General features: G+C 34.3%; 45 protein-coding genes, 1 tRNA gene and 2 pseudogenes (2 of these 48 cut by a window edge). 23 read left to right on the top strand and 25 right to left on the bottom strand.

Annotated features, from left to right (window positions below):
- The 6 genes from AC061E_RS00730 to AC061E_RS00705 all read right to left on the bottom strand — a co-directional run.
- On the bottom strand, positions 1 to 953 hold the 5' portion of the coding sequence (locus tag AC061E_RS00730) for a S8 family peptidase (protein ID WP_478284550.1). It extends 676 nt beyond the left edge of the window; 953 of the gene's 1,629 nt are visible here — the first part of the coding sequence; its start codon is at positions 951 to 953; its stop codon lies beyond the left edge, outside the window.
- Positions 954 to 1,136: 183 nt separating this feature from the next.
- The gene (locus AC061E_RS00725) at positions 1,137 to 2,798 is read right to left on the bottom strand and encodes a hypothetical protein (protein WP_478284549.1); all 1,662 of its coding nucleotides are present in this window, start codon (positions 2,796 to 2,798) and stop codon (positions 1,137 to 1,139) included.
- Positions 2,799 to 2,804: 6 nt separating this feature from the next.
- Positions 2,805 to 3,941, bottom strand: coding sequence for a hypothetical protein (locus tag AC061E_RS00720; protein WP_478284548.1), 1,137 nt, complete (start codon positions 3,939 to 3,941; stop codon positions 2,805 to 2,807).
- A gap of 210 nt (positions 3,942 to 4,151) precedes the next feature.
- Complete coding sequence (locus AC061E_RS00715) at positions 4,152 to 5,009, bottom strand: MBL fold metallo-hydrolase (protein ID WP_478284547.1); 858 nt, start codon at positions 5,007 to 5,009, stop codon at positions 4,152 to 4,154.
- A 131-nt stretch (positions 5,010 to 5,140) separates the two neighbouring features.
- Positions 5,141 to 6,211 (bottom strand): M48 family metallopeptidase, encoded by a 1,071-nt coding sequence (locus AC061E_RS00710; protein WP_478284546.1) that lies wholly within the window; start codon positions 6,209 to 6,211, stop codon positions 5,141 to 5,143.
- Between the two features lie 3 nt (positions 6,212 to 6,214).
- On the bottom strand, positions 6,215 to 7,174 hold the full coding sequence (locus AC061E_RS00705; RefSeq protein ID WP_478284545.1) for a YjgN family protein: 960 nt from the start codon (positions 7,172 to 7,174) through the stop codon (positions 6,215 to 6,217).
- Between the two features lie 260 nt (positions 7,175 to 7,434).
- On the opposite strand from AC061E_RS00705, the gene AC061E_RS00700 reads away from it, so the two are divergent.
- From AC061E_RS00700 to AC061E_RS00675, 6 genes are all read left to right on the top strand, one after another.
- The gene (locus tag AC061E_RS00700; RefSeq protein ID WP_144890116.1) at positions 7,435 to 7,764 is read left to right on the top strand and encodes a HesB/IscA family protein; all 330 of its coding nucleotides are present in this window, start codon (positions 7,435 to 7,437) and stop codon (positions 7,762 to 7,764) included.
- Positions 7,765 to 7,846: 82 nt separating this feature from the next.
- The gene (gene sufB, locus AC061E_RS00695) at positions 7,847 to 9,295 is read left to right on the top strand and encodes a Fe-S cluster assembly protein SufB (RefSeq protein WP_478284544.1); all 1,449 of its coding nucleotides are present in this window, start codon (positions 7,847 to 7,849) and stop codon (positions 9,293 to 9,295) included.
- Positions 9,288 to 9,791: a flavodoxin family protein gene (locus AC061E_RS00690; protein ID WP_478284543.1), complete on the top strand. Its 504-nt coding sequence runs from the start codon at positions 9,288 to 9,290 to the stop codon at positions 9,789 to 9,791. The genes sufB and AC061E_RS00690 overlap by 8 nt, the downstream gene beginning before the upstream one ends.
- Before the next feature lie 9 nt (positions 9,792 to 9,800).
- Positions 9,801 to 10,553: a Fe-S cluster assembly ATPase SufC gene (gene sufC / locus AC061E_RS00685; RefSeq protein WP_144890122.1), complete on the top strand. Its 753-nt coding sequence runs from the start codon at positions 9,801 to 9,803 to the stop codon at positions 10,551 to 10,553.
- An 81-nt stretch (positions 10,554 to 10,634) separates the two neighbouring features.
- Positions 10,635 to 11,951 carry a Fe-S cluster assembly protein SufD gene (sufD, locus tag AC061E_RS00680; protein ID WP_478284542.1) on the top strand — a complete coding sequence of 439 codons (1,317 nt, stop codon included), beginning with the start codon at positions 10,635 to 10,637 and terminating at the stop codon, positions 11,949 to 11,951.
- Positions 11,952 to 12,379: 428 nt separating this feature from the next.
- Positions 12,380 to 16,699 carry a CheR family methyltransferase gene (locus AC061E_RS00675; protein WP_478284541.1) on the top strand — a complete coding sequence of 1,440 codons (4,320 nt, stop codon included), beginning with the start codon at positions 12,380 to 12,382 and terminating at the stop codon, positions 16,697 to 16,699.
- 349 nt (positions 16,700 to 17,048) lie between these two features.
- Here AC061E_RS00675 and AC061E_RS00670 read toward each other — a convergent pair whose 3' ends face one another.
- On the bottom strand, positions 17,049 to 18,401 hold the full coding sequence (locus AC061E_RS00670) for a serine hydrolase domain-containing protein (RefSeq protein WP_478284540.1): 1,353 nt from the start codon (positions 18,399 to 18,401) through the stop codon (positions 17,049 to 17,051).
- A 180-nt stretch (positions 18,402 to 18,581) separates the two neighbouring features.
- Between AC061E_RS00670 and AC061E_RS00665 the strand changes: the two genes are divergently transcribed.
- From AC061E_RS00665 to AC061E_RS00635, 7 genes are all read left to right on the top strand, one after another.
- Complete coding sequence (locus tag AC061E_RS00665; protein ID WP_478284539.1) at positions 18,582 to 19,796, top strand: aminotransferase class V-fold PLP-dependent enzyme; 1,215 nt, start codon at positions 18,582 to 18,584, stop codon at positions 19,794 to 19,796.
- 16 nt (positions 19,797 to 19,812) lie between these two features.
- Positions 19,813 to 20,247 carry a hypothetical protein gene (locus tag AC061E_RS00660; RefSeq protein WP_478284538.1) on the top strand — a complete coding sequence of 145 codons (435 nt, stop codon included), beginning with the start codon at positions 19,813 to 19,815 and terminating at the stop codon, positions 20,245 to 20,247.
- Positions 20,248 to 20,259: 12 nt separating this feature from the next.
- Positions 20,260 to 20,679: a SufE family protein gene (locus tag AC061E_RS00655; protein WP_478284537.1), complete on the top strand. Its 420-nt coding sequence runs from the start codon at positions 20,260 to 20,262 to the stop codon at positions 20,677 to 20,679.
- A gap of 12 nt (positions 20,680 to 20,691) precedes the next feature.
- Positions 20,692 to 21,408 (top strand): hypothetical protein, encoded by a 717-nt coding sequence (locus AC061E_RS00650; RefSeq protein ID WP_478284536.1) that lies wholly within the window; start codon positions 20,692 to 20,694, stop codon positions 21,406 to 21,408.
- Between the two features lie 22 nt (positions 21,409 to 21,430).
- Complete coding sequence (locus tag AC061E_RS00645; RefSeq protein ID WP_086455167.1) at positions 21,431 to 21,754, top strand: SUF system Fe-S cluster assembly protein; 324 nt, start codon at positions 21,431 to 21,433, stop codon at positions 21,752 to 21,754.
- An 80-nt stretch (positions 21,755 to 21,834) separates the two neighbouring features.
- Positions 21,835 to 22,347 (top strand): DUF2480 family protein, encoded by a 513-nt coding sequence (locus AC061E_RS00640; protein ID WP_478284535.1) that lies wholly within the window; start codon positions 21,835 to 21,837, stop codon positions 22,345 to 22,347.
- A gap of 423 nt (positions 22,348 to 22,770) precedes the next feature.
- Positions 22,771 to 23,622 carry a DUF3078 domain-containing protein gene (locus AC061E_RS00635; protein WP_478284534.1) on the top strand — a complete coding sequence of 284 codons (852 nt, stop codon included), beginning with the start codon at positions 22,771 to 22,773 and terminating at the stop codon, positions 23,620 to 23,622.
- A gap of 237 nt (positions 23,623 to 23,859) precedes the next feature.
- Here the strand turns inward: AC061E_RS00635 and AC061E_RS00630 are convergent, their stop codons facing one another.
- Positions 23,860 to 24,330 (bottom strand): PEGA domain-containing protein, encoded by a 471-nt coding sequence (locus tag AC061E_RS00630; protein WP_478284533.1) that lies wholly within the window; start codon positions 24,328 to 24,330, stop codon positions 23,860 to 23,862.
- Between the two features lie 18 nt (positions 24,331 to 24,348).
- Positions 24,349 to 24,735: a hypothetical protein gene (locus AC061E_RS00625; RefSeq protein WP_478284532.1), complete on the bottom strand. Its 387-nt coding sequence runs from the start codon at positions 24,733 to 24,735 to the stop codon at positions 24,349 to 24,351.
- A gap of 384 nt (positions 24,736 to 25,119) precedes the next feature.
- Here AC061E_RS00625 and AC061E_RS00620 point away from each other — a divergent pair, with 384 nt between their 5' ends.
- Positions 25,120 to 26,634, top strand: coding sequence for a S8 family peptidase (locus AC061E_RS00620; protein WP_478284531.1), 1,515 nt, complete (start codon positions 25,120 to 25,122; stop codon positions 26,632 to 26,634).
- Positions 26,635 to 26,900: 266 nt separating this feature from the next.
- On the opposite strand, the gene AC061E_RS00615 is transcribed toward AC061E_RS00620, so the two are convergent.
- Positions 26,901 to 27,935 (bottom strand): serine hydrolase domain-containing protein, encoded by a 1,035-nt coding sequence (locus AC061E_RS00615; protein ID WP_478284530.1) that lies wholly within the window; start codon positions 27,933 to 27,935, stop codon positions 26,901 to 26,903.
- Between the two features lie 777 nt (positions 27,936 to 28,712).
- Positions 28,713 to 29,969 carry a GTPase HflX gene (gene hflX / locus AC061E_RS00610; RefSeq protein WP_478284529.1) on the bottom strand — a complete coding sequence of 419 codons (1,257 nt, stop codon included), beginning with the start codon at positions 29,967 to 29,969 and terminating at the stop codon, positions 28,713 to 28,715.
- A gap of 307 nt (positions 29,970 to 30,276) precedes the next feature.
- Between hflX and AC061E_RS00605 the strand changes: the two genes are divergently transcribed.
- Positions 30,277 to 32,394: a glycoside hydrolase family 97 protein gene (locus AC061E_RS00605; protein WP_478284528.1), complete on the top strand. Its 2,118-nt coding sequence runs from the start codon at positions 30,277 to 30,279 to the stop codon at positions 32,392 to 32,394.
- Between the two features lie 74 nt (positions 32,395 to 32,468).
- Here AC061E_RS00605 and AC061E_RS00600 read toward each other — a convergent pair whose 3' ends face one another.
- The 7 genes from AC061E_RS00600 to AC061E_RS00570 all read right to left on the bottom strand — a co-directional run bounded on the left by AC061E_RS00600 (position 32,469) and on the right by AC061E_RS00570 (position 42,381).
- Entirely contained in the window at positions 32,469 to 33,335 is an 867-nt protein-coding gene (locus AC061E_RS00600; RefSeq protein ID WP_478284527.1) for a hypothetical protein, read from the bottom strand.
- Between the two features lie 173 nt (positions 33,336 to 33,508).
- Positions 33,509 to 33,970: an FKBP-type peptidyl-prolyl cis-trans isomerase gene (locus AC061E_RS00595; RefSeq protein WP_478284526.1), complete on the bottom strand. Its 462-nt coding sequence runs from the start codon at positions 33,968 to 33,970 to the stop codon at positions 33,509 to 33,511.
- A 60-nt stretch (positions 33,971 to 34,030) separates the two neighbouring features.
- The gene (locus AC061E_RS00590) at positions 34,031 to 35,380 is read right to left on the bottom strand and encodes a DUF5689 domain-containing protein (protein ID WP_478284525.1); all 1,350 of its coding nucleotides are present in this window, start codon (positions 35,378 to 35,380) and stop codon (positions 34,031 to 34,033) included.
- Between the two features lie 10 nt (positions 35,381 to 35,390).
- Complete coding sequence (locus AC061E_RS00585; RefSeq protein WP_478284524.1) at positions 35,391 to 38,228, bottom strand: carboxypeptidase regulatory-like domain-containing protein; 2,838 nt, start codon at positions 38,226 to 38,228, stop codon at positions 35,391 to 35,393.
- Positions 38,229 to 38,654: 426 nt separating this feature from the next.
- Complete coding sequence (locus AC061E_RS00580; protein WP_478284523.1) at positions 38,655 to 39,866, bottom strand: MFS transporter; 1,212 nt, start codon at positions 39,864 to 39,866, stop codon at positions 38,655 to 38,657.
- 177 nt (positions 39,867 to 40,043) lie between these two features.
- A complete protein-coding gene (locus tag AC061E_RS00575) occupies positions 40,044 to 41,084 on the bottom strand; it encodes a Gfo/Idh/MocA family protein (RefSeq protein ID WP_478284522.1) in 1,041 nt (346 codons plus the stop codon).
- A 229-nt stretch (positions 41,085 to 41,313) separates the two neighbouring features.
- Positions 41,314 to 42,381 (bottom strand): NADH:flavin oxidoreductase/NADH oxidase, encoded by a 1,068-nt coding sequence (locus tag AC061E_RS00570; protein ID WP_478284521.1) that lies wholly within the window; start codon positions 42,379 to 42,381, stop codon positions 41,314 to 41,316.
- A gap of 191 nt (positions 42,382 to 42,572) precedes the next feature.
- Here AC061E_RS00570 and rseP point away from each other — a divergent pair, with 191 nt between their 5' ends.
- From rseP to AC061E_RS00550, 4 genes and pseudogenes are all read left to right on the top strand, one after another.
- Positions 42,573 to 43,913: an RIP metalloprotease RseP gene (gene rseP, locus AC061E_RS00565; protein ID WP_478284520.1), complete on the top strand. Its 1,341-nt coding sequence runs from the start codon at positions 42,573 to 42,575 to the stop codon at positions 43,911 to 43,913.
- Between the two features lie 137 nt (positions 43,914 to 44,050).
- Positions 44,051 to 44,124: transfer RNA gene (locus tag AC061E_RS00560), tRNA-Asn, on the top strand.
- Positions 44,125 to 44,397: 273 nt separating this feature from the next.
- Positions 44,398 to 44,903 (top strand): annotated as a pseudogene (locus AC061E_RS00555) (Crp/Fnr family transcriptional regulator).
- Between the two features lie 56 nt (positions 44,904 to 44,959).
- Positions 44,960 to 45,511, top strand: a complete 552-nt coding sequence (locus AC061E_RS00550; RefSeq protein WP_478284519.1) for a DinB family protein — start codon at positions 44,960 to 44,962, stop codon at positions 45,509 to 45,511.
- 139 nt (positions 45,512 to 45,650) lie between these two features.
- Here the strand turns inward: AC061E_RS00550 and AC061E_RS00545 are convergent, their stop codons facing one another.
- Positions 45,651 to 46,070 carry a DUF2452 domain-containing protein gene (locus AC061E_RS00545; RefSeq protein ID WP_221915864.1) on the bottom strand — a complete coding sequence of 140 codons (420 nt, stop codon included), beginning with the start codon at positions 46,068 to 46,070 and terminating at the stop codon, positions 45,651 to 45,653.
- 279 nt (positions 46,071 to 46,349) lie between these two features.
- Here AC061E_RS00545 and AC061E_RS00540 point away from each other — a divergent pair, with 279 nt between their 5' ends.
- The 3 genes from AC061E_RS00540 (at position 46,350) to AC061E_RS00530 (ending at position 50,445) form a co-directional block, all read left to right on the top strand.
- Positions 46,350 to 48,680, top strand: a complete 2,331-nt coding sequence (locus AC061E_RS00540; protein ID WP_478284518.1) for a glycoside hydrolase family 3 protein — start codon at positions 46,350 to 46,352, stop codon at positions 48,678 to 48,680.
- 196 nt (positions 48,681 to 48,876) lie between these two features.
- Positions 48,877 to 50,001 (top strand): PQQ-dependent sugar dehydrogenase, encoded by a 1,125-nt coding sequence (locus AC061E_RS00535; protein ID WP_478284517.1) that lies wholly within the window; start codon positions 48,877 to 48,879, stop codon positions 49,999 to 50,001.
- A gap of 3 nt (positions 50,002 to 50,004) precedes the next feature.
- Positions 50,005 to 50,445 carry a c-type cytochrome gene (locus AC061E_RS00530; RefSeq protein ID WP_478284516.1) on the top strand — a complete coding sequence of 147 codons (441 nt, stop codon included), beginning with the start codon at positions 50,005 to 50,007 and terminating at the stop codon, positions 50,443 to 50,445.
- A gap of 21 nt (positions 50,446 to 50,466) precedes the next feature.
- Here AC061E_RS00530 and AC061E_RS00525 read toward each other — a convergent pair whose 3' ends face one another.
- Both AC061E_RS00525 and AC061E_RS00520 read right to left on the bottom strand, forming a co-directional pair.
- The gene (locus tag AC061E_RS00525) at positions 50,467 to 51,933 is read right to left on the bottom strand and encodes a TonB-dependent receptor domain-containing protein (protein WP_478284860.1); all 1,467 of its coding nucleotides are present in this window, start codon (positions 51,931 to 51,933) and stop codon (positions 50,467 to 50,469) included.
- Positions 51,934 to 52,089: 156 nt separating this feature from the next.
- A pseudogene (locus AC061E_RS00520) lies at positions 52,090 to 52,392 on the bottom strand (TonB-dependent receptor plug domain-containing protein); the annotation flags it as partial.
- Between the two features lie 326 nt (positions 52,393 to 52,718).
- Here AC061E_RS00520 and AC061E_RS00515 point away from each other — a divergent pair.
- Entirely contained in the window at positions 52,719 to 53,726 is a 1,008-nt protein-coding gene (locus AC061E_RS00515) for a hypothetical protein (protein WP_478284515.1), read from the top strand.
- A 103-nt stretch (positions 53,727 to 53,829) separates the two neighbouring features.
- On the opposite strand, the gene AC061E_RS00510 is transcribed toward AC061E_RS00515, so the two are convergent.
- From AC061E_RS00510 to AC061E_RS00495, 4 genes are all read right to left on the bottom strand, one after another.
- Positions 53,830 to 55,083, bottom strand: coding sequence for a murein hydrolase activator EnvC family protein (locus AC061E_RS00510; RefSeq protein WP_478284514.1), 1,254 nt, complete (start codon positions 55,081 to 55,083; stop codon positions 53,830 to 53,832).
- Between the two features lie 24 nt (positions 55,084 to 55,107).
- Positions 55,108 to 55,893, bottom strand: coding sequence for a lipoprotein insertase outer membrane protein LolB1 (gene lolB1 / locus AC061E_RS00505; RefSeq protein WP_478284513.1), 786 nt, complete (start codon positions 55,891 to 55,893; stop codon positions 55,108 to 55,110).
- Positions 55,893 to 57,242, bottom strand: a complete 1,350-nt coding sequence (locus AC061E_RS00500) for a tetratricopeptide repeat protein (RefSeq protein ID WP_478284512.1) — start codon at positions 57,240 to 57,242, stop codon at positions 55,893 to 55,895. The genes lolB1 and AC061E_RS00500 overlap by 1 nt, the downstream gene beginning before the upstream one ends.
- 112 nt (positions 57,243 to 57,354) lie before the next feature.
- On the bottom strand, positions 57,355 to 57,671 hold the final stretch of the coding sequence (locus AC061E_RS00495; protein ID WP_478284511.1) for a sugar phosphate nucleotidyltransferase. 694 nt of this gene lie beyond the right edge of the window; only the last 317 of its 1,011 coding nucleotides appear in the window; the start codon falls outside the window, past its right edge; the stop codon is at positions 57,355 to 57,357.

Genomic DNA, 57,671 nt, shown 5'->3' with positions numbered 1-57,671 from the left:
GCTACTCCATCTCCACCTAGATTATTACCTCTAACTTGAGCCACAATTCCAGCAACGTGCGTTCCGTGCAAAATTTCGTTTTTGTCTGGCCCCATTACATTATTGTTACCGTACTTGGTATCAGCAATATCGTTAGGATTATCACCCAAAACCTTACGGTAATCTGTTTTAAGATTGTCACCATTTATAAGAGCATCTTGACCGTCTTTTTGTTTTTGAACCGCTACTTTAAGTTCAGCAACTGGTAAGCCATATCCCAACATTTGTAGCATTGTAGCCTTACCTTTAATCAAGTCTTGATCTTGAGTATCAATTGCCTTTACTTCATCAACAGTATATATCGCTTTACCTAAATGTTTTGCAACAGCAGCATCGCTTGATGCCAGTGTTTCAATCATTTCTGTAGAGCGCTTCTTTATTGTAGCCGCATCGGCCACTTTTTTATCATTTAAAGCCTTAGCTTCTTGGTATGTTTTTTCATCCACCAATGATTTATCCTTGATGATTCTCTCGTATTCCAAATTTTCCTTGGTTATATCTCCCAAGAAATTCCAACCATGAATGTCATCTATATACCCATTCTTGTCATCATCTATGCCGTTACCCGCTATTTCTTTGGCATTAGTCCAAAGCACTGATTTTAAATCTTCGTGTTCAATATCTACACCCGAATCTACAATACCTACAATAACAGGTACGCCTTTTTTTCCTTTTAGCAATTCTGCATAAGCTCTGTCAACGCTCATTCCAGGAATGGTGTCTTTTACGATATCCAAGTGACTCCAACGTTTCAAATCATTTTCAGTAAGCGCCGCCTTCTTTTTAACATTTAAAGGTGCACTAATGGTAACTAAATTCGAAGTTGAAGCACTTGAAACTTGCTTTGCTGCTCCACAACCTACTAATGCTAAAAAAGCAAAAGCAGAAATGTAAATGGGTTTAATGGTATTCATTGGTTTGTTTTTGTTTATTTTTGAAATATTGGTCTAAAATAATTGATTTTGTTAAACAAATAAAAGGATTAACACTATGTTAAGAAAATTTAAATATAAATGTAGTTTTTATTTGATAAGATTCACAACAATAAAAAAAGCTACCCTTGTAAGGTAGCTTTAATCTTAAATTTATTTGAATTATTAATTACCGCATAATGCTGTATAATCCTCAAACATTTTGATGTAAGTTTCTTTATTTTCAAAATTATAAAGTCCATTATTGATGTTTTCAATCATTTTAGGACAATCTGAAAAATATTCTCTTAATTCTTTTTTTCTACCAATCAAAATAGATGGGCTGAAAAATTCATCTTGAATTCTTTTTTTCAAAACGTATGCATCTTGAGGGAAAAACTCATGAAATACAGATATTTTTTCTCCTTTTTTAATTTCTTCAAATAAAGAATATCTTTTTGTATTCACATCAGATGTAAGACCTACTCCTTTACCTGTTTGACCTCCAATGTAAAAATGGCCTTCATTGTCTTTGATATTCGCCACTTTTTTCAAGTTAGTGCGTTCTGGTTTTTTCTGTCCTTCAATGCTAATTCTTACTGTACTTTTATCTGAACCGATACCATCAACTAAGGAACGCAGTCCTGAAACTTGCGACTCCGTTCTAAAATCTACTAGTTCCGGATAATCACTAACAATTCGAACTTTACCTTTAAAAACTTTACCATCTACATCTAAAACTTCTCCGTCAAATTCAGCATATCTAAAAGCGGATGCGGCTTTTTTATATGAAGCTAAAATCGGCTCAGCTTGGATCGCCTCTAATGTGGTTGCTTTTTCAGTAGTTTTTTTATACTCGTCAATATTGGTTGCTAATTTTGTTAAAAATGGATAGTGCGTACGTATTCCTAAAAAGCTTTTTTCGTTTTCCTTTACTCCATCTAAATATTTTGAAGCTTCCTCAACTTGACCTAAAAGTAAATAAGTTGTAGCTAAATTATAATGTGCACTAAAACGAACTTTTTTCTGTATATCCTCGTCATTTTTATCTTCAAAAGCTAAAAACTCTTTCCAATACTTCTGAGCTTCACCAAATAAACTTGGCCAATCGGCTCTGTCTACATCAACTAAAGTAGGCAATACTTGAACGGATTGATTGAATTCATCTGGATTAAAGGTTGATTTTGATTTCTTTTTCTTCTCAATATCAAAATAACGTAATCCTGAGACTTCTGGGCCATACAAGTAAAAACCTTCAAATTCTTGCAACATCGAGTAGAAATTTGTGGTCAAAATTCGAATTACCAAAGCTTCATAACTGTAGGTAGGGTCTGTTACATACATGTTGACTTTTGGCGTAGTATACCTTTTGTAAATAACCTTGCCTGTTTTGTCCATGATTTCAAGGTTAGACTCCATTCCTATATAATACGCAGGTGATTTTTGATAATACGACTGCACATAATCTTCGTCATTAATAGACTCAAACCTTGAAACTGTATATTTAATTTTAAATTCTCCTTCATTGGTTTTTTTCAAACCTGAGATGAAGAAAATATTATTTATTTTTTCACTTGAATATGGAATTTTTCTAAATGCAAAACTATCTTCAATACCTGTGGATAAATCCAGTTTAATTTCATACGTTTTGTAGTTACCGTATTGTTTGTCAACAGGAGGTTCTGGCCCTCTTAAATTTAAGGTGTTTTTTCTTTCTTCATCTTGACCTGCTGGAGTTCCAGAGCCCTCCACTTTACTGATCATTTTACCTAGTGAAAACTGGCTATAAGCATTACAGCTTAGTATTGTAAAAGCACCTATTAATGCTAATTGTATAATCTTTTTCATTCGTGATTAATTAAGAGTTGGGTTGTGCGTTGATCTTGTATTTGCAATTTTAAAATCTTCTATTAGTCTATTGGCGCGGTTAATTAATTCTTTACCATCGGCCTTGTCATAGTCATTTAAAATTAACTTCTCTGCCTCTACAATAGTCTTTTCTGGTTCGTCTGTTAATAAATAAATCACTGCCAAGTTATAATATGCAGAGTATCTCATTTTACGAGCTGGTTTACTATCATCAGTATATTTTGTTTTTAAGGAATCAAAATACTCTATTAAAGGTTGCATATTACTTTTTAAGTCCTCAATTGGTTGATCGGCTCTCATAGTTTTAAACAATGCTCTAACAGCTTGAATAGCTTCTATTTGAGTTGCACCCTCTTCATTTTTAGCATCTAAAATCCATAAAATTTGGTTAGTAATAATTGGTCTATACCCATATAAATCATTGATTCCACTATTAAATTTGCTAGTTACTCCATTAACATAATCTCTTAAAGTTTTGTCATGTATTGCACTTTGATTTAGATAAAAGTCTTTCATTGCAGTCCTTGCATCGGCAAACTCTTTCGTTTTTACAGCAATTTCTTCATCATAGCTCCATTTAAATCCTCCATTAGTAGTTGCTGTATCTTTTTTTACAACTGCATTTTTTAAAAATCTATTTGTAGTGGCTGCTGCTTGTTTGGCTTTTTCCTCTTCAATTTTTTTTGGTGTTAATTGATCCGCAGTTCGTGGTCCAGCTATTTTTGCAAATCCTCTTCCTGAGTATTTTACTAATAAATAATGGTATTCTCTGCGGCTTGTTACTTTACCTTGTCGGTCTCTAGTCTCTTCCACACGTATTTCTGGTGTTACCACTTTTTCCAAAAAGTCTTCAATATTGAGCTCCATTTTTACTGTTGGATTTTCATCTGCCTTTTTCCAACCATAAATTTTAATATTGTCATTTAATGTAAGTCTGTTTGCATACGTTTGTATTTTACCTCCTAAATTAACTTCTGAAATATAAGTTCTTTTTTCAAAAGGCACAGGCTCTTTTGGAAGTGCTTGATAACTAACCTCAAAGTAAAAACGATCTAAGTCTACTTTTTGTGCTGAAATAGTAACAGAAACTAAAAACAACAAAAAAATTAAAGTTTTTTTCATACGTGTATTTTTATAAATTCTGGACAAACCTATTTATTATATTCAAGAAAAACAATTTATTCCCTTACTAAAATTGAAATAATTCTTCATTTAAAAATTATAGAAACGCTCTAATCAGCTGTTCCTTATATATCATATTATCAGAAGCTATCAATCAAAAAAAATCCCTTATTACAAATGTAAGAAGGGACTTAATATAGAGATACCATCTTAAAATAATTCATCAGTGGTATATACATCTTGTAATCTAATGCCTTTCTCAGTATCTTTAACAGTGATTATCTGATTGTTCGCATCGTGTTCTAAAAATAAATAATGGTTTTGTTCTACTGCAGCGTGCAAAAACTTACTTTTTTCTGGCATGGTCAGTAATGGTCGTGTATCATAGCCCATGACATACGGTATCGGAATGTGTCCGGCTGTGGCCAATAAATCAGCACAGAAAACAATAGTTTTACCTTTATATTGAATGTGCGGGATCATTTGTTTCTCTGTATGGCCGTCCACAAAAAAGATTCCAAATCCCAGCTCTGATTTTTCAAGAAAATCACCTTCGGGTCTTTTTATAAAATGCAGTTGACCACTTTCTTGCATGGGCAAAATATTCTCAGACAAGAACGAAGCTTTCTCTCTTGGGTTGGGTTTTGTAGCCCATTCCCAGTGATTTTCGTTGGTCCAAAACTTAGCGTTTTTAAAGGCTGGTTCGTATCCCGTTTTGTCTTTATTCCATTGTACACTTCCACCACAATGGTCAAAATGTAAATGCGTCATAAACACATCCGTTATATCGTCGCGGTGAAAACCGTATTTTGCCAAAGATTTATCTAAAGAATGGGAACCCCATAAAGAATAGTATCCGAAAAATTTATCAGATTGTTTGTTGCCCATTCCAGTGTCTATCAAAATCAAGCGGTTTCCCTCTTCAATTAATAAGCAACGCGCTGCAATGTCAATAAGGTTATTGGCATCAGCAGGATTGGTTTTATTCCAAATGGTTTTGGGTACTACGCCAAACATAGCGCCACCATCTAATTTAAAATTACCCGTTTCTATTGGATATAATTTCATAGTGTATCAAAATTGTTGACTCTAAAATTAAGCATATTTATTGATACCGAACTAAAAGTGTGTAAAAACAAATTGCACCTAAACCCATACACAACTGAGGTGTAATGATTTAAGTGCAATTTTACATGAGATTATTTTTTTAATTGTTGAAACAACTGTTGCAGTTTACCATTTGATTCAACTTGATGCGGAGTAGATTTAACCAATTGTCTAGTGGTTTCAATGCGCTGCTTTGTAACAGGATGTGAACTCAAAAACTCTGGGATAATGGCATCGCCTTCGTCTTGTAATCTTTTAAACAAGTTTAACATTCCGTTTGGATTGACCTTATTTTTAATAACAATAGCAAAACCTTCTCGATCAGCCTCTTGTTCAAACTCACGCGAAAAGGATAGCGACTGAAAACTGTTTACGTTATCTCCTATTGTGGCCATAATTCCGTTTGCATCACCTAAAATTGCCGAGATAAATAAATAACCAGACAAGTTGCGACAAAGCATTTTCATGGAATGCCTATGATTGACGTGGGCTGCCTCGTGACCCAAGAGCGCCACCAACTCATCGTAGTTTTTCATCTTGTCTACAATTCCGGAATAAACCACAATGGTACCATCAGGCAAAGCAAAAGCGTTTACAATATCCTCTTCTACAAAAATAAATTTCAAGTTCTTTTTGTTGTTCAGCTGCAACTCTTTTGCGAAAGCATTCAAAGCTTTGGTTTTCTTAGATTCGACCTCCGAAAAAAGTAAATTGTCACTGATAAAGGTGCCACTTAAAGTATTATCATAACTTTCGGGAATAAGGACTACTGATTTTTCGCCAACCCAAGGTATCGCATACAAATAAGTCAGTCCGATTAAGGCAAAAATAACCAACGCCAAAACGAGATGCATCTTGAAACCAGAAGCAAGCAATTTTTCATACCAATTGATATGGTTGTTCTCTTTCCTGAATTTCTGAATGGCTGCTGCAAATGTAGCATCGGTTATTTTAAGGATTGCAACACCATCAGTACTTTGTTTTTGCAACTGCAAAGAGTTTCCAAAATTTTCAAAACTAACAGATGCAATCAACCACCGCTCTTGATGACCCGTTTCGGTTTCAAAAAGAATCATGCCTTTTTGCGTCTCCAACAACAGTGAACAAGGCTGCGGAACAGCTGATTTACCATCAAAATAAATTCCTACGGACTGATTACTCATACTTTATACTATAAAATCTATGTCTAAAAAGTCGCTAATATCGTCACCTGTAGCGTCTTTGAAATTCTCTTCGGTTTGTTGCAAAGTGTTTAAATCAATCGTGCCATCCAGTTCAATATGATCAAATATAAACTTCATAGTTCTCGTAACAACCCAAGCATAACCAAGGCCAAGCGTAAAAATAATCATTAACATATTAATAATTATAAGGCCTATAAAATCGGCTCCCGTAGCTGTTGATGTAAATTCAATTCTTTTGTCGTCTTTATGTAGCGATAAATTATTAACATAGTACTCAAAAATATCTTTTTGCCACCAAAAAGAGTAAATTCCTAAGGTTATAACACTTAAAAAGTAACCTTTAATGTTCATTAATAAATAATCCCCACCATCACCATCGTAATTCATTTCGGCATCACCAAAGCGAATATTACTCAATACATAACTACGCAGGTTCATTTTAAACCAAGAACTATAAATACCAAGCGTTATTACAGTATAAAAAATCCATTTAAAAAAAAGTTTGACAAATTCATTCCTATCGCCTCTGTAACCAAAACGAACACCACGCCAAGATGTTCTTGACATTCTATACTTATAAGAACCGTGAATTGCTAATGGCATAATAGCTATCACTATCAAATATAACGATATCAATCCTACTGAGGGCAGGTCTAAATAGATGAAAAGACTTAAAATTCCAAACAAGATTGCAAATAATATAATAACTTTTATAAAACCCTTAAACATTTCTTTCCCGGTACCATGAAAAGCAAAAGCATCATCATTTAAAGTTGTTTGTCCAAACATAAATTGGAGCGTTTTGGCTTTCGCCCAAGGATAATAAATTCCTAATGTAACAATTGTTAAAAGCCAATTGACGATTACGATTCCAAAAAAAGTTTCACCTTTTCCTTTAAAATCTAATTTGTACTGCATCTTTTCAGGTAAAATTTCTTCCATAATAATTTTAATTTAGTTATTTGTAAGTTATAAGGGACTAAAAGTAGTTTAATTTTTTGAAAAACAACCAATAACTATTTTCTATTTGAAGATTAGTTATAAAAATGCTATTGATTATGGAAAAAGTATTTTATATAGTATCTTTGCGGTTAATTTAGACAAAATCAAGATAACACAATTGGCTTAAAATTTAAAGCTCTGATAATAAAGATGCTAGGTAAGTTTTAACAAACAATATGTTATTACAAAACAACATAAACATGATAAAAGTTTCTGATACTGCCAAAAAGAAAATTATCGACTTAATGAAAGACGATGGTTTTGATGCCGCAACAGATTATGTGCGGGTTGGTGTTAAAAGCGGAGGTTGTTCCGGTTTATCTTATGATTTGAAATTCGATAACAACAAAGGCGAAGACGATAAAATATTCATAGACAACGACATTACAATAGCTGTTGAAAAAAAATCATTTCTCTATTTAGCAGGAACCGTTTTAGAATTTTCTGGCGGATTAAACGGGAAAGGATTTGTTTTTAATAATCCAAATGCAACTAGAACATGTGGTTGCGGGGAATCATTCTCTCTATAGTCATAATGTCAAATTTCATAAAGTCGAAAGACTTACAATGACTTTAAAACTTTAGACTTTAAAAACTTTAAGACAAAAAAATATGTCAAAATATACAGAAGACGACTTAAAAATCGAACTCGAAAATAAAGAATACGAATACGGATTTTACACCGAGCTGGAAGCCGAAACTTTTCCTATTGGTTTAAACGAAGACATCGTTCGTGCAATTTCTCAAAAAAAGGAAGAACCACAATGGATGACCGATTGGCGCCTTGAGGCTTTTCGTGCTTGGGAGCAAATGGTAGAACCAGAATGGGCTAACGTACATTATGTAAAACCTGATTTCCAAGCGATATCTTACTATTCAGCACCAAAAGCAGTAGACCCTAATAAAACATTAGATGATGTAGATCCGGAACTTTTAGAAATGTATAAAAAGTTAGGCATCTCTGTAGATGAGCAAAAAATGATGAATAATGTGGCTATGGATATCGTGGTTGACTCCGTTTCAGTAGCTACTACATTCAAGAAAACATTAGGCGAAAAAGGAATCATTTTCATGAGTATTTCTGAAGCCATCAAAGAACATCCAGAATTAGTACGAAAATATTTAGGAACTGTAGTGCCGCAAAAAGACAACTTTTATGCTGCGTTAAACTCGGCCGTATTCTCTGACGGATCGTTTTGTTACATCCCAAAAGGCGTTCGTTGCCCAATGGAACTTTCTACTTATTTCCGTATCAATCAAGCCGGTACAGGACAATTTGAAAGAACTCTATTAGTAGCTGACGCAGGAAGTTATGTTTCTTACCTTGAAGGATGTACTGCACCAAGCCGAGATGAAAATCAATTGCACGCTGCAGTTGTAGAGTTAATAGCTCTTGACGATGCCGAAATAAAATATTCAACCGTACAAAACTGGTATCCTGGAAACAAAGAAGGTAAAGGTGGGGTGTATAATTTTGTAACCAAAAGAGGAATTTGCGAGAAAAACGCAAAAATTTCTTGGACACAAGTAGAAACAGGATCAGCAGTAACCTGGAAATATCCATCGGTAGTTTTAAAAGGGGATAATTCAACTGGTGAATTTTATTCTATTGCAGTAACTAATAATTACCAACAAGCAGATACAGGGACCAAAATGATTCACCTTGGTAAAAACACCAAATCGACCATTATTTCTAAAGGAATTTCGGCTGGTAAATCACAAAACAGTTACCGTGGTTTAGTGCAAATTAGTGCTAATGCGGATAATGCTAGGAATTTTTCGCAATGTGATTCCTTATTAATGGGGAATAATTGTGGAGCACATACGTTCCCATACATCGAAAGTAAAAATCCATCGGCAAAAATAGAACACGAGGCTACGACTAGTAAAATTGGCGAAGACCAAGTTTTTTATTGCAATCAACGAGGTATTCCAACTGAAAAAGCAATTGCATTAATTGTAAACGGTTTCAGTAAAGATGTATTGAATAAGCTGCCAATGGAATTTGCAGTAGAAGCACAAAAATTATTGGAAATTTCGTTAGAAGGAAGTGTTGGATAATTTAGATATGGGAAGTAAGAAAGTTATTATAGTAGGTTCTTCCAGAAGCAATGGAAATACTTCAAAAATAATTGATAAAATTTCCACCAAAATAAATGCTGACGTTATTGATTTAAGAGATTATTCTATTTCCTATTATGATTATGAAAGTAAAAATAGTAATGATGATTTCTTACCACTAGCAAGAACTATTATTGAAAGATACGATACACTGATATTTGCAACACCTGTTTATTGGTACAGTATGAGCGGAATTATGAAAGTATTTTTTGATAGACTATCTGATTTAATTAGGATCGAAAAAGAAACTGGAAGAAAATTAAGAGGAAAGAAAATGTTTGTAATAACAAATTCTCACGATGATGAATTAGAGTGTAATTTTTATATCCCTTTTCAAAAATCAGCAGAATATCTCGGCATGAAATATTTAGGAGACAAGCACTTTAATGCTGATAAAATAAATGAAATTAACAAAATAGAATTAACTAATATATAAATATATAAGATGTTATCAATAAAAAATTTACACGCCTCAATAGGTGACAAAGAAATATTAAAAGGGATTAACCTTGAAGTAAAAGCTGGAGAAATTCACGCGATAATGGGACCAAACGGTGCTGGAAAAAGTACTCTTTCGGCAATTATTGCAGGAAACGAAAACTATGAAGTGACTCAAGGAGAAATCTTTTTGGATAACGAAGACATTTCAGAATTGGCTCCAGAAGAAAGAGCCCATAAAGGTGTATTTCTTTCGTTTCAATATCCTGTTGAAATTCCAGGAGTTTCTGTAACCAACTTCATGAGAACAGCGATCAACGAAACACGTAAAGCAAACGGACAGGAAGAAATGCCTGCAAACGAAATGCTAAAAGTGATTCGTGAAAAATCAGAATTATTAGAAATAGACCGTAAATTTTTGTCACGTTCTTTAAACGAAGGTTTTTCGGGTGGAGAGAAAAAACGTAACGAAATTTTTCAAATGGCTATGCTAGAACCAAAATTAGCTATCCTTGACGAAACCGATTCTGGACTAGATATCGATGCTTTGAGAATTGTTGCCAATGGGGTTAACAAATTAAAAAGCGATAAAAATGCTATCGTAGTGATCACACACTACCAAAGATTACTTGATTATATCGTTCCTGATTTTGTTCACGTTTTATACAACGGAAAAATTGTAAAATCCGGCGGAAAAGAATTAGCGCACGAGCTAGAGGAAAAAGGATACGATTGGATTAAACAAGAACAAGAAGCTTAAAATTTTGTTTGAAGTTTAAAGTTTAAAGTTGCCTCACGATAACTTTAAATTTTTAAACCTTAAACTTTAAACAATATAAAAATGGAATTAAAAGAAAAATTACTATCGTCTTTTATGGCTTTCGAAGAGCGCATCGATGTTCATGCTGAACTTCATGATGTTCGAACAGCCGCATTAAAAAACTTTGAAAATAAAGGTTTCCCTACCAAAAAAGAAGAAGCTTGGAAATATACCTCGCTTAATGCCGTACTAAAAAATGATTTTACAGTATTTCCTAAACAGGAAAATACAGTGCAATATGCTGATGTAAAAAAATACTTTTTACACGAAATTGATAGTTATAAAGTAGTCTTTATTGATGGTGTTTTTAGTTCGCATTTATCAGCTACAACTCACGAAGGCATTGATGTTTGTTTATTGTCTTCGGCATTAAACAAACCCAAGTACAAGGATATAGTTGATGCGTATTTCAACCAAATTGTCAATAAAGAAGAAAGCTTAACCTCACTAAATACGGCTTTCGCCAATGAGGGAGCGTACATTAATATTCCAAAAAGTAAAGTAGCAGACAGACCTATTGAAATCATGTATTTCTCTACAGGTAATGAAGCTGCACTACTAGTACAACCTCGTAACTTAATCGTTGTAGGCGAAAATGCAAACGTTCAAATTATCGAGCGTCATCAGAGTTTGAACGAAAATCCAGTATTAACCAATTCAGTTACAGAAATTTTTGCTCAAAAACGTGCGATAGTTGATTTTTATAAAATTCAAAATGATAACCTAACCGCTAACCTAATCGATAACACTTACGTTTCGCAACAGGAGGAAAGTAGTGTAGCTGTAAATACATTCAGTTTTGGTGGAAACCTCACCAGAAACAATCTGAATTTTTACCATTTTGGAGAAAGAATTGTGAGTTACCTCAACGGAATTACGATTATTGGCGATAAGCAACATGTAGATCATTACACACTCGTTCAACATGCTACGCCAAACTGCGAAAGCCATCAGGATTACAAAGGCATATTCTCTGATCGTTCTAATGGAGTTTTTAATGGGAAAATTTTTGTAGAAAGAGAAGCTCAAAAAACAAATGCTTTTCAAAAAAGCAACAACATTTTATTGAGTGATAAAGCGACTATTAATGCAAAACCACAATTAGAGATTTTTGCTGATGATGTAAAATGCTCTCACGGTTGCACCATTGGTCAACTTGATGAAACAGCAATGTTCTACATGCAACAACGCGGAATCCCTAAAAAAGAGGCCAAAGCACTATTGATGTATGCGTTCTCAAATGCAGTTATAGAAAGTATTAAAATACCAGAATTAAAACAACGAATTACCAAAATTATTGCTACAAAATTAGGCGTAAAAATGGGATTTGATTTGTAAGATAATTAAAACTTGATATATAAAACCCGACAGATTTTAAAAACCTGTCGGGTTTATTTTTTGGAGTTAAACCCACTATGTATCGCAAATGAAATTCACTGATTAACAAAATAAAACAACAAATAATTAAAGTAATCATTTTTTTGTAAAAACCTCAAAAAGGATTTTGATTTCTATCAGGGCTAAAATTTATTCCCTATAATTCCAATCATCAAAGAAATGTCTATTTAACTTTGAGGAATTGTATTTTTCCCAAATAAAAATTCATTTCTCCAAAATAATAGAAGACAAAAAACATATAATTTTCTATTGTCAATGTTTTATAGTCTATGAACTCAAATTAGACTACATTTGAGTACAATTAACATTTGTTGTCTAAGACAAGTTTAGATTGATTTACCATTTCCCTAAAATAAATTATGGCGAAAATGAAATCAGCACTTCCAAAAAGTACTCCTTTAGCACTTTCAAAAAAGCAAAAGTTAGAGCCAAATCAAATTTCTAAGAAAGAATATTCACAGTCTGAATTACATTCTAATCAAGAACTGGTTAAGGCATCCCATGGATTTCCTATAGTTGCAATTGGCGCATCGGCTGGTGGACTTGAGGCGGTTACTCTATTACTACAAAATCTTTCGCCCACGACAGGCATGGCTTTTATATATGTACAGCATTTAAGTCCAGATCACAAAAGCATTTTACCTTATTTATTATCTAAAGTTACTCAAATGAAAGTACAAGATATTGATGATATGGAAAAAATGATTCCTAATAATGTTTATGTAATTCCGTACAACAAAGAAATTGAAGTTGTCGATGGGCATATTAAATTAATTCCACGCCCCGAAAAACGTAAGTCAAATCTATCAATTGATTTACTTTTTACTTCATTGGCAGAAACGCATAAAGAAAATGTTATTGGAGTTGTGCTGTCTGGAAATGCTTATGATGGAACATCTGGTTTAAAAGAAATAAAACAAGCTGGAGGTATTACTTTTGCTCAAGACGATTCGGCTAAATTTGCTAGTATGCCTCAATCGGCCATTGCTTCAGGGGTAGTTGATTTTATTTTATCTCCTTTAGAAATTGGCTTGGAAATAAGCCGAATTAGTAAACATCCTTTGGTTAAACAAAAACCAATAAAAAATATACCTGAATCAGAAATAGAAAATAATGATCCTGATTTACAGCTTATTTTGCAAGTTCTTCACAAAAACAAAAATGTCGATTTTAGTCATTATAAGATGAATACAATCAAGAGAAGAATGACTCGTAGAATGCTGATTCACAAGATAAAAACATTAAAAGAATATGCGGTATTGCTTCTCGATCAAACTTCTGAAATTGATTTACTTTACCACGATTTACTCATAAATGTAACTGCTTTTTTTAGAGACACCGATGCTTTTTCACTTTTAAAGAGTACAATTTTACCCAAAATTATAGAAAATAAAACTACTGGTGAGAGTATAAGAATATGGATTGCTGCTTGTGCTACAGGTGAAGAAGTATACTCTATAGCTATGTTATTATTAGAAATTCAAGACCTTACATCGAATAACATTCCTATTCAAATATTTGCATCAGATTTAAGTATAGAAGCTATTAATTTAGCGCGTACTGGTGACTATTCTGCCCATCAATTGGCAAATGTTTCTCCAGAAAGAATACAACGGTTTTTTACCAAAACTAAAGATAAATATCGCGTTTGTAAATCCTTGCGAGATGTTTGTGTTTTTGCGCAACACAACATTTTGCGCGACCCACCATTTTCAAAAATGGATTTAATTAGCTGCCGCAATGTGCTTATTTATTTAGATACAATTGCTCAGAAAAAAGCCATTACCACTTTTCATTATGCGCTAAATGATGGGGGGTGTTTAATGCTAGGGAAGTCAGAAACGATTGGGGCATCTGGTCATTTGTTTGGAGTTACAAATAAAAAATATAAATTTTATTGCCGAAAAAATTATTCAAGATTAAATACCATTTCCAATTTAAACTCAAGAACAGTAAACAGTATTATGCCAAATAAAAAAATCAATCCAGCTTCAATGCTTAAAAAAACGACTAGCTCTGCAAATGGAAATATTGGTTTAGCTTTCGATTCTGTATTGCTTGAAAATTATGTTCCTGCAAGTGTTATCATTAATTACGAATTAGAGATTCTTCAATTTAGAGGAACTACATCGCTTTATTTACAACACTCTTCGGGCAAAGCCAGTTTTAATATTTTGAAAATGGCACATCCAGAAATCACATTTGAACTGCGTAATGCCATTCATAACGCCATTAAAACTGAACAAACGGTTGTAAAAATTGGGATTGAAATGAATCGTGATAAAAATGGGAATGCATTTAGAATCGTCAATTTAGAAGTTACACCCATAAAGCTTGAAGGAGAAGAACCGTTATTGGTTGTTGTATTTACAGGTCAACCCGTTTCAGAAGTTGAAGAAAATTCAATAAAATCTACTAAAAATACTTCGGTTGCAAAAGACCGACGCATTAAAAAACTAGAAGAAGAATTGGCAGCCGCAAGAGCCGATATGGGATCCATTATTCTCGACCAAGAATCTACTAATGAAGAATTGCAAAGCTTGAATGAAGAAATTGTTTCTAGCAACGAAGAGTTACAAAGTTTAAATGAGGAACTAGAAACTTCTAAAGAGGAAATAGAATCTACCAACGAAGAACTTACTACAAGTAATCAGGAATTGCAAGCTCGTAACCAACAAGTAGAGGAATTATATTCTTATTCTGAAGTGATTATGTCTACCATTCACGAACCCATGCTTATTCTTGATAAAGACATGAAGATTCGTTCTGCAAATAAATCTTTTTGTAAAACCTTTCATGTGACTGAACAAGAATGCGTGGGAATATCACTTTATAAATTAAATAAAAATCAATGGAGTTTTTCTGGATTACGAGAACTTCTTGAAGAGATTGTAACCAATAATGTGCATTTTCATGATTTTGAAATTGATCATACCTTTTCTAATATCGGACATAAAATATTATTGTTAAATGCGCATAAAGTAAGTCAACCAAGCAAAAACGAAGAGCTAATTGTACTTACTATAATTGATGTTACAGCATCTAGAAAACTAGCTTTGGCAACACGGGAAAATGAGATAAAAATTCGTGAAATTCAATTAAAAGCCGAAAAAGAAGCCCTAAAAATCATGGAGGATAGCAACAAGCGCTATGATATGATGCTCATGCAATCACCATTTTCCTTTGCTATTTTGAAAGGAAAAGACATGAAAATTACACTTGCTAACGATAGTGTAAAAAAAGTTTGGGGTAAAGGAAATGACATAGAAGGAAAATCATTGTTTGATGTTTTGCCAGAAATTTTAACTTCCTCACTTCCTAATATATTGGATGAAGTATTTACCAAAGGGAAACCATTTAATGGATATGAACTTCTTGTGCCGCTTTTACGAAAAGGGAAAATGGAAGATGTGTATTTCAATTTTGTATATCAGCCTTACTTGGAAGCGGACAAAACCATTTCAGGTGTTGCAGTAATTGCTTATGAAGTTACTAAGCAGGTGCATTTGAAAGACCAATTAATAGAAGCTATTGCCAATGCAGAACATAAAACTAAAATTGCTGAAGACGCACTAAAAGCCAAGCAACAATTTTTGTCTAACATGAGTCACGAGATTCGAACACCAATGAACGCCATAATTGGATTTACAAATGTGCTACTAAAATCAGAATTAAACAGCCATCAAAAAGAATGTGTTAATGCAGTTAAAACCTCTGGAAATTCTTTAATTGTAATTATTAATGATATTCTTGATCTTGCCAAAGTTAATGCTGGAAAAATGAATTTTGAAGAAAACCCATTCAATTTAAACCAGACAATTTCGGAAATCTTTCAATTATTTGTAGTAAAATGTGAGAAAAAGAAATTAGAATTAATAAAAAATATTGACAGCACTATTCCAAATATTGTCTTGGGCGACGACATTAGATTGCGACAAATATTTCTGAATTTAATAAGTAACGCCATTAAGTTTACGGAAAAAGGGACAATCACTTTAGATATAAAAATTCTTGACCAAGGTGCCGAAAAAACCACAATAGAATTTGCACTTACTGATACCGGAATTGGTATTCCAGAAAACAAACTCAATACTATTTTTGATAATTTTGAGCAAGCATTTGATGCCACATCAAGATTGTATGGAGGTACCGGATTAGGACTTGCTATCGTTAAACAACTAGTAGAACTTCAAGGCGGAAAACTGTTTGTAAAAAGTAAATTAGGAAAAGGTTCTACTTTTGGTTTTTCCATGAGTTTTAAAAATACCAATCTCGAAATGCCAGTTGAATCAGCAACTCAATTCAATAAAAACGATAAACTTACTAATGTAAAAGTGCTAGTTGCAGAGGACATGCCTCTCAATCAACTTTTAATAAAAATTATATTAGAAGATTTTGGACTAGAATGTGACATTGCAGAAAACGGGAAAATTGCTATAGAAAAACTTCAGAATAACACTTATGATATTGTATTAATGGATATTCAAATGCCAGAAATTAATGGCTTTGAAGCAACAGAATTTATTAGAAAAAAAATGAAGTCTAAAATTCCAATTATTGCTTTAACTGCAGATGTAACTACTATAGACATCAAAAAGTCATTGGAAATAGGCATGAATGATTACATCTCAAAACCAATAGACGAAAAATTATTATATAATAAAATTAAATATTTATTGATGCGATAAGAAGCGCTAAATAGTTGAAATTTCATTGTCTTATAAATCAAAAAAATGAAACTTTGTGAATCTGTATTCTTCTTTGATGAACATATTACTTACAACAATGTATTCTTGAATTCCTTATATAGCGACTTTATTATTTAGAATGTTTTTTCGATTAATAGTCGAGGTAGTTACATCATTTTTCCTAAATAAAAATTAATACTAACTATTATTGTTTCCCTTACTTATGAGGGAAACAATTTTTAAACGCTTGATTTTATTGGGGTTTACGCAACATAAAAATAGAATCAAAAACTATTTCATTTCAGTTAGCAAAAAATAATCAGTACATTACTCTACGTAAAAAATTTGTTTATTTGATTTTTCCCAAACTCCCCACAATCCCTTTCAACATTCCATTAAAATCAAATTCTGAATTCTCTTTTAAACCCATTCTAACAATCACAATATCCATTGAAGGTATTATCGCCACCATTTGACCTTGAAAACCGCTACAGTAATACATATCCTTTGGAACATCAGGGAAATATCCACCAGCGTTAAGCCAAAATTGACCACCATATCTACCTCCAGAAGTATTTGTAGGTGTTGCGGTGTATTTAACCCAACTTTCATTAAAAATTTGTTCGCCATTCCAGTTACCTTGATGTAAATAAAGTAAGCCAAATTTAGCCCAGTCGCGCGTTGTAGCCCAACCGTAGGACGAGCCAACATAATTTCCAGCCATATCGGTTTCGATAACCATAGAATTCATTCCTATTTTATCTATTAAATCGGTGTACCAAAAATCTAAATATTCTTGATGTGTTTTGAACTGCTTTCGCAAAATACCTGAAAGTAAATTAGAGGTTCCTGAAGAGTAATTCCAACGCATATTAGGTTTATATTCTGCCGGTTTCTCGAGTTGCGCTCGGGTCATATCTTCGGCTTGAAAAAGCATTTTGGTCGCATCACAAATAGAAGCGTAATCTTCTACCCATTGTAAACCAGAGTTCATGTGAAGCAAATCACTTGTGGTTATCAATTTTCGGCTGTCATTTTTCCATTCTGAAATGGGCGCTGGAGCATCAATGTCAAATTTTCTTTTTTTCTCTAAAACTCCAAACATGGCACTCGTGATACTTTTGGTCATGGACCAACCTAATATTCTACTGTTTTTAGTAAATCCTGTATCATATTTCTCGGCAATAATTTTGTCTTTATAAACTACTAAAAGGGAACGCGTCCTCTTTTTCAATTCTCCTTTCACATCAAAAGCATTGGCTACAGCCGCATTCAATTTGGTATAATCAACGTTAGCAAAAATGGTATCTCTAGGTTCTTTATTCCCGTACGGAAAAGGTAAATTGTTGTTCAATTTTGTTCTTTTGGGAACCAAATACGGTTTTGAAACATCAAAATCATCGTTGATTAAAGTGACTCCTAAACCTTCACGGTAAATGGCTTTTCGTTCTTTTATACCGTATACTGAGGCGATCGCCCATTTTCCTGCTTCATCAATTTGGTTTGTAGCCAAATCCATCATGTCGATATCATTGTCGCCTTTTTCAATAAGCGACTGCGAACGGTGATCTAAAAAATGGCCAGACGCAATACTTTTGGCTGAAAAGCCCGAAATTAAATCCAGTTTTGGATACGTTGTAAATCCAAAATAACAAATACCGACAAGCAAAGCAATGACAGCAATTTTGACAATTTTTTTCATAAGCGCTTCTTTATCCTGCAATTTATTAAAAACATTTCAATCTTTTTGATTTTAATAGCGCATAACTCCAAAATAATTTGGCTATCAAAGCATAACAAGAAAGTATGAAAAACTTAGAATTCTTAATTTCAAAACGGTTTAATTTCAGTACTTTTGTAACTAGATTTTTTCTAAATAATTATGCTAGACATTCAAAAAATAAGAGCCGATTTTCCCATACTTACACAAAAAGTAAACGGAAAACCATTAGTCTATTTCGATAACGGAGCTACAACTCAAAAACCGCAAGTGGTAATTGATGCGATAGCGAAATACTACCAAGAAATCAATGCTAATATTCATCGTGGCGTGCATACTTTGAGCCAATTAGCAACGGATGCCTATGAGGAATCCCGAAAGAAAATTCAAAATCACATTAATGCAAAATTTGCTCACGAAGTACTTTTTACCTCTGGGACTACACATGGTATTAATGCAGTAACTAATGGATTTGCTTCGATTTTAAAACCAGGTGATGAAATTTTAGTTTCGGCATTGGAACACCACAGCAATATTGTACCTTGGCAAATGTTGTGCGAACGTACAGGGGCTATTTTACGTGTCATTCCTATGAATACGGATGGCGAGTTGATTATGACCGAATACGACCAACTGCTTTCGGATAAAACAAAAATTGTAACGGTAAATCATATTTCGAATGCGCTAGGAACAATCAATCCTGTTAAATACATAATTGAAAAGGCACACGAAGTAGGTGCTGCGGTTTTAATAGATGGTGCACAAGCTGTTCCGCATTTAAAACCAGATGTACAAGAACTAGATTGTGATTTCTATGTTTTTTCAGGACATAAATTGTGTGGACCAACGGGAACCGGAATTTTATATGGTAAGGAAGAATGGTTGAATAAATTACCGCCTTATCAAGGTGGTGGCGAAATGATTAAAGAAGTCACTTTCGAGAAAACAACTTATGCAGAACTACCTCATAAGTTTGAAGCAGGAACTCCCAATATTGCTGGAGGAATTGCATTAGGAACCGCTGTTGATTACATGAACTCAGTTGGTTTTGACAACATTCAGCAGCAAGAAAAAGAATTGCTTGAGTATGGAACCCAACAATTATTAACCATTGAAGGTTTGAAAATTTACGGTACTGCCAGAGAAAAAACGTCTGTAATTTCATTTAATATTGAAGGAATTCACCCGTACGATATTGGCACCATAATTGACAAATTAGGAATAGCGGTGCGCACAGGACATCATTGTGCACAACCTATTATGAATTTCTTTGAGATTCCGGGCACCATAAGAGCTTCGTTTGCGTTCTACAACACAAAAGAAGAAATTGACAGTCTTGTAGCTGCCGTAAAAAGAGCTCAAAATATGCTTGCTTAACACTTAAACACACCTTATGAAAACAGTACTAGCTTTAGTGGCAACCGTGATTCTTGGATCTACATGCAGCAACAAGAAACAATCTGATCTAGAAAATACAGTGATCGAGTACACGGCTAATACGAGAGGTTTTTATCAAAAAATTACCGTTGTCAATCAAGAATTGAGTGTAAGCAAAGACAGAAATGAGACTGAAAAGCCTACTAAAACTCCCATTTCTGATGCTGACTGGAAGGAACTTATAACAGAATTTCAAATTATTGAACTTGACAAAGTGGAAACATTAAAAGCACCTTCTGAAAAAAGATTTCATGACGGCGCAGCAATGGCAAATCTGAAAATAGTGCACAAAGAAAAGACCTATCAAAGTAAAACATTTGATCATGGCACTCCTCCAAGAGAAATTGAAAAATTAGTAAAAAAAATCAATGCTTTAGCTGAGGCAAATTAAACACGAATAAACATGACTATAAAAGATATACAAGAAGAAATAGTAGAAGAATTCTCGATGTTTGATGATTGGATGGATCGTTACGAATACATCATTGAATTGGGTAAAAAACTACCTTTGATAAAGGAAGAATACAAAACAGAAAACAATATCATCAAAGGGTGCCAGTCAAAAGTATGGCTACAAGGAGAGCAAGCCGATGATGAAATTGTGTTCACTGCCGATAGTGATGCTATTTTAACCAAAGGAATTATTGCCATTTTGATTCGTGCCTTCAGCAATCAAAAAGCCGCCGACATACTATCTGCTAACACGGATTTTATTGATGAAATAGGCTTAAAAGAACATCTATCGCCCACTCGCGCTAATGGACTAGTTTCGATGATAAAAAACATAAAAATGTATGCTTTGGCATTTGAGGCTAAAAACTAAGACTCTTTTTATATGAAAAAACTATTTCTTATATTATCTATAGTAGTTACTAATATTGTTTTTTCACAAACGGTAATTCCAAAAGAATATTCAAAAATTAAATTTGTGTATGAACAAAAATCAAATTTAACAATAATGAATAATACTGTTTATGCAGATACATTATTGTTAAAGATGGAGTTTCCTAAAATCAAGTTTACAAAGGTTGTAGATTCAAAAGATGCGACAAAAACTATTGGTTCAGTTGCATTAGAAAGTTTTAAAACTGAAGACAAAAAAAGATTAATACAACAGTTATATCATAACACGCACTCAATAAATGGTGAGTATGATGTGAGAAAAAATAAAACGACACTTCATTTTAAAAGGGGTAATCCTGATCTTTCAAAAATTTTTAAAGAAAAATTATCTAGAAATATGGATGCTTTTACATTCAAATTTATTGTGGATTATAAAAAGAAAACAATTAACAGAGTGTACCCAAAGGTTAACTACTTCAATTCATTAAGTACAGAAATAAAGCAAATAAAATTTATGGATACAAATCCACTCGTTGGTACGTTCTCTCATAAAGTATTTAATGGCCTACAAACCGATGTAGTTGAATTAAACAAAATGCACGATGCTAAAGTTAGTACAGATGTTATATTTTCTAATGCTAATTACGGTATAGATAAAATTATAAGTCTTTACGATACTACAACTTTAACAAGTGTAACGTACGAGTAAAAAAAATCAAAAATAAAAAAACATGACACAAGAAATAGACACTAACGAATTAGGGGAAGCTATCGTAAAAAAATTAAAAACTATTTACGATCCAGAGATTCCTGTTGATATTTACGAATTAGGCTTGATTTATGACGTAATGGTAAACACAGATTACGAAGTAAAAGTTCTTATGACACTTACTTCACCAAATTGTCCCGTTGCCGAAAGTTTACCAAAAGAGGTCGAAGATAAAATTAAATCTATCGAGCATGTAAAAGATGCCGAAGTTGAAATCACTTTTGATCCACCTTGGAGCAAAGATTTAATGAGTGAAGAAGCCAAATTAGAATTGGGGATGCTATAATAAGTCGTAAAGTTGAAAGTCATAAAGTCTAAAAGTAAAAGGCCTTATGACTTTCGACATTCGACTTTAAGACTTCAAAAATGGAAGAAATAATAAATAAAGTTACCAATAGTGTGCTCGAAGTTTTCGATCTCGAGGATTATTACCCAAAAGGGATTCGTACACAAATTGATATTTCGCAATGGTTAGTGGAAGGTTTTCTTTTACGAGAAAAAAACTTCAGAGAAGATCTCAAAAATCACGATTGGTCACAATACCAAGATCAATATGTAGCTATACATTGCAGTACTGATGCCATAGTACCGGCATGGGCATCTATACTGGTTGCCATTCAACTTGTGCCCTATGCAAAAAAAATAGTCAATGGGAATTTAGAAGATCTTGAAGCCTCCTTATACGAAGAATTATTGCCAAAAATCGACTATTCGGCTTATCAAGACAAACCCGTAATCCTTAAAGGTTGCTCTAAAAAACCTGTTCCGATGCGAGCGTATCTCTTAGCAGCCAGCCACCTACAGCCTTTTGCCAGAAGTATTATGTATGGCGAAGCATGCTCAGCCGTGCCATTGTTTAAGATTAGTAAAAAAGAGTAACTCTTGTAGTATTTCTGCGTACGCAAAACTATTTTTTTCAGTTCTCTACTGGGTTTGAATCTATACAATGCGATTTAAGTTATTTGTTTTGATGTCACTTAACGGAAATATTTGTTTTTCATCTAAAAATTAGAATTGCTTTTTTTGTCATCATTCACTATTAATTTTTAGATCACAAATACGGTCACATTAGTTTGATTTTAACACATCAAATTCATTTAATTTATAGTTTAACTTCATGTATTTCAATACTTTAATACTAAATAGTAATTCTGTTTTCAAAGCGTAATTATTGTATCCCTATTTACTATTTCGAGGAGAATAAATATCAACCGTACTCTGTTATTATTCTAATTTACAACAACTTATAAAATATCTACTAATTGTTTTTTTATATATATTTGTTTTTTTAAAACAACAAATATGAAAAAAACACTACTTACATTTATCTTTCTTTTGGCGTTATCAGTTACAAACGCTCAGGAAACTCCTAAAGATTCTACCAAAATTTGGACTAGAAAAGGGAATGTTTCTTTACTTTTTAGTCAATCTTCATACAATAAAGAATGGCTGGGTGGAGGAACCTCAAACATAGCTGGAAACTTTGGTTTAAACTACGATTTCAATTATAAAAAAAACGATGTCGTTTGGGATAATAAATTTATATTGGCTTATGGATTAAGTAAAATAAAAGGTAACGAGCGTACTGCCAAAACAGATGACCGATTAGAAATCAACTCCTTATGGGGTAAAAAAGCATCTGGAAACTGGTTCTACTCGGCTTATTTCAATTTTAAGACTCAAATGGACACGGGTCTGGACAATAAAAATAACATAAAAATATCACATTTCTTTTCTCCGGCTTATTTCCAGATGGGTCCAGGTATGCTCTGGAAAAAGAACGAAAATTTAAGTGTGAATTTTGCGCCAGCTGCAGCAAAAGCCATATTTGTGCACGATCATTTCACAGAATTAGGCCCGTCATTTGGTGTGCTTCAAGGAGATAATTCTCGTTTTGAGTTTGGAGCCAGTATCTCTGCTTACTACAAAGTAAATATCATGACCAATGTATCTATTCAAAACCGTTTGAATTTGTATTCTAATTATCTTGATAACCCACAAAACGTGGATGTTGATTACCAATTGAATGTGGTAATGAAAATCAATAAGTATTTGTCGGCTAATATTGCTGTGCAAACCATTTATGATGACAATGCCATAAAAGGCATTCAAGTAGGACAATTGTTTGGCTTAGGAATCAACTACGGATTGTAAACATAAATCAAATCTACTATTATAAAAAAGGCCTTTTGGAAATTTCCAAAAGGCCTTTTTATTTAATATTGACTATCTTAATGGACAGGTATTAGTACATATAAAAATCTTAAAGAGTTTTTTTAAGCTATTGCAGTTACATATTGACTAAATAAATAGATTTAATCTAATGAATAAGAATATATTAGGTAAAAATTTACGGTTTTTAAAAAAATTATAAATACGAAATTAAGTTCTTTAATTATTTACCTTTTCCAATTGACCAACTTTTTCCCAGCTAGGATCAATATTTAATGCAACGGCAATATATACATCTTTTCCATTGTTTTTAAATGCGGTTCCTTGACTCATCTGGGCATTTACTTCATTTGGTGTCAAATTATATATAGCACCTGTTATGGGATCAATAATAATCCCTATTAAACCCCCAATTACTATATTTCCAAGATACCAAGCATTAAACTTTTTAGTTAATTTTGTTTGATACGTTTGATATCCTTCTAGTTTTAGCATGACACTATGTTCACTCTTTCTTGCAAGTTTGATTTCGAATGGTGTCTTACCAACTTCAATCTCATCAATAAAAATAGTTGCCGTTGACGGGTTACTCGAAAACTTCACATTTTGTTTTGATCCTGAAATAATTGTAGCACAACTTGACATTAAAAATGTCAAAGCAAATGAACAAGTGATAAGTTTGTTTCTCATTATAATATTTAGTTAAGTTTAATTAAGTTGTAACTGATACTGTGATAGTTTTGTTACATCACCTTCATAAAAATAAAAGTCAACTTTAATTCTGTAGCAAGATGACCCAAAAATACTAGGTTCTTTCTTCTCCGTTACTTTTATAATATTAGCACCATTTTCTCGAGCTAAATTTCTAGCTTTAATTAAATTTGAGTTGAAATCACAATCAGTTGAAAATCCTGAATCACCGAATTTTGCTGAACCAATTTTTTTTGAATTTTCGGGAACATTATTTTCTATGTCAAGAAATGCAACCTTGTTTTCAATTGTCAATGGCTTTAATTGTTCTGTAAAACTGGAATTTATACTTGCTCCGCAACTAATGAGAAAAAAGCATGAAATTCCAAATAATAGTTTTCTCATATTTTTTTATTTAATTTAATTTTTTTTTGGAATAGTACTCATAAAATTTACGCTATACGAAAACTAACTTCCAAAATTATTATGTGCAAATATAAGTGATTTTAACTACAAAAAAATAGAGCTTAAAATTATATTTTATTTTGAACATTCTTGTTCCAATGGTACTATTATCGGACACAAAATACGAATTATAACAATCCGTTACCCTAACTTACAATATTACAACGACTTAGTTATTCTGTTTTAAAATTAATATACCCTCGTACTAAATGAGAGACAAAATAGAGTAATCACTATGTGTTTTTAATAAAAATTGAGATACTTATTTATATTTATAACAAAAAAATATTATATTAGTAATATTATAACTAAAAAACAACCAATATGACATTTAGAATTTTTAAATTAGTACTTGTAACCGCTATTGTATTCACCTCGTGTAGCAGAGATGAAAATGAAAATCAAACCGTAAAGGTAAATGCTTTGCAAAAAGAACCATTGACCCAAACACAAATTAACGCAACAATTAATCAAGTTTTGTCTTCAAACAAACAATTCCATTGGAGTGAAACGTCGAGTCAAATGATTTGGAGTGCGGCTTTGCAAGGTCAAAATTTAATCACAATAGGATTTGGGAATTCCGAAACTGATTTTGATAGAAGTAAATCATCTAACAATCAAAAAATGCAAGAAGATTTACTGCAGCTTATTTCTAAATATGAAGGGAAGGAAATCAAGGATATTTTAGTTTCTTCGGATGCGTATTTAAACCTTATCGATGTTGTAATCACCAAACAAGAAACCGTTATAGCCTTAAGACTAACTAAATTTGTTAGATACGTTGAGCCTGCTGATTATAGATTTATAGGCGAAACCGTGAAAAATCAAAATGAGAAATCAAGCTCCAGCACGAGCTCTGGTTGTGGGCTTGAAGCTTCAACATTAAACTCTGCAGATTTTACTACCGTCACTCCTAATGCAAGAGTGCCATGGGCATTTTACCAACATAATATTCCATCGGCTTGGAATGTAAGCACCGGACGAGGAATTACAATAGGTGTTATAGATACTGGTACGTCACCAAACCAAACTTTATTAGGTTCTAGTTTTAACAACGGTTTATCAACTGGTCGTACTATTCAAAAATTTGGAACATTTGTAGATTCTATTTGGCCATGGAGCAGCACCACAGATGGCCCTAGTGATTTATGTGGACACGGAACCAGCATGGCATCGGCTGCGGCTGCGCCAAGAAATGATAAAGGATTACCTGTTGGGGTAGCATATAATGCCAACTTGATAACATATAGAGCAGCAGAAAACGTTTTGCTAGAAGGGTACCACGAACAAAATGGCGTTAAAGATGCCTTTACTGGTTTAGGTAATAACCCGAATGTAAAAATTATTTCTATGTCTATGGGATACATATTTTCTGTTGGGAAAATTTCGGACGGTGTAAAATACGCTCATAGCCGAGGCAAATTGATATTTTGCGCCGGAGGAACTTCTACAACATTCACCACTTTTGTTGGAGTTATTTTCCCGGCTTGGATGCCCGAAGCAGTTGCCGTAACCGGAATTAAAGAAGGTACAAATTATCAAAAATGTGATGTTTGCCACACCGGAGATAAAATTGATTTTACCATAGCTATGCAAAGAGCAACAGGAGGAAACACAGTACCTGTTACAAGTTACTACGACAATCAATCTGATTATGTGGGAGGTTCATCTGTGGCTACTGCCACTACTGCAGGAATTGCAGCATTAGTTTGGGCCAAAAATCCAACTTGGACACGAGATCAAGTACTCACAAAAATGAAACAATCCTCAAGATATTACCCAACTAAAAATCCTGATTTTGGTCATGGAAACATTGATGCTTTCAAAGCTGTTCAATAAACTATAAAAAAATAAAACCACTTAATGCTGAAAAGATTAAGTGGTTTTTTTATGTTTAATAATTTTGAATTTATAACAAGGTCGTAAGAGTAGTTTGTATGTCTTTCATTTCAGCTGATGTTATTTCGGGGGTTACAACTTTAATAACTCCATTTTTATCCAAAATTACGCTTGTTGGATAGGCATCAATTTTAAGTTTTTCTATCTGTTTACCTGAATTAGTAATATGTTTATAATCAAACTTGTCTTTTTTAATTCGTATTCCTTTAATTTTTTTCGACTAATTTAATTCGTTTCTTTATTAATTCCATTATCTCGGTATGTACTTTGAATGTCATTTTAAAATTATCTAAATTTTTTGCTGTATTTGCCAAAACTATTAAACTGCTTCTTGTAAGTGGATAAAAATAGCAGGCAGAAGCAAAACCAGGTGCGTACCCTAATGCACCAATTTGTATGTTTTGCTCTCCATCTTGAAAAAGTAAACCATATCCATAGTCAACTTTATCAAAAATTGGGTGCATTCGGGTGGCATATTTAGTTTCCATCAATTTTAAAGTTTCTGTTTTGACAAGTTTCCCCGAATGTAATAATTGATTCCATGCATCTAGATCCGCTACATTTGAAATGAAAGCACCTGCTGGAACAAAATTATCCAAACTATTTGAAGCATATTCTAATAGTTTATCTTCATTTTCTTCATACCCTTTTACCAGATTTTTATATTTTTTGTTATTAGGATGGAAAGTGTTTTTTAAACCATATTGTTTAAAAAATTCCATTGATAATTGTTCAAATTTCTTGTTTGTTACTTTCTCAAGAATTTGCGCAAGTAATTCATAACCTAACTGAGAATAATGAAATTGAGAACCTTGTACGAATTCTAAAGGTTCATCTAATGTTACAATTCCATGTGTATGAGTAAGTAATTGATGAATTGTAACTTCTTTTGACCACGGTTGGTTAATCTGAGTGAGATATTGATTGATTTTATCATCAAGTTTAATTTTACCTTTTTCAAATTCACGCAATACCAAAACTGCTGTTATTTGTTTACTAATAGAGCCTATTACAAATTGATCCTTAAATTTTAAAATATTTTTTTTATCTAAATCTGAGTACCCCATAGTTTTAGAAAATATTTGCTTTGAATTTTCGGTTATGAATACCACTCCATTAAAGTTATTGCTTTCTAAAATAGAGTCGATTTTTGCGATTAAATCATTATCGTTTTTATTCTGCGCAATAGTTTTAAAAGATATTAAAAGGATAAAAGATATAATTGTAATACTAAATTTCATTGATTTCTGATTTTTAAAATGATGCCCAACATTCTGTGAATGCGGCGGTTTTATTATTATAACAAGCCCATTATAGGGAGTTTTGTCACTTGAGCGATAACGATAGGCAAATCATCACAAATACAATACTAATTTTCCATTATGGTTGATGTCTAAATCCATTTTTACCTTGAGTTCTTATTTTCCCTCAAATGACTCAATGTTTTTCTATTGTTCTTTCAGTTTGAATAATATCCAATAATCACCGGAATAATTTCCTTCATAAATAGAATAAGATAGTTTTTGATTTTCATTTTCATCTGTTACATTGTTATGTATGGTTGTGGATTAAATTCTGAAATTAAATAGGACCCTATTCTAAGTTAAAACTATTATTATTTTCTGCTTTATTGTCAAATATTCCTATGTACTTTTTTATTTTTTTCTCGTTTTTCGGTATATCGATGCGTAACACATCCTCAATTACAATGAAAGTAGGCTACTCTACATATTTTTGATAGATTCTTTTTGATGTTATTCACGTTGTATTGATTCTCAAATGTATTAATTTTTTCTTACAAATAGTCTAAAAATCTTAAACGTCACTAATTACCGATAAGCCCCGCATGAAGGATGGAAGCGACATCCTTTTTATACATTTTAGGCTAGTAGCCTAAAATGTATAAAAAGATATAGCGAACAGCCTGACGCAGCTGCAACGCTAGTGAAAGCTGGGGTATGCCCAAAAAAAATCCCTCTTGAAAATCAAAAGGGATGTGGTATAAGGTTGTGAAACGATTAATCTATTTCGGATTCATTGTCTTCTTCCTCGTCTTTCTCGATGGCGTCATTGTAATCTGGGTACAAAAACTTGTTGTACGGGAAACGGGTTATGTGTATCTGGCGCACAGACTCGTACACGCGTTCTCTGAATTCTTCGAAATTTTCTTTGTGTGTGGCCGATATAAACAGTGCATTTTGCTCTCCTACTCTACTCATCCAGGTGGCTTTCCATTCCTCTAGCGTGAAGTGTCTTGGGGTTTTTTCGGTCATCAAATCATCTTCATCAATGACTAGCGGTTTGTAAGCGTCAATTTTATTGAACACCATAATTACGGGTTTGTCATGTGCCTTGATGTCTTGCAAGGTTTGATTTACGGACTCGATATGGTCTTCAAAATCTGCATGCGAAATATCGACTACGTGTAGTAATAAATCAGCTTCGCGCACCTCATCAAGTGTACTTTTGAAGGAATCAACCAACTGCGTAGGCAATTTTCTGATGAATCCTACGGTATCCGAAAGCAGGAAAGGCAAGTTTTTGATAACCACTTTACGCACGGTAGTATCTAGCGTTGCAAAGAGTTTGTTCTCTACAAAAACGTCACTTTTGCCCACGGCATTCATCAAGGTAGATTTACCAACATTTGTATATCCCACCAGCGCCACACGTACCATGGCACCACGGTTGCTGCGTTGCACGCCCATTTGTTTGTCGATAGTTTTGATTTTGTCTTTGAGCAAGGCTATACGGTCGCGCACAATACGACGGTCGGTTTCAATCTCGGTTTCACCTGGTCCACGCATTCCAATTCCCCCTTTTTGTCGCTCTAAGTGCGTCCATAATCCGGACAAACGTGGCAACATATAAATACATTGCGCCAGTTCAACTTGGGTACGAGCATAAGAGGTTTCGGCACGTTGTGCAAAAATGTCTAGAATAAGGTGGGTACGGTCTAGAATTTTACATTCGGTGATAATCTTGGATATATTTTTTTGTTGCGACGGCGATAATTCGTCGTCAAAAACCAGGGTCGAAATTCCATTTTCCTTTACAAAAAGGTGAATTTCTTCTATTTTTCCGGTACCAACAAACGTTTTGGGATTAGGGCGCTCCATTTTTTGTGAAAAGCGCTTGATTACCTCTCCACCAGCGGTGTAGGTTAAAAACTCTAATTCGTCTAGGTATTCTTTTAACTTTTCTTCACTTTGATTTTGAGTTACGATACCAACTAAAGCGGTTTTTTCGAAATTGATTACTTCTTTTTCTAACATGTCATTGAATAAGCTACAAATTTACGGATTTGTAAGCGACTTATGAAGCTATGGGTTTATAAAAATGTATTTGCCGTGAATAATGATAGTTTTTTTGCGGTCAAGCCAAATGGTAACTTTCCTTGAAAAGAAATTGGCGTTCCTAGGTACTTGCTTTCACTCCAGTTCAGATTAAGCAAATTTGTACTTGAAATAATAAAAAAGGGATTACTTTTGTTTTTACGGGTTTAAAAATTGTGATTGCGGCTGCGTTATGGCTTGCGACAAATTTTTAAACATAACATTAACTTGAAATACATTTTTAAAAATGAAGCAATTCTTTTTTACAACAGTTCTTTGTCTATGGTTTTTAGGCTCGGTACAAGCACAACAGTTGCAATCTCCAAACGGAAAAATGCTAATGGAATTTGCATTACAAACCGATGGAACGCCAACCTATACCTTAGCCTATAAAAACAAAACAGTTATTAAAACCAGTAAATTGGGTCTTGAATTAAAAAATGACAAGAAATCATTACTAAATGATTTTACGGTTGTTGACCAAAAAACAAGCACTGTAAACGAAAATTGGCAGCCTGTTTGGGGCGAAGTTGCCACCATAACAAATAATTATAACGAACTTGCAGTTACTTTAGAACAAAAAGAGACGGAACGTAAAATGATTATTCGTTTTCGTTTGTTCAATGACGGTTTGGGTTTTCGTTATGAATTTCCTTCGCAAAAAAACCTAACTTATTTTGTAATCAAAGAAGAAAGAAGCCAATTTGCCATGACTGGCGATCATACTGCATTTTGGATTCCAGGCGATTATGATACACAGGAATACGATTATACCAGCTCTAAACTATCCGAAATAAGAGGGTTGACTGAGAAAGCTACAACTGCAAATGTATCTCAAAAATCATTTTCGAATACAGGAGTGCAAACGTCATTAATGCTAAAAACGGCTGATGGATTGTATATCAATCTTCATGAGGCGGCGTTGATCAATTATTCTTGTATGCACTTGAACCTTGACGATAAAAACATGGTGTTTGAATCATGGTTAACACCAGATGCAAAAGGTGACAAAGGCTATATGCAAGCACCTCAACATTCGCCATGGCGTACCATAATCGTGAGTGATGACGCGAGAGAAATACTAGCCTCTAAAATGACATTGAACCTCAACGAGCCTAGTAAAATTGAAGATACTTCTTGGATTAAACCTGTGAAATATGTGGGCGTTTGGTGGGAAATGATTACTGGAAAAAGTTCTTGGGCTTACACCGATGAATTGCCAACCGTACAACTTGGAGTTACTGATTTCTCAAAAGTAAAACCAAACGGCAAGCACGGGGCGAACAATGCCAACGTAAAAAAATACATTGATTTTGCTGCTAAGCACGGTTTTGATGGCGTGTTAGTTGAAGGCTGGAACGAAGGCTGGGAAGACTGGTTTGGTCATTTAAAAGATTATGTTTTTGATTTTGTAACCCCTTATCCTGATTTTGATGTAAAAGGTTTGCAAGCGTATGCTAAAGAAAAAGGCGTAAAAATGATCATGCACCACGAAACTTCAGGCTCAGTGCGCAATTACGAACGCCACTTAGACAAAGCATACCAATTTATGAAAGACAACGGATACGATGCTGTAAAAAGTGGATATGTTGGCGATATCATCGAAAACGGTGGGAATCATTACAACCAATTCATGATCAATCATTACCAATACGCCATTGAAAAAGCAGCCGATTATAAAATTATGGTGAATGCTCATGAAGCCGTTCGACCAACGGGAATTGCGAGAACTTATCCTAACTTAATAGGTAACGAGGCGGCAAGAGGAACCGAATACCAATCTTTTGGAGGATCAAAGCCTAACCACGTGACGGTTTTACCATTTACACGCTTAATTGGCGGACCAATGGACTATACTCCTGGAATATTTGAAATGGACTTGAGCAAGTTGAATAAAGACAATAATTCACATGTCAATAGTACACTTGCTAATCAGTTAGCTTTGTATGTAACTATGTACAGCCCGCTACAAATGGCTGCTGATACACCAGAAAATTACGACCGTTTTCCAGATGCGTTTCAGTTTATTAAAGATGTGGCTATTGACTGGTCTGACAGTAAATATCTTGAAGCAGAACCTGGGCAATATGTAACCGTTGCGCGTAAAGCCAAAGGAACAAACAACTGGTTTGTAGGTAACGTAAATGGTGAAACACCGAGAACGGCAACAATCAAATTTGATTTTTTAGATAAAGGTAAAACCTATGAAGCTACCGTTTATGCTGATGCTAAAGACGCACATTATAAAACCAATCCACAAGCGTATACTGTCAAAAAAGTTAAAGTTACTAACGCTTATAAACTAGATGTACTTGCTGCTCCAGGTGGTGGTTATGCTATCAGTATTATCGAGATTAAAAAGTAATTAAGTAATCATTAAATATGAAAAGGCTGTCTTGCGGGACAGCCTTTTGTGTGTAGATTTGTTTTAGTGATTCCTTACTCATAACTATAGCTAATTTCAGTTTTTACAATTCCGTTTGATTCTATAAGAGAACATGATACTGGGAAATTTGCGGCGTTGTACTTGTACTTCCTTGTTTTTCCTACGGCATCTACTGCGGTGGAACTAAAATTTAAAACATTGTTATTGCCAATAGATTCAAACTCAAATTCTTCTTCATGCCATGAAATAATGGGTACAATAACTTTATAATGCGTTCCGAAAATATTTTGAACCAGCAAGGCGTTTACTGAAATTTTATCATCAAATGTGAAGTTTTTTATTTGTTTGTCACCTAATAAATCTTTGTGGCGTATGGGGTTTTCTTTAAAATAAAGGTACTCTACTTTTTTAACAATTTGTTGGTTTCTATCTCTTGTGGAACGTCTAACTATAATTCCGTTTTCAACTACATATTCAATATCATCCAACACGATTTGATGGCTAGTACTTTTTTTAGTAGTTACTTTTACGCGTGATCCTTCATAACTTATGGTTACGGTTTTAGTAACCAGTTCTCCGCCTTCTTCGTATTTTTTGGTAAACTTTATGAGCTGATCATTATTGTTGTACGTATAATTTATAACTTCTTTCCAATTACTCCCTACACGCTCTTTAACGGTCATGTCCAATAGCTCCTTTGGATTGTAAAAAAAACTTTGAATCACATCAGACGTTTTAATGCTTATTAATTTTCCGTCTTTAAAGGTGTAATCTTTGTGGGTAATCTCTCCACTTTTCAAATTTTTAAAATTTGTTTTAATGCACTTTATGGCTTTTATTTTTACCTCAGGCTTGGAAGTTTGACTTAATAATAGGCATGGCATTACCAACATAATAAGGGAAAAAAGATAGGTCTTCATTTCAATTTAGTTTCGATTTGGGGCTACTAAAATACAAAAACCTATGTACCGTTTCTCATTTAATTCTAATTTACGAGAAGTTTTTAAAGAATACGGTATAAAAAAGTGACTCTGTAAAAAAAAGAGAAATCTACCGGAGCAGATTTCTCTTTTTTATTTGTTTAAAAAGTAAATTAATTTATCGAGATCAACTTTACATCAAAAATCAGTACCGATCCGCCTGGAATAGGACCGTTTGTACTGCTTCCATAGCCCAAATGTGCAGGAATTAATAATATCCCGCTTCCGCCTTTTTTGAAAAAAGGAATTCCTTCTGTCCAGCCTCTTATTACTTGGTTTAAACCAAAAGAAAGCCCCTCAGGTTTGCTTTCATCAAACACAGATCCATTGGTAAAATATCCTTTGTAGGCTACCGTAACGTTTGAGGTTGCTTTTGGCTGATCACCAGTTCCAGGCTCATTAATCACATAGTACAATCCAGTACCTGTTTTTATGGCATTCAATTTATTTTTAGCAATATAATCTACTATTTCTTTTTCATTTTGTGCGGTGTAGTCAATTGGTTTTGTTATTTCATTGTCTCCTAAACAAGATACAAATAAAATAGAAATGAAGGCAAGTACTATAGATTTCATAGGTTTTATTATTTATTGTTGATGCAAATATAGCAATTCAGGAATGATAATAAAAAGAAATCATTTTTCACCAAAAACCTGTACATCATCTATTTGAAAAGTTCCGTCAAGTGCTAAATTACGTCCTGAACCTGTATATTTAAAAGCAATATTAATTTTTCCTTTGTACGCTGATAAATCAATGGCACCGCTGCCTATAAATTGGTTCCAAGGCGTAGCTTGTTTGGGCAAGTTTGCTGCTAGTCGGGTCCAAGTGGCAGTGGCAACATTCAACCCATCAAAATTAGTTGAGACATATACCTCTAAGGAATTTAGTGGTGAGTCAATATCCAATCGATCTTGTGCCGCTCTAAAAGTCAGCACCTCTTTTGTATGTTGATCCATATCAATTTTAGGCGTGACGAGCCAAGCAATATTAGAATTCACCCTAGTTCCAGATATACTAAACTCAGCAAAACCGTTACCTGCATATAGCGCACCTTTCCATAATAAAGAACCGGCTTGTACAAAATTACCCCAGCCTGGCAAACTTAAAGTGGAATTGTCTGGCACTTGATCAAAATTTTGAGAGAAAAAAGGAGTTGCTCTTGGAGCTGTTAATACAATATCTTTCTCTGAACGAGGCAACAACTGAAAATCATTTCCGTATTTAGTGAGTATGCCTCGAACTTTACCGCTATTATCCGGAATTATTTTTGAGGAAAAATTAGCAAAACTACTCGTTCTTACATACACTTGATTTCCCATTTTATCATTCAAACCCCAGTTTGTAGCACCTCCTACATTATTTGATTCTTCAAAATAGCTGCGACCTATAGCATCCTCAACAAACTGCACCTCTGTAAATTCTATCAACGTATTTAAGTTTTCATCTTTAAGTAAAGCCTCCATAGTTCCTGTGCGTACAAGTGCTTCTTCCTGTACCGTCTCACAAGAAGCATGTAAAACTTTCTTATAATCATTTTGAGACAATCTTCCCACACCTCCCTGATTGTATGAATTCACAAATATGTTCCCTATGCGTACCCCGCCAAAATCTATATCTGTGTACAAATCCTTGAGTTTTATATACACTTTGTTTCCCAATCTATAATCTATGTATAAATTAGAAGCATCAACAGGAACGCTAAAACCAAGTGCTGGAGTTGTGGCTGTTGCCAAGGTTTGAAAAGATATTGATTTAAAAAAATTCCCAGATTCGTCACTAGAGACAACATAAGCCTCAATAACATCGTCATACTTGTACTGCGTTACAATAGCATTTGCAGTAGTATGAATATCCTTCACTGATTTGTTAGTGACTAAAGTAGGCTGGTTGCAGGTAAGTTTAGGTGCAGGCAATTCATCTGGCACGCAACCACTGAATAAAACCAGCAATAGAACTATAAAAAGATAGCGTTGAAATTTCATGTGATTTGAATTAAAAATTGATATAGAGATTTACAAAATAAGTTCGGCCATAGCCATAAAAATATTTGGGTCCAAAAGAGGGTGTGCCGCTACTAGTATCTTGATTGATTTCTCTAAAATTAGCATTACGGGCTTGCTCAAATCCTCCTGTTTTATAGGTTGTATTGAGCACGTTATTGATACTTGCAAAAACACCTACATTTTTACCATAAATGATCCATGATTTTCCGCCTATAATATTGAGTAAGGTTACGGGATCAAACTTTTCTTGTCTTAATAATTGTGCTGCGCGCTCCTCTGTAGCTTCGGGAAAATTTAAACCATTAGCTGGATTTTTATAAAAAATTTCGGTTCTTAAAATAGGAGCCACATCAATATAAGTGTTTGTTAAATAATTTACATTGGCACTGATCCACCAGTATTTTGGGTCTCTGTACTCTAGTCCCAGCGAGTATGCTTGCTGAGGCATTCCTGCTTGTTTGTAATTTTTAAGAGATGCTTTTCCAAAATCAAAAACAGGAGCATTATTTTCTGGGGTTGCTGCAGCATCATTTGTGAGTGTAACTTTTGGATTATTATCAAAGGTATACTGACCCACTGCAGCAGCAAATGTGGTTTTTATGGTTGTAGTCAATTGGTATTCTAAACTCAACTCGGCACCTATATTTTTCTTGTTTAATTTGGTGAGCGTTTGACTTACAAAGGCATCTGTGTTTAAAAAACCTGCGCCGTCATCAAAAATTCCTTGGGCATAAAAAAACGAAATTTGAGTAGCATTCCTTAACTTTGAGAAGTAAGCTGTTGCTCTAGCTTTCAATTTTGGAGAACGGTACACATAACTAGCATCAACGCTACTATTGGTTTCGCCTTCTATATCATTTACAATAGCGTTATTGAGTCTGGCATTGGCAAACGTATTTCTTAAAGTAGGAGCCTTTGTAGCGTGAGCTGCATTTAATACCAAAACTTGTTTACCCGAAATTTTGAAACTTAAACCCCCTTTAAATCCAAAGTTTTCAAAGGCTACTTCGTCACTTTTGCCAAAAGAATTTGTCTCGTAAATACCGTTTTTATACAAGCCTTCGCGTTGATAACTTGTTGCTGAAAATTGCTGTGCCAAATAAAAATCGACTTTATTGTAACTGAATTTAAACTGTGTAAAAGCATCTATAACAGTGGCTAAAAAATTAAAATTATACCCGTATTTATCCCCCACTCCTACTTGCCTGTTGGGATTGTTTAAATCAGATTGGGATTGATTGCCTTCATAAAAAGCATCGATATCATTAAAATAAGAACCTCCCAAAAGATCAACTAAAACCTGGGAATTGTTAGATTTCATTTTCTTGAAAGAAGCTCCGGCGTTCATGAAAATGTTTTCAGATAATGCCGCGCTAACATTTGTTGTTACTGACCCTGTTTCGGCCTGCACTTGATCTTCATATAAAACATACTTACTCCTAGTGGATTCATAACCTGTAATGTTTCCGTTTCCATCTAGAACAGTTGTTTGATTGGCTAGGTATAAAGATCTCCAGTCAAGTTGCGGATTAGCTAAAAAAGCAGCTTTACTTTTGTCAGCATTTTCAAGATCAGGAGTAAATGCTCCCGAAAACTCTCCTTGATCTGGTGCATATAGTGAGGAATAATAACTGGGCATTTTTCTATAATACGTAGGATCTGGACTATTGGCATTTTGATAATCAATGGTGCTGTTTGCGGTAGTCCCTATTTGATAAAAAACACTAGTGTTCCAGTTTGTTTTATCATTAATTTTAAAATAATGATTGAGCATGAAAATGGGTTCCTCAATGGTTTTTACACGAGCATTTCGTTTTTTACCTTCTTGAAAACCCCAGTAAGAATTGTATCTGGGATTGGTTAATTGCGTTACTTCATCAGTATTTGGCGAATTTTTAGCTCTAGAATTTGGTGTGTAAAAAGCAGTAAGGTTAAGAGCATGCTGACTTCCTAACTTTTTTTCGAGGCTTACAAAAAACGAATTCGAATCGTAATTTGTTCCTTCAAAATAGCCTTCTTGAGCCCAGCGTTTTCCAGCAGAAACCACATAGGCCCAACCCTTTCTACTCATACCAGACGCATGCGTAGCCATAGAACGCCAGTTGTAGTTTGTATTGGTTCCAGAAAATGTAATTCTAGTTCCTGGTCTATAAATAGAGGCTCGAGTATTTATTTCTTGCGTTCCAAGGATGCCTCCAAAAGTATAATCAGATGGGGCGGTTCCTAAGGTAAACTCTTGATTGCGAAGTGCGTCATTTAAGCCGCCCCATTCACCCCATTGTGGTCTACCATCATATACCTTGTTCATAGTAACCCCATTGATCATCATGGTAGAATGTTCACTATCTAAACCACGTACTCTAAACCGAGCTTGTCCCCAGTTGAAAGCGGCAGCTTGTAGAAAAGCGTCCCGAGAAGATTGCAATAATCCTGAAGTACTCTCTGAGGAACTGTTATCATCATTAAAATCACTATCCATTAATGTGACAATGCTGCTTTGTAAGTCTAAAGATTGATCGTCTTGAAGACTTATATTTCCTAAGTCTACCATTTTTCCCGCTGTTATCTCCAGCGGATATAAGCCATCTTTATAACCTTGACTGTGAACCAAAACCAAAATAGTACCAGGTGGAACGCCCTCAAAAATAAACTTGCCTTCCTTGTCTGTGACTTGCATCAAGGATGTGTTTTGAACGCTAACTACAACAAACGGAATGGGATTTTGAGTTTTTGAATCGATTATTTTACCAAAAAAACCAGTGCTTTCTTGTGCCTGAATGCCACTCCAAAAAAAGATAAAAAACAATAGGTAATACAATTTACTCATAAATTCAACATCAAATAATTTAAGGTTAAAAAAACAATAATAATAATTCAGCCATTGTACGAGCAACAGCTGAATTAAAATCATTACTAACCGTTATCCTGATTTAGGACAACAAAAAAATTAAACATGAATTTTGGAAACGTGGTATAAACCTTTAAAAATTGCTACAGTTTATGTGGTATTTGCAACTGAGCAATGTACTTTATGTTATGATTGAAAGAATTATAATATTAAAAGTAGTAAAAAAAATTAACATATTGATTTTCCTTCAAAAAAAATTAAAAAATTTTCTGATGAAAATGAATTCTTCAGGATAGCCCTGATGGAAGTAAGTATCCTTTCCTGTCTTTTTTTAAGACTGGAAAGATACTGCGTACAGCAGGAATGCTACTGCTTTAGAAAATAAAATAGACTGCTCCAAAAACATTATTTGATTGCTTTTATTCTTGAAACCATGAGGGCAATCAAGAGTCCAAAAACACCTATAAATGCAAATGAGAAACGTAAACTAGACAGCTCAGCAATGTATCCTATTATGGGTGGCCCCATTAAAAAACCAAGGAAACTAACACTAGAAACGGTTGTTAAGGCTACACTGGGCGCCACATTGGGGGTTTTTCCAGCTACACTATAAACCGTTGGGATTATCGTGGATACGCCAAGACCTACAAACATAAATGCGATTGTTGCTGGGATCACATAAGGAAAAAATACAGCTGTAAAAAGCCCCGATGAAATGAGAATTCCACTTACTTGTAATACGGTTTTGCGTCCGAATTTTAAAATAATAGCATCTCCTATAAAGCGTCCGCCGGCCATCATGATCATAAATGAAGTATAACCCAAGATAACAAGCGGTCCTGGAGCTTTAATTACATCTTTGAAATAAACCCCGCTCCAGTCAAACATGACACCTTCACTGGCCATGCAACAAAAGCCAATGACTCCTAGCCATAGTAAGGAACTATCTGGTTTTGAAAATAATTTTTTCTGCTCTATTTGTACCTTTTCTTTGGCTCTTATCAAATGTTTAAAGTTGAATACAATAAGTATAAAAACTACTGCCGCTACAATTATAAAATGAATGTATGGCGTGAGTTGTAAAGACAGCATAGCGAGACCTACAAGTGCTCCTGTAAATCCTGCAAAACTCCACATACCATGAAAGGAAGCCATGATGGTTCTCTTGAATAATTCCTCTGTATAGACGCCTTGTGTGTTGACTGCAATATTAGACAGGTTTCCAAAAATTCCAAAAACAAATAATCCTAATGACAATTGCCATGCGGCTGCAGCCAAACCTAAATTTGTCATGCTCACCACATACATGGATAACGCAACTATTAAAACTTTATGACTTCCAAAACGGGTGACCAATTTCCCAGAAAAAGGCATTATTAAAAGTTGCCCCAATGGTAAGGCAAACAATATAGTTCCTAATGCGCCCTCGCTAAGATGCAAACTCGTTTTAATATCTGGAATTCTACTTGCCCAAGTAGCAAAGCACAACCCCATCCCGAAGTAAAATACAGATACTGCCCAGCGAATCCGGTTTAAATAAGACTTTTTAGCTTGTGAATAACTCTTTTTTAGCTTGGCTTTACTGTTTGTTTTTCCAAAAAATTGTAAGTCTATCAAAATGATTGTTTTTAATTTTAAGAGCAAAATTACAAAAAGCAATCTTTGATTGTGTCTATTCAACGCATTTGCTAAAAAATACAACGTTATTGTTTATAAAAAGGAATACATCAACTTAGCCAATTCAAAATATAATTAACGTTTTAGTTGATGAAAATGAAAGTTAAAAAAGACTTATTACAAATCAATTACTCTTTTCTGAGCATTGCTTAGTAGTGCCGCTTCAATAATTTGCATGACGTGTACGCCCTCTTGTGCGGCGACTGGTTCTGGACTATTATTTACAATTGAATGGTACACACCATCAAAAAAATCAAAGTAATTACCTTGAAGCGTAGGTACAATTTCCCGAATAATTTCTCCATTAATTTCGGTATGCAACAAACCTTGTTTTTCAATTGGCTCCGTTCCCCAAGTTTCTAAATTTGGTTGGTAACCTAATTTCAGTTCGTCTTCCTGTACATCACCGCGAGGTTTTAAAAAAGACCCTTTTTCGCCATGAATAACATAGGCAGGATTAGCTTCTCGAACAAAAAATCCAGCTTTTAGACGCACCCTAAAATTAGCATAATAAAGCAACAGATCAATATAATCATCTACCAAGGAATGTTCTCTTGTAATGCGGATGTCAGCAAAAACCAAATTTGGCAAACCAAACAAACACAATGCTTGATCTATGATATGAGGCCCTAAATCCTTTAAAATTCCTGATCCATCAGTAACCGTTTCTTTGTGTAACTTTGGACTCAAAAGCGGATTGTACCGATCAAAATGAATCTCAGCCTCCACGATTTTACCCAATACTTTATCTGAAATAATTTGTTGAACGGTTTTAAAATCACTGTCCCAACGCCTATTTTGAAAAACAGACAATTTAACATTTTTATCTTTGGCAATAGCCATAAGCTCCTTTGCTTGAGCAACTGTTGTCGTAAAAGCTTTCTCTACTATAGCATGTTTTCCTGCCTCTAGTACTTGTTTTGCATATTCATAATGCGTGGCAACAGGCGTATTCACAACAACTAAATCTATATCATCTTGTAAAACATCCTCTAGTGAAGCATAGCTTTTTAAAGCAGGGAAATCCTGGTGTAGTAATTTTTTACTGCGTTCCCAAGAACCAATAAGCTCAAATCCTGGATGAAAATTTAAAAAAGGAGCATGAAATACTTTGCCTGACATTCCATAAGACAATAAAGCTGTTTTTATTTTTTGCATAATGATAGGTTTCAAATTTGTGAAATGTTCATTTTAAACATATAAGTCATATAAGATTTTAAAATTATTAGGCAAACCCTTAACTTTTCTTAATTCCTTAATGGTTTAAAAAATATTGAAACATATAAGTCATATAAGATTTTAAAATTATTAGGCAAACCCTTAACTTTTCTTAATTCCTTAATGGTTTAAAAAAAGAAAACTTATATGACTTATATGTTTCAAAACCTTACTGTTTCGCTCTAGCGTATTGTTTTGGCCATTCCATATCGGCATCTAACTCTTGGGCAAATGTCAAACCTAAATTAGGATCTCTCAAAGATTCTCGTGCTATAAAAACCAAATCCGCTTTTCCAGAGGCAATGATTTCCTCAGCTTGAGCAGCTTCCGTAATTAATCCTACCGCTCCAGTTTGAATTCTAGTTTCATTTTTTATACTTTCGGCAAAAGGAACTTGATAGTTGGGTCCTAACGGAATTTGCTGGTGCGACACTAAACCTCCGGTTGAAACATCAATTAAATCAACTCCTTTTCCTTTTAAAATTTTCGAAAGCTGAACCGATTCTTCTAAGTTCCAGCCACCCTCAGCCCAGTCAGTTGCTGATATCCTTATAAACAACGGTAAATAATCTGGCCATTCTGATTGTACCGCTTCAACTACTTCAAGCGTCAATCGAATGCGGTTTTCAAAACTACCTCCATAAATATCAGTTCTAAAATTAGATAATGGAGATAAAAATTGATGCAACAAATACCCGTGAGCAGCATGTATTTCCATCACCTGAAAACCTGCTTGAACAGCTCTTCTTGTAGCTGATTTAAAATCCGAAATTACTTTTTGTATTCCTGCTTCATGCAATTCAAGGGGAGCGTTCTCAGTATGATGGTAGGCAACTGGGCTTGGTGCTACAGTATCCCAACCTCCTTGTGAATCATCAAGTTTACGTCCTCCGTTCCAGGGTGATGCTGAGCTGGCTTTACGGCCGGCATGCGCCAATTGTATTCCAGGAACTGTATTTTGACTCACAATAAAAGTATTGATTTCTTTCATCTTCACAATTTGCTCGTCATTCCAGAGCCCTAAATCCTCTGGTGAGATTCTACCTTCTGCTGATACCGCTGTGGCTTCTTGAATAATTAATCCTGCGCCTCCTATAGCGCGACTACCCAAATGTACCAGATGCCAATCATTAGCAAAACCGTCTTGGGCTGAATATTGACACATGGGAGAAATTGCAATTCTATTTTTTAGCGTGATGCTTTTTATGGTAATAGGAGAAAATAATTTTGACGACATTATACGTGTTTTAAAGTGATATAAATCCTAAATAATGGGATTTAAGAAAGTAAAGTTAAGATTCAGCATTCAAAGTTCTATTTCAAATTAACATAATTAACAAACTTTTAAATTGCTCTGGAACAATTATTGTAAAATATACAAACAGAAAACCTTACTTTTGTGAGTTATAAAAGAACTAAAAATTTAAAATGGACATAGTTATCAAGCTTTCTCAATTCTTATTGAGCCTATCATTACTGATTGTACTTCACGAATTAGGACATTTCGTTCCTGCCAAATTGTTTAAAACCAGAGTCGAAAAATTCTATTTGTTTTTTGATGTTAAATATTCTCTTCTAAAAAAGAAAATTGGCGAAACCGAATATGGTATCGGTTGGTTGCCACTAGGTGGTTATGTTAAAATTTCGGGGATGATTGATGAAAGTATGGATAAAGAACAAATGGCTTTGCCTCCACAGCCTTGGGAATTTAGATCGAAACCAGCTTGGCAACGTTTGATCATCATGTTGGGTGGTGTTACGGTCAATTTTATTTTGGCTTTCATTATATATATAGGAATGGCATTTGCGTACGGTGATACTTATATTGCTAATGAAGACTTGAAGGATGGTCTATTAATTGAAAATAAGGTCATGCAAAAGGCTGGTTTTAAAACTGGTGATAAAGTGATAGCTGTTGACGGCAAAAAGATAATTAAGTTTGATGACGAGATGAATATGAACATCGCTACAGCCAAACAAGTTATTATTGAAAGAAACAGAATAGAACAAACTATTCAACTACCAATTGATTTTGTAGATCAAATATCAAACGAGAAAAAAAGAAGTTTAGTCTCAATCAGATTACCCTTCATAATTTTAGATGTACCAACAAATTCACCTAATAATCAGCTAAAGCCAAAAGATGTTATGTTTACTTTAAATGGTAAGCCGGCAAGCTGCTACGATATGGTTAGTCCTATTTTAAAGGAAAATAAAGGGAAATCAATTCCAGCAGTTGTAATTAGAAACAATAAAAAAGTTCCTATTACAGTAAATGTTAACAAAGAGGGAAAACTTGGCGTACAATTAATTACTGATATTGAAACTTTAAAAAAATCAGGTTTTTTTAAAGTTTCAAAAGTTGAGTACAGCTTTACTGAGTCAATACCTGCTGGATTAAAAAAAGGTAAGGATCAACTCTTAGGTTATGGAAAGCAACTTAAAATGATTTTTAATCCAGAAACAAAGGCTTACAAACAAGTTGGTGGTTTTGCTTCAATTTATAAAGCTTTTCCAGAAACGTGGAGTTGGGAAATGTTCTGGAAATTGACAGCTTTTTTATCTATTGCACTCGGAGTAATGAACCTTTTGCCTATTCCAGCACTAGATGGTGGCCATGTGATGTTTTTATTATACGAAATTATTTCAGGTAAAAAACCTAGCGATAAATTCCTAGAGAACGCACAATTAGTTGGTTTTGTTTTACTTATAACACTATTACTATTTGCAAACGGAAATGACGTTTACAAAGCAATTGTTGGGAAGTAAAAAAAATGAAAAAAAGTTTCAATTTTATTTGCAGAAACCAAATGATAGCCTATCTTTGCAACCGCTTAGACAAACAAACAGTGTTATTCAAAAGCAAATAAATAAGACGTTCTTTAAAAAAATAAAAATATACAGTTTCCTCCTTAGCTCAGTTGGTTAGAGCATCTGACTGTTAATCAGAGGGTCCTTGGTTCGAGCCCAAGAGGGGGAGCTTTTAGAAAGCCTTTACAGCAATGTAGAGGCTTTTTTGTTTTATAATGGTTTTGGTTAAAATTAACCGCTTCATTGGAACTTTTTAAATAGACCTCATCTGAGTATTATAAAGACTCTTTTTTAACCGATCTGTGAATTTGTATTTCTGTAAAGTCGAAACAAAAAAAAGGAGCCAAAATTTAAAATTTCAACTCCTTCTTTTGGCGGGTAAAATGTTTTAATAATCCATTAGTTGGCCTCAAGCATATCTAAACTCACGCCCAGACAGAAAATGAAAGAAATAATTGAACTTTCGGACAAAGAAATTACAATCGACAGAAATGAGTTTCTGAAAGTAAAAGGGAGCATTGACACTAATTTGTATTATATCGAAAGCGGAAGTCTGAGAGTTTTTTTTTAGATAATTACGAGGAACAAACTATTAGATTTGGTTACAAAGAAAATTTAATAGTTTCGCTAGACTCTTTTTTGACTGGAAAACCTTCTGACTTATATATTCAGGCAATTAAAAAAACTGTTATAAAAGTCGTAACCAAAGAACAAATTGACTTATTTTTAGAAAAAGAAAATAATAAAAATTTGTGGACAAAAATTTTAGAAAATTTAGTAGTTCAACAAATGGAACGAGAAATTGATATTTTGACAAATTCGCCAAAAGAACGATATGAAAGAGTTTTAAAAAGAAGCCCACAACTTTTTCAAGAAATTCCTAACAGACATATTGCAAATTATTTAAGAATGAGTGCCGAAACTTTATCAAGACTAAAAAAATGTTGACTTCAATCAAGATTTATGGTTAATACATTTTAAAACTTTGCATAAAATTTAAAATTATGCAATCAGAGAAATTAATACAAACACTTCTAGAACAGACGATACAAATTATAAAGCAGGCAGAAGAACTCAAATCCTATGATTTGAATACATTAACATGGAAAGAAAATGAAATTTCGTGGAGCATTTTGGAGTGTTTAGAACATTTGAACTTATATGGAGACTTTTATCTTCCTCAAATACAAAGTAAAATAGAAAATTCAACCACTAAAGCTGATATTGAATTTAGCAGTGGAATTTTAGGAAACTACTTTTCGAAAAGTATGTTGCCAAAAGAAAAATTGAATAAAATGAAAACATTCAAGGACAAAAATCCATTAAATGCAAACCTTGACAAAGTAGTAATTGACAAATTTATAAACCAGCAAATCAATTTTTTGAACTTATTAAATCAATCAAAAAATGTGAGTTTAAATAAAATGAAAATTCAGACTTCAATTTCAGGTTTAATCAGACTAAAATTGGGTGACACTTTTCAGTTTTTTATTAATCATGTCATTAGACATTTAAACCAAATTGACAGAATACACCAAACAATGAAAAATGTCTGACAGCTAAAAAGGTTATTCTTTAGGCTGGCTGAGGCACAAAATTCAACAGCTGTTTTTAATTTGAACTTAACTAATAAATTTAGACTTTGTACTTCGATTTTCCGCCTGAAAGTAAAGTCCCAAAAATAAGCGTAACGCATTAAAACAAATTAGAGCTTACATCATGCAACACAATCCATTTCTTGTCGCTGTTAAGTTTAAAACTACCTATGTGCTCTTTGTTCCACTCATTAGGCCCAATTAAGGATAAAAAATTCACTCCTTCGGCATCTCTATATAAATGATAAATTTCACCTATCACAGGTTCAAAGGAAAATTTGGCACTATAGACTAATTCATTCCACTCATACTCTTGCATTAACTTTTCGTACTGTAATTTGAGTTCGTTAAACTTATTTCCGAGTTCTTTGTTTACATTATCAATTCCTCTGCTTTTCCAAGAAACTACATCGTCAACCCGTATTGCAGGCGCACCTACATTAGTAGCATACGGCAGTACATTTGCATTAAATCCTTTTTCTTGATTATAAACAACGTTATCTGGTTTCTTATTTTCCATGTGATTTGAACTTTTCAACTCTCCAAATTACTACTATTGAAGGTTTTATTTTACTGTTTGGGTACCAAAATAAATTTCAATACTTATGTTTGTTTAATATTTTTTATGCAAAGTTAAACAAAAATCACAAACCTACCAATCGAAATTTAAACTTGCTACAAATAGTCTCATGTTACTATGTTTTTGCCAAAAAATATCTTTTCAATGTGTCTTTATAACGCAATAATTTTTATATTTGATATCAAGCTAAAAAACTCATTCACAAACAAATACCCTATTATGCCAATAAAAAACTCATTCCTTCCCATCGTCTTTTTTATTTTTGCAGCAGCAAACGCTCAAAATAAATGGACCGAAACTAAAAAAGGCTCTTTTACAATCATTGATAATAAAGGAGGTCAAAAATTAGGCTACTCACCACAATCTGGTGTTGCTATTTTAAATGATAAAGGGTTTGCGTTTAAAGACCTCAACAAAAACGGGAAATTAGATCTCTATGAAGATTGGCGCAAACCAGTAAACGAACGAGCCAAAGACCTAGCCGCGCAAATGACCGTAGAACAAATTGCAGGTTTAATGTTATACAGCAGGCACCAAGCCATTCCAGCACAAGAAGCAGGCATGTTTACAGGAACTTATAACGGAAAACCTTTTTCCCAAAGTGGAGCGCAAGCTTCCGCTTTATCTGATCAGCAAATTGCTTTTTTAACCAAAGACAATCTGCGACATATATTAATGACCTCAGTAGCGTCGCCAGAAATTGCAGCACAGTGGAACAACAATATTCAAACTTTAGTCGAAGGTATCGGGATGGGAATTCCAGCCAACAACAGTTCAGATCCTAGAAACGGAGCCAATAAAGATGCCGAATATAATGCGGGTTCAGGCGGAGCAATCTCACAATGGCCAGAAGAATTAGGCCTAGCTGCCACTTTTGATGCTGCCATTACACAACAATTTGGTAGTATTGCTGCACAAGAATACCGTGCCATGGGAATCGCAACGGCGCTTTCACCTCAAATTGATTTGGCAACAGAACCAAGATGGAATCGCTTTATGGGTACTTTTGGCGAAGACCCAAAACTCGCTACCGACATGGCAAGAGCCTATGTAGACGGTTTTCAAACCCCAAAAAAACCAATTGCCAACTACAACGGTTGGGGACATCAAAGTGTGAATGCCATGGTGAAACATTGGCCAAGTGGCGGTCCTGAAGAAGCCGGACGCGATGGGCATTTTGCCTACGGAAAATTTGCAGTATATCCTGGAAACAATTTCGAAACACACTTAAAACCATTTACCGAAGGCGCTTTTCAACTGAATGGTTCTACCAAAAAAGCATCGGCGGTGATGCCGTACTACACCATCTCATTTGGTCAAGATAAAAAATATAATGAGAACGTAGGGAACGGGTTTAGCAAATACATCATCACTGATTTGTTGCGTGATAAATACAGCTACGATGGCGTAGTTTGTACCGATTGGCTCATTACTGCTGATGAAGGCCCGAAACCAGATGTGTTTGCTGGAAAATCTTGGGGAGTTGAATCCTTAACCGTGGCCGAAAGACATTATAAAGTGCTGATGGCTGGCGTGGATCAATTTGGAGGAAATAACGATATCAAACCTGTTCTTGAAGCCTATCAAATGGGTGTAAAAGAGCAAGGCGAAACCTTTATGCGCAAGCGTTTTGAGCAATCAGCGGTTAGGTTGCTTTTAAATATTTTTAGAGTAGGATTATTCGAAAATGCTTATTTAGACCCGAACGAAACTAAAACTATTGTTGGAAAACCCGAATTCATGAAAGCGGGTTACGATGCGCAATTAAAATCGGTAGTATTGCTTAAAAATCAAAACAAAACGCTCCCAATTGCCAATGGAAAAACGGTCTATGTACCAAAACGCACTACGCCTGCGGGAATCAACTTTTTTGGACAACCTTCGCCAGAAAAGACAGAATATCCAATTAATTTAGAATTGATTAAAAAATACTATACTGTAACCGATGATCCAGACAAAGCTGATTTTGCAATGGTTTTTATCAAAAGCCCAATCAGCAACGGGTACAGCCGAGCCGATAGAGAAGCTGGCGGAAACGGATATGTACCCATTAGTTTGCAATTGAGTGACTACACCGCCGTTGATGCAAGAGTGCAAAGTATTGCTGCTGGTGATCCCGTGATTGATCCTACTATCAACAACCGTTCGTATGTCAACAAAACGAGTAAATCCAATTCATATCCTGATTTAAATACCATTTTAGATACAAAAAAAGCCATGAAAGACAAACCAGTTTTAGTATCTGTATCCATTTCAAATCCTATGGTTTTTAGTGATTTTGAAAAAAATGTAGACGCAATACTGGGAGATTTTGGCGTACAAGTAGAAGCTTTACTAGATATTGTTTCTGGTAAAACCGAACCGTCTGGCTTGTTGCCTTTGCAAATGCCCGCCAACATGTCTACAGTTGAAAAACAACTCGAAGATGTGCCACACGATATGATTCCGTACGAAGACAGCGTTGGAAATGTCTATGATTTTAGTTTCGGATTAAATTGGAAAGGAATCATCAAAGATGCCCGAACAGCCAAATACAGTGTCAAAAAATAAAACACAATCTCTCAAAAACCACTTCATAAAAAAAGTGGTTTTTTTATGGAGAAACTTTGGCATTTTCTAGTTTCAAAAAAACACTAATTAAATGCTACGAACTGATTTTGTTAATTCGAAGCAAAAATTAAATCCAATCATCAATTTTCATTTGCCATTTAGTACCTTTAAAATGAATTTTGTTAAATCGTCAATCATGAAAAAAATAAAACTTGTTTCACTTTCTATATTCTCTATGCTTGCACTAAATTGTGAGTCACAAACCAAACCTGACGATGTAATTGTCAAAGATGAAGTTAAAAATTACACCTTAGAAACAGTGGTATCAGATATTGCAATTCCGTGGGGAATGACTTGGTTGCCAGACGGTGCGCTATTGGTTACAGAAAAAAGTGGGACTTTATTTCACATTAAAAACGGACAAAAAACTGCCGTTAAAAATGTTCCAAAAGTTTATACTCGCGGACAAGGCGGTTTGTTGGATATCGTTCTACATCCAGACTACGCAAAAAACGGTTGGATTTACATGACTTTTGCTTCCGAAGAAGGTGAAGGCACCGGCGGAAATACCAAATTAATTCGCGCTAAATTAGTTGACGGCGGTTTAACCCAAATTGAATCGCTGTATAAAGCAACTCCAAACACAACCAAAGGACAGCATTTTGGTTCCCGTATTGTTTTTGACAATGATGGCTACTTATTTTTCTCGGTAGGAGAACGTGGCGAACACTTTGTCAATCCACAAGATATTACCCGTGATGGTGGAAAAATTTACCGCCTAAATGATGATGGAAGTATTCCAAAAGACAATCCTTTTGTGGGTAAATCAGGAGCTAAAGAAGCTATTTTTACCTACGGAAATCGCAATCCACAAGGAATGGCCAAAAATCCAGTTACCGGCGACATTTGGGAAACCGAACACGGACCTCAAGGCGGCGATGAAATCAATATCATTCAAAAAGGAGTGAATTATGGTTGGCCTGTGGTTACTTATGGCATCGATTATGATGGAACTACAATTAGTACTCAAAACGAAAAACCAGGAATTGAAAAACCAATTTATTACTGGTTGCCTTCTATCGCGCCAAGCGGAATGACATTTGTAACCAGCGATAAATATCCAGAATGGAAAGGACATTTGTTAGTAGGATCATTGAAATTTCAGTACCTTGAATTGGTCCAATTAAAAGGAAATGAAATAGTAGGCCGTCAAAAAATAGCCACTGGAGTAGGTCGTGTACGCAATGTAGCGCAAGGTCCAGACGGTTACATTTACATCGGTGTAGAAGGAAAAGGAATTATGAAAATTATACCTAACTAAATCATGATCAACACAAAACTAATATTGGGATTGGGTATGGTTTTACTTGGAAGTATTGCTGCGAGGAACTCTATTGAAACACCTACATACAGCCGCGTTGATAAAAAAAACAACTTTGCCAGCACTCAAAATCCAGGTAAAGAAATCTATGCCGATTTTTGCATACAATGTCATGGCACTGCAGGCAAAGGTGATGGTACTAATTTTCCACCATTAGATGGTTCTGATTGGTTAAAAAACAAACGCACAGCTAGTATTGCCGCGGTAAAATACGGTCAAAGCGATCCAATTATGGTAAATGGTAAAAAATACAACAGCAGCATGCCTGCCATGGGACTTACTGATCAAGAAGTAGCTGATGTAATGAACTACATTATGACTTCGTGGAGCAACAAACAAACCAAAGTTGTAACTGTAAAAGAGGTTGCCGCTATTAAAAAATAAAGTTTTTTTTAGAATTTAAATTTAAAAGTAATAGGCTACCGAAAAACCTCCGTAATAATTTATTGGATTCCCAGGATAAAAATAACGAGGAGAAGCAGTACCAAAACCTACTGCGTTAGGCAAAATATTAGCAGCATATTTTTGATTTAAAGCATTGTTTACTCCAGCATTTACCTCTGTTTTCAAACAATTAAACAAGGTAAATAAATAAGTCAGTTTACTATTTAAAAGCGCATAATTACCACTGTATTTGGTGTTGCTGTCATTCATAGGGATTTTACCAACGGTTTGCAAAGCGGTGTTCCAGCTTATTCCCTTTTTTGTTTGAACATCAATTCCGAAATTAAATTGCGATTGCGGTGCGCCCGTGAGTTGATTTCCAGAATAATCAGCATCGCCATCTACAAATTCGTTGAACTTAAAATTATTCAAAGTTCCCGAAGCTTGGGTTTTAATTTGTACTTGTTCATTATTTAAAACTGAATAACGCAATACAAACTCAAGACCTGAATGTGAGCTACTACCCGCATTGATACCCACAAATTTATCTTCCGCAGTGCGACGTGCGACCAACAAATTTTTGATTTGAGTAGTGTACAAAGTTACTTCGGTGTATAACTTTTGACCCAACCAATTTCCTTTAAAACCAACTTCATAATTCCAACCCAATTCTGGTTTCAAACTGCTGTTAATTTGACCTTGAGGAGTTAAAGTTTCTGAAACCGATGGGACCGAAAAACCATTGCTAACTGCCGTATAAAGATGTTTTCCTTTACTTACTTGATACGACAATCCCACTCGTGGCGACCAAACATCGCCAAAGGAATACGGATCCCTCTGATTTTCTTCGTTTTCTAATGAATACGAAGTTTCATTGAAAGCCAAACCCGTTTCTAATTGCAGTTTTGAATTTAGCTGTAACTCCATTTGAACAAAAAAAGTACTATAATTTCTATTTTGATTTACGTTACTAAAAGCTTCCCCTTGCACACTTCCTTGACCCGGCTGCGATTGGTACAAATTACGATACAAAGTATTTTCGTATCGTTCTTTAAGTAATTCAGTTCCAAAACTCAGTTCAATGGGTACTGAAAAAACTTGGTCTTTGAAGTTGGCATGCGCTCGCAACCCCACTGTATTGGTATTGTCTTCTAAGATATCAAAAGGGCGTGGTTCATAAGCATCTTTGAAACTAACAAAAATACTCGTTTGCAACGACCATTTATTTGTAAATTGATGTTGATGTGCAATTCCTAAAAGTACTTTATCATACGATTCAAATCCTTTTGCGGCAGCCCAAGTAGGAGCGGCTTTCTCGGGATTGTTATTAAAATCATTTTCGTTAATCGAACTCGGGATAAACGCTTTCAATCGTGTAAAAGTTCCCAGAAAAGACAATTTCCCTTTCGTTCCCAGCTGCTGCTTGCCGTGCAAGTTGATTGTTTTACGGTTGTAGTCACTGTTGGCTCTAAATCCGTCTTGCTGCACATTAGCGTAACTGCTGTACCAATTGCTTTTTGCATTAGCAAATCCGGCATTATATTGTTGATGTCGCAAACCAAAACTGCCCAAAGTGGTAGCCGCTTTTGCAAAATTCTCTCCCGCAGGCGTCTCTTTTGAAAACAGTTGAATAACACCTCCCAAACCCGATCCAAAACTAGTGGCATTAGGTCCTTTTGTGATTTCTATTTTTTCAATTGCACTTAAATTGAGATCGTCAATTGTGGTTTCTCCTTCGCCGGTAGTTAGCGGAATCCCGTCAAAATAGGCTTTGATTTTGGTAGTGCCAAATTGCGCGCGCGCACCTATGCCACGTATCATAATTCGGTTGGTGTTCAGCGCACCTTGTTGCATGCTCACTCCCGGAATTGTATTCAAAACCGGAGTTAGAATCAAACCATCGCTTTTATTAAGGTCTGCAGCAGTTAGTATTGCCACAGCCGCCGCGGTTTTTTGAACGCTTTTTTATATTGGTGAGCCTTTCAAAACTACTTCTGGCAGTGAAATGGTGTCTTTTTTAGCTTGCGCAAAAGCAAAGCTGATGCAACCTATAAAAAGGAAACAAAGGAGCGGTTTTTTAAACAAGAGACTGATTTTTAGTTGATTTTAATTGTGTTTAAAGATACTGTTTTCTCTGTTTTCACAGCAATTTAAATCCGATTTCATACCGTCAAAAACCGTAAATTATGTAACGGTTTTAAACTTTACTTCAACCTTTAATGAATACCTTGCTGTCATAATTAGCACCTTTTTGATGCAGTAATTCAAATAAAATGAAACCCGTTTTAAATCTACTTTTCACTTTAGCATTTTCTATACTATTTTTTTCTTGTCAAAAAGAAAAAGCTGTAAAAAAACCAGCCACTTCTCCTATTACAAAAAAAATTCAAAGCCAAGAACCACAGCTTGACACAATAGATTACAACAAGCGCATGCTCGCTTTAAGCAATCAAGACACCACAGGAAGATGGCCTGTAAAAAGCCCGTATCCTTTGGTAGGTCCTGTTTTGCCATACCAACGCATCATCGCATTTTATGGTAATTTGTACTCCAAAAGAATGGGCGTTTTAGGTGAATATCCAAAAGACGAAATGCTCCAAAAACTACAATTAGAAGTAGCCAAGTGGCAAGCCGCTGATTCAACAGTTCAAGCAATACCTGCCCTGCATTATATTGCAGTTTCGGCGCAAAGCAAACCCGGAAAAGCGAACAGATACAACATGCGCATGCCGTTTAAACAAATTGATACGTTGCTGGCTTGGGCCAAACCTATCAAAGCATTGGTTTTTTTAGATGTGCAAATTGGTCACAGTACAATAAAAGAAGAAGTAACACAACTAGAATCGTATTTGGCCAAACCCAATGTGCATTTAGGTATTGATCCTGAATTCTCGATGAAAGGAGGTCACGTGCCTGGCAAAAAAATCGGTACACTTGACGCCTCAGATATAAACGATGCAATTGCAATTTTGGCTCGAATTGTACGCGAAAAAAAGCTTTCGCCAAAGGTTTTAGTAGTACACCGATTTACACAAGGAATGGTTACCAATTACCAAAACATCAAAAAAGTTCCTGAAGTACAAATAGTGATGCACATGGATGGTTTTGGAAGTCAAATTCTAAAAAAATCAACTTACTTACGTTACATTTTTAGAGAGCCTGTGCAGTTTACGGGTTTCAAATTATTTTACAAAAATGATAATTGGAACAACTGGAGCATGTACACGCCAGCGCAATTGGTGCAGCTTACGCCAAAGCCAATTTACATTCAGTACCAATAAATTTGAGTGAATTACTAATTGAAAAATCAGCTCCAAAAACTAAAAAAGCACTTTCGTTTCTTAAGAAATGATAATGCTTTTTTATGTTAAGGCTAATTATAAGTTACCTTCCAGACAACCAGCCTTCAGGGTTATTATATGTTGTGTTTTGCAGGATCAAGAATTTAATAATCGTTTTTCCAGTCTCGCCATTTGTTCTTACTTTACCTATGCTTTGCTTGATACTCACTTTATCTCCTTTGCTTACAGATACAGAACTTAAGTTTTGGTATACCGTAAAATAATCTCCATGCTGTATCATGACCGCCTTATTTACTGGAGAGAGTACTATAACACTGGTTACCTCTCCACCAAAAACAGCTCTCGCATTTGCACCTTTATCTGTAGTAATTTCAACACCACTATTGTGAACCGTGATGGTATTAAACATAGGGTGCGTTTGATTTCCGTAGCCTAATGATATGAAACCTTTTTCTACAGGATAAGGCAAGCGACCTCTATTTGCTCTAAAATTATCGGCAATTATTTTTGCCTCAGGAGTAAGTTCAATTTTTGATGAAGATACTGCTGCCTTAGAAACTGGTGCGCTAGGATTTGCTTTTGATTTTTCTAGTGCTGCTTTTCTATTGGCCTCTGCAATGGCTTCTCTAATAAGTCTGTTAATTTGTCTGTCAATGGTTCTGTACTCTTGCTGACGTTTTTTTATTTCTTGAGCAATTTTATTTTTATCTTTTTTGAGTGTGTTTACTAATTTTAATTGCTCTTGCTTTTCTTTTTCTAATGACAATCGCTCTTTTTCATTTTCGGCTATCAACTTTTGTTTGGCCGTTTTTTGAATATCTAATTTCTGATTGTAGTCTGCTAGTTTATCGGTTTTTGTTTTTATTTCTTCCCCTTGCATTTTTCTAAATCCAGTATATTGCTTCATATACTGTGCTCTTTTATAGGCTTGAAGAAAATTTTCAGACGATAGTAAAAACATGGCTCTACTCTCGGCCGAACGACTTTTATAGGATTTCACAATCATTTTTGAGTAATCCTCTTTTAGAATTTCAAGCTCTTTTTTAAGTTTATTAATCTGAACTTGATTAATATACATATCATTTTTAAGCAATTTAGTTTGCTTTTCGGTAGTGTTTATTAGTTTCTCCTTCAGCTTAATTTTGGTACTCTGAATCACTACTACATTTACCGCAGATTTTTCTTTTTTCTTTACGGTTTGTAATAGCTTTTCATTTTCCTTAATTTCTTTTTGAATTTGAGCTTTGCGTTGTTCTAATTTTTCTTGTTGAGATTCTTGACTCCACAACAATGAAGTCATACAAATACAAATTAGGCTTAGGATATATTTTGGCATGAGATAAAAAATATTTTTGCTAATTTACTTAATTAAAATTCTTTTGTACCCATTTGGTACACTATATGGAAAAGAAAGTTCCTCATTAAAAGAAACCGAATTGTATTCTAAATTGATTTCTGTACTTCCTTTTTTCTGAAAAGTATTGATCAGTAAGGCTGTAGGCAGTTTCATATTGTCATACTCTTTGTTTCCTAAATAGGCTACTTTTATCATACGCTCTTCTTTAGGTTGCGTAATTTCTTGTTTTTGAATTAAAAACTGATTGCTGTCTAAGAAAAATGATTTTTGTGTGTTTTCATTTGTTACAGCATCTAATCTATAGCTTTGATCCAAAATTGTTTCAGTGTATTTGCCTTTTCTCAAGTCATCAAGCGCCTGACCTAATAACAGATTTTGAATTTTAGAATAATCTAAATCAGTTCCTAACCATTGGCTTAAGCTACTGAAATCACCTTCAAAATAACTGTTGTTTATTTTCTCATAATAACTCACTGCGGTAGGAGTTATCAAGGCTTTGGCCATAGTAATTCCTAAAAAACGAATGCTTACTAGAATTTGCTCGTCTTTCTTGATTCGTATTTCGGCGGTTACATTTTGAGTTTGTTTATCGTCACTATACCGAGCACTAGACTTGATGTACAGAGTTGAAAAATCAGTTTTGTTGTTGTAATGGTTTTCAATAATTTTTTTGGCCGTCATGACATTTGTCTCAACAAGAGGCTCTTTTACTGTGGCTACAGCAACGGCCTTAGATTTACAAGAAACCATTACAAGCGCCAATAAAACCACATATATTCCTTTTTTCATTACTTTTTTTCTTTTAATAATTGATTTGCTTTTGAGAAAAATAAATCTTTTTTCTTAAAATCACCTAGACCATTATAGGCTTCTCCTAGTTGCTTATTAAAATTGATTTCAAGTTCCTTATTTTCTACTACATAATCCATGCCCATTTCTAAATAGTCTTTTGCTTTCTTGAATTGTTTCAACTGGTTGTATGCTAAGCCGGCGTAAAAATAAAACTGTGCTTGTGAAGGATAGGTTTCTATCAAAGATTCGGCTTTGGGTGCTAGGCTACTAAAATTTTTCTGCTCCACGTACGCCTGAAACAAAAGTAAATTAGTCTCAAGGACATCACCCAATCCTCTTTGAGCTGATTTTTCATAATATACTACTGCCTTATCCCACTGCTTTTTATTTTGAAAAAATTTCCCAATTTCTTTGTTTACATCCACACTCGTATCATTATTAAACGTTGCGACTGCTTTTTCTAAATCAGGTGCGTACTGTGGATTTTTTTGTGTGAAAATTAAAAATTCATTTAAGATTCTATGCTTTATTTTTGAGTCAATTTTTGTACTTGCTAGTGCTACATTCATAGCCGTAATGGCTTTTTGAGCTTCATTGCCTTCAAGGTATGTTTTAAACAAACTGACTTGAGCCCACTCTGAATTTGGAATTGCTTTTTCTAACTTTTTTACAATTTCAAATGCTTTTGCATCTTCATTGTTCTTGGTATACAAAAAGATTAGGCTAATATAATTTGATTCCTGCTGCGGATATTTGACAATTTGTTCTTCTAGATTATTGATTTCTAGATTCTGATATTTTCCTTGTGCCAAGATCTGGCTTTTGTACAATTCTCTTCTATCTGTTTTTCCTACCGTTTCATTCAGTTCTTGAATCAGTGCCAATGCTTTTTCAAACTGATTGGTACCCATATAAAGTGACGTTAAATCTTCTTTATACTTAGGGTCAAATTCTATCAATTTATTAATTATTGTTATACCTTGGGTAAAGTTTTTAGTTTCATAACTTACATCATACATTCCTATCCAATACCATCTGTTTTTAGGATCAAGCTTGGTAGCCGTTTCAAATGAGGTATAGGCATTTTGATAGTCTTTTAAGGATAAATAATTTTTGCCCAGCTCAAAATAAACGGTTGCATCATTAGGTTTAAATTTATCAGCTTTTTCTAGAGCAGCTATAGCTTTGTCATAATTCTCAATCCCTTTTTGAAGTAACGATTCATAAAAAAGTTCTTGAAATTGATCTGTATCAAGCTTGATTTCTTCGGGTTCTGTTTGTGCGCATAGCAATGCAGGGAATCCTAAAATTCCAAGTATAAAAAGTAAAAAAGCTTTGTTTTTCATATCTTATTACAACTCAATTATATCACAATTAATACAAAAACCACATTGAATATTTTAGCCAGCGTTTCACAGCTTAAAAAAAATTAAAACTTGTAAAACGCTGGTGCTTTTTTTATTCTAAAACGGAGTAATCCCCAATACTGATGCTGGTAAAATTCCCGTCAAAACTAGCATGATTCCCAATCATGGCATTGTCTAAGACAGCATTTTTTATATGCGAATGCGTTTGTACCAAACTGTTTTTTACCGTACTATTTACCACATGACAACCATCTCCAAGTGAAACATTTGGGCCAACAGTAGCATTAACCAACACTACGTTTTTACCAACATAACATGGTGGTATAATAGTTGCGTTTTCTAGTTTTACACTTTCATCAACTAGGGATTCACTATCATTATGTAAAAATCCTAACATTCTAGAATTGG

The organism is Flavobacterium sp. GNP011 (assembly GCF_056428925.1).
Note: the sequence above shows the minus strand (reverse complement) of the source record. Positions and strands in the feature narration are given on the sequence as shown.

Excerpts from the sequence above, each read along its gene's own strand:
- AC061E_RS00635 (WP_478284534.1), top strand. The coding sequence starts at position 22,771 with ATGAAAAAAACACTACTTACATTTATCTTTCTTTTGGCGTTATCAGTT.
- sufC (WP_144890122.1), top strand. The coding sequence starts at position 9,801 with ATGTTATCAATAAAAAATTTACACGCCTCAATAGGTGACAAAGAAATA.
- AC061E_RS00545 (WP_221915864.1), bottom strand. The coding sequence starts at position 46,070 with ATGGAAAATAAGAAACCAGATAACGTTGTTTATAATCAAGAAAAAGGA.
- AC061E_RS00640 (WP_478284535.1), top strand. The coding sequence starts at position 21,835 with ATGGAAGAAATAATAAATAAAGTTACCAATAGTGTGCTCGAAGTTTTC.
- AC061E_RS00675 (WP_478284541.1), top strand. The coding sequence starts at position 12,380 with ATGAAATCAGCACTTCCAAAAAGTACTCCTTTAGCACTTTCAAAAAAG.
- AC061E_RS00655 (WP_478284537.1), top strand. The coding sequence starts at position 20,260 with ATGACTATAAAAGATATACAAGAAGAAATAGTAGAAGAATTCTCGATG.
- AC061E_RS00710 (WP_478284546.1), bottom strand. The coding sequence starts at position 6,211 with ATGAGTAATCAGTCCGTAGGAATTTATTTTGATGGTAAATCAGCTGTT.
- AC061E_RS00665 (WP_478284539.1), top strand. The coding sequence starts at position 18,582 with ATGCTAGACATTCAAAAAATAAGAGCCGATTTTCCCATACTTACACAA.
- hflX (WP_478284529.1), bottom strand. The coding sequence starts at position 29,969 with ATGTTAGAAAAAGAAGTAATCAATTTCGAAAAAACCGCTTTAGTTGGT.
- lolB1 (WP_478284513.1), bottom strand. The coding sequence starts at position 55,893 with ATGAAAAAAGGAATATATGTGGTTTTATTGGCGCTTGTAATGGTTTCT.
- rseP (WP_478284520.1), top strand. The coding sequence starts at position 42,573 with ATGGACATAGTTATCAAGCTTTCTCAATTCTTATTGAGCCTATCATTA.
- AC061E_RS00660 (WP_478284538.1), top strand. The coding sequence starts at position 19,813 with ATGAAAACAGTACTAGCTTTAGTGGCAACCGTGATTCTTGGATCTACA.
- AC061E_RS00570 (WP_478284521.1), bottom strand. The coding sequence starts at position 42,381 with ATGTCGTCAAAATTATTTTCTCCTATTACCATAAAAAGCATCACGCTA.
- AC061E_RS00595 (WP_478284526.1), bottom strand. The coding sequence starts at position 33,970 with ATGAAATCTATAGTACTTGCCTTCATTTCTATTTTATTTGTATCTTGT.
- AC061E_RS00600 (WP_478284527.1), bottom strand. The coding sequence starts at position 33,335 with ATGAAGACCTATCTTTTTTCCCTTATTATGTTGGTAATGCCATGCCTA.
- AC061E_RS00670 (WP_478284540.1), bottom strand. The coding sequence starts at position 18,401 with ATGAAAAAAATTGTCAAAATTGCTGTCATTGCTTTGCTTGTCGGTATT.
- AC061E_RS00585 (WP_478284524.1), bottom strand. The coding sequence starts at position 38,228 with ATGAGTAAATTGTATTACCTATTGTTTTTTATCTTTTTTTGGAGTGGC.
- AC061E_RS00615 (WP_478284530.1), bottom strand. The coding sequence starts at position 27,935 with ATGAAATTTAGTATTACAATTATATCTTTTATCCTTTTAATATCTTTT.
- AC061E_RS00650 (WP_478284536.1), top strand. The coding sequence starts at position 20,692 with ATGAAAAAACTATTTCTTATATTATCTATAGTAGTTACTAATATTGTT.
- AC061E_RS00590 (WP_478284525.1), bottom strand. The coding sequence starts at position 35,380 with ATGAAATTTCAACGCTATCTTTTTATAGTTCTATTGCTGGTTTTATTC.
- AC061E_RS00550 (WP_478284519.1), top strand. The coding sequence starts at position 44,960 with ATGCAATCAGAGAAATTAATACAAACACTTCTAGAACAGACGATACAA.
- AC061E_RS00700 (WP_144890116.1), top strand. The coding sequence starts at position 7,435 with ATGATAAAAGTTTCTGATACTGCCAAAAAGAAAATTATCGACTTAATG.
- AC061E_RS00500 (WP_478284512.1), bottom strand. The coding sequence starts at position 57,242 with ATGAAAAACAAAGCTTTTTTACTTTTTATACTTGGAATTTTAGGATTC.
- AC061E_RS00575 (WP_478284522.1), bottom strand. The coding sequence starts at position 41,084 with ATGCAAAAAATAAAAACAGCTTTATTGTCTTATGGAATGTCAGGCAAA.
- AC061E_RS00630 (WP_478284533.1), bottom strand. The coding sequence starts at position 24,330 with ATGAGAAACAAACTTATCACTTGTTCATTTGCTTTGACATTTTTAATG.
- AC061E_RS00515 (WP_478284515.1), top strand. The coding sequence starts at position 52,719 with ATGAAACCCGTTTTAAATCTACTTTTCACTTTAGCATTTTCTATACTA.
- sufB (WP_478284544.1), top strand. The coding sequence starts at position 7,847 with ATGTCAAAATATACAGAAGACGACTTAAAAATCGAACTCGAAAATAAA.
- AC061E_RS00540 (WP_478284518.1), top strand. The coding sequence starts at position 46,350 with ATGCCAATAAAAAACTCATTCCTTCCCATCGTCTTTTTTATTTTTGCA.
- AC061E_RS00605 (WP_478284528.1), top strand. The coding sequence starts at position 30,277 with ATGAAGCAATTCTTTTTTACAACAGTTCTTTGTCTATGGTTTTTAGGC.
- AC061E_RS00715 (WP_478284547.1), bottom strand. The coding sequence starts at position 5,009 with ATGAAATTATATCCAATAGAAACGGGTAATTTTAAATTAGATGGTGGC.
- AC061E_RS00530 (WP_478284516.1), top strand. The coding sequence starts at position 50,005 with ATGATCAACACAAAACTAATATTGGGATTGGGTATGGTTTTACTTGGA.
- AC061E_RS00625 (WP_478284532.1), bottom strand. The coding sequence starts at position 24,735 with ATGAGAAAACTATTATTTGGAATTTCATGCTTTTTTCTCATTAGTTGC.
- sufD (WP_478284542.1), top strand. The coding sequence starts at position 10,635 with ATGGAATTAAAAGAAAAATTACTATCGTCTTTTATGGCTTTCGAAGAG.
- AC061E_RS00720 (WP_478284548.1), bottom strand. The coding sequence starts at position 3,941 with ATGAAAAAAACTTTAATTTTTTTGTTGTTTTTAGTTTCTGTTACTATT.
- AC061E_RS00725 (WP_478284549.1), bottom strand. The coding sequence starts at position 2,798 with ATGAAAAAGATTATACAATTAGCATTAATAGGTGCTTTTACAATACTA.
- AC061E_RS00620 (WP_478284531.1), top strand. The coding sequence starts at position 25,120 with ATGACATTTAGAATTTTTAAATTAGTACTTGTAACCGCTATTGTATTC.
- AC061E_RS00645 (WP_086455167.1), top strand. The coding sequence starts at position 21,431 with ATGACACAAGAAATAGACACTAACGAATTAGGGGAAGCTATCGTAAAA.
- AC061E_RS00705 (WP_478284545.1), bottom strand. The coding sequence starts at position 7,174 with ATGGAAGAAATTTTACCTGAAAAGATGCAGTACAAATTAGATTTTAAA.
- AC061E_RS00510 (WP_478284514.1), bottom strand. The coding sequence starts at position 55,083 with ATGCCAAAATATATCCTAAGCCTAATTTGTATTTGTATGACTTCATTG.
- AC061E_RS00535 (WP_478284517.1), top strand. The coding sequence starts at position 48,877 with ATGAAAAAAATAAAACTTGTTTCACTTTCTATATTCTCTATGCTTGCA.